This is a genomic window from Thioalkalivibrio sp. AKL10 (assembly GCF_000381845.1).
Classification (GTDB): Bacteria; Pseudomonadota; Gammaproteobacteria; order Ectothiorhodospirales; family Ectothiorhodospiraceae; genus Thioalkalivibrio; species Thioalkalivibrio versutus.
Genome location: NZ_KB907144.1, coordinates 57,672 through 115,342, shown reverse-complemented (window position 1 = coordinate 115,342; position 57,671 = coordinate 57,672). Strand labels below are relative to the sequence as shown.

Here is a 57,671-nt window from a genome sequence, read left to right as displayed (position 1 = left end):
AGCGGGGGAGTAAACCGCAGTTGGGAACGTGTATTGGTCCCGATCCCATCGGCCATGTTCGGGCAGGCCGATGCCGGACTTCTTCCAGCCGAAAAAGGGCGCATCGGGATGGATTTCGCCTGCCTTCGGATTCAAGTGGATGATTCCCGTTTCGACCGCCTGCGGGAACTGCGCCAGCTCGCAAGGATCATCGGAGAACAGGATTGCGCGCAGGCCCTGGCGGACGCTGTTCACACGATCCATCGCCTCGGCGAAGGTGGAAACACGTTGCAACACGACGACCGGGCCGAAGGCTTCCTCCTGAACGAGAGGTGAGTCCGAAGGCAGCCCGGTGACCACTGTGGGTTCGAACCATGCCCCATGCTCGAAGCCGCGCGGCTGGGCGCCGCCTGTGAGGATTTGGCCCCCGGCCTCGGTCGCGGCGTTCACCTGCTGGTACATCGACCGGACGCGGTCCTCGCACCGGAGTGGTCCGATCTGAGTGTCCGGGTGGTGTGGGTCGCCGATACGCAGCTCCTGGCAGGCATCTCGCAATGCCTCGCAGAAGGCGGGATAGTGGGGGTCGACCACAATCAGGCGCCGCGGGGCGGTGCAACGTTGTCCTGAGAAGCTGAAAGCCGCCTGCGCCACCAGGCGCGCGGTACGCTCGATATCGTGCACGTTGCCCACAACAGCGGCGTTGTTGCCTCCCAGTTCCGCCTGGAGCGGACGTCCGTGGGCTGCGCAGCTCATGGCGAGTTGGCGTCCCGCCGCTTCGGAGCCCGTGAAGGTGACCAGTTGTGGTTGGGATTGCTCCAGGATCGCGTTCACCGTGTCGGAGTCGCCATGCAGCATGGCGATGCTCCCGGAGGGGAAACCGGCCTGGGCCAGCGTGGCCAGTAGCGTTTCCACCAGGTGAGGGGCGTGCGGGGCGGGTTTCCACAGCACACTGTTGCCGAAGGCGAGGGCGGGCGCGAGTTTGCCAATGGGGATTGCCAGTGGGTTGTTCCACGGCGTAATGACCAGAACCATTCCTCTTGGGCGGTAATGGACTTCGACGCCATCAGCGATCGTTTCGGATGAGCCGTGGTTCGCCTCTTTGATCGTGGTTTCAATCAGGCGTATCCCGTATTCGAATTCCTGTTCCGCTGTGGTTCTGGGCTTGCCGATCTCTTGAATCAGTGAGGCGACCAGCGATTCGCGGTTCTTCTCGAGAACGGTCTTCCAGCGCTCCAGCAGCGTAATCCGTTTGCTCATGGGTGTTGCGCGCCAGTGGGGAGTGAAAGCAACCAGATCTTTCAAAGCTCGGCTCACCATGCGAGGCCCGGCTATGGTCACGGCAGCCCGGGTACGGTGGTTCCTGCACGGGTCTTGTAGATCGATCCTTTGGGCTTCGGGTTCGGTGTGCCATTGCCCGCCAAAATATGCGCAGGGCATGGGGGGGGGCGCAGTGGATGTGCACTCCGGGTTCTTGGGTTCCGATTCTTCGGGAAGCAGGGCGGCTGTGCTGCGGACCTGGCACGCGCGTCGCGCAAGTTGGCGCAACGTCACGGCGGCTGCCGCAGGGTCATAGGAGGCGACGCAGTCCGAGACAATCTCTACCGAATATCCCAGCCGGTAGGCATCGAGTACGGTCGCGTGTATGCAGGCATGGGTGTGTACGCCGGCGATCGCCACGGTGTCACAGCCGCGGGCCCGAATGTCCGAATCAAGCTCCGGACTATCGAAGGCCGAATAGTGTGTCTTGTGGTAGGTGCCTTCGTCCTGGCGGGCGGCTATCAGCGGGGGTGGGGATGCCCCGTGACTTCCCTTTCGGCATCGCCGATCACGGTTTCGGATCCAGTGCGGCATCCCGCCTTCTCCCATGGGGCCCACGACCGTGTGCACGTGAAAGATCGGGAGACCGTGGCGTCGAGCCCGGCTCAGTAGCTCGCTTGTGTGGTGTATCAGGGCCTGGCGATTGGGTTCGAGCCCAGCGGTTTCGAGAAAATCTTCTTGCAAATCGACCAGAAGGAGCGCGCGGTTGGTCATGCGGGGACGGTCTGCCGTGTCAGTGCGTTCAATACCTGTGTAGTCATCACGCGAGTGCTGACTACCACGGTGTCTCCCGAGGCGATGTCCGCGGTTCTGGCCCCCTGCTCAAGAACCGTGGCAATCGCTTGTTCGACCGAACGGGCTGCGTGCGGCTGGCCAAAGCTCTCCCGCAGCATCATGGCGACCGCCATGATCTGCCCCAGTGGATTCGCCGTGCCGCTGCCGGCGATGTCGTAAGCGGCGCCGTGCCCGGTTTGGTATACGGCGCGGTTGCCATCCCCGAAGTTGCCGGAAAACGACATACCCCTGGAGCCCAGTAGAAGCGAGCCGGCATCTGCGAGTACGTCCCCGAACATGTTCGGCGATACGATTACGTCGAAACGCTTCGGGTCCGCGACCAACTGGTAAACGGCATTGTCGATCTCGAGTACTTCAAGCGTGACGCCGGATTGGGTGCATATCCCTTCCGCTTCGGAGCGCCATAGCTCACTGACGAGCGGGATGCCGTCCGGTTTGGTGGTCAGGGCCATCCTGTGGCGACGGCGCTGTGCGGTCAGGCAGCCGGCTTTCAGTATGCGCCGCACCATGGCCGTGCTGTATCCAAACGCTGCACGGATGCCGGCTTCCGCGGGATTCGTCGCGATATGGGCTTCCTCGCAGTAGTACAGACCACCGGTGTTCTCGCGGATTGCAAGGATGTCGACATCATCCGTGTGCCCCCCGCAAAACAAGCCTCCCGATGCAAGCCCGGGAAAGGGCACTAGTGGTGTCAACTTGCAGTACAGGTCGAAGTACGCCCGCAGGTCGTAGACGAAACGGGCACCCCCGGGGCCGGAGAAGATTGCACCGCCGCCATCGAAAATCTCCGAACAGAATGCCTTGACCCCCGGGGAAAGCGCTTTGCCGCCAGCGGCGATGGACTGGCGGCCGATGGGACCGCCGTGGCGCAGTTCGAGTTTTAGCCCGTTCAGGTCACAGACTCGCTCCAGTACGGATACCGCAGCAGGAACGACTTCCTGTCCAATGCCTTCACCTTCGAGGACGCCCACCAGGATTGGATCCCGGGACGGCCGATCCGAATACCGATCGGGATCCACGTGGTGGGGCAGGGTGATGGACCTTCCATTCATGGTCGGAGGCTTTCTGTTTTGGCATTTAGTGAGGGTCAAGCCGCACCGTCTATCTTGTCGACCGCGATGCGCGACACACGCGATCCCTTCTTGTTGGACACCGGAGGGAGCAGAATACCGGCGTACCGGGCGAGTGCCATGGCGACCTCGTCGAAGCCCATGAGCCGTCGGGCAGCCGTGGCCCCGGAGAACCGTGCATTGAACTCATAGATCCAGAGTTTTCCATCGGGGGCTTTCTGGCACTGTATGTTTATGGGTCCGCGCGCGCCAGCGAAAGCGAGTTCTGCACCGCAGTCCTGTCCTAGCTGGAGGGCTTCTTCGTCGTCATGGCGTTCGAGCGAAAGGCTTGTGCCATTGCGGTTCACATTGACGGAGCAGAACACGTCGTTGCAGTTGCCGTCCGGGTCGATCATGACCTGAATCGAATGCTTGAGGCCTTCGAAGGAGTGGAATAACGGGATGCCCTGGGTGTGAAACCGATTCCATGCGTCAAGCACTTCGGAGGGTTCTCCGAGGAAGCGCTGTACCAGCAGGTCTTCAATGTCCAGAGATTGAAAAAGTTGTTCCAGTGTGAGCAGGATCCGCACGCCCCTCGATGCGAATCCGGCGGCGGGTTTGACCAGAAGCGGCAGCCCGTGGCGCTCGACGAATGTGCTGGCCAGTGCGCGTGAGACAGGTGTGCGAAGAGTCGGGACAAACGGAAGGCCGCGCGCGGCGCAGAAGCGGTAGCTTTCGAACTTGTCGTGGAGGGCTGAGCTGATCGTGGCACCACCGCAAAGAAATCTCGGGCCCCATGGGTGCCCGCGTTCCTTGAGTTCCGCAAGAGCAATGACGTCATCGTCCCGGCAGGGTATTACGAGGTCGGGTTGTTCGACCTCCAGTATCTGGTCAAGCCTGTCCTCGAAATCCCGACGCGCCGTCGCGGTTTCAGGTACCTCGTAGATCTGGTCAAATCGGTCGAGTCCAGGACCATCGGGCACGGTGTTGGTGGCAGCCACCGAAAGGCCGCTTCGGCGGCCGGAAAGGCTGTCGAGAATGTTGTTTGCAACCAGGCTGCCGCCGGACAGTAACAAGAGTGAACGCGCCCTCCCGGAAGGGGGGCGGGCTGGGACGTGATACGCCTTGCTCATGCCGAGGTACTCCGGATCATGGTGGCCCAGTGTAATGAGCAGTGCGAAACGGTGCAGTATTCTGAATGGGCTGCAGCATTGGGTTGTCCCCCGATGCTAATGGTGGGTACTCCGCCGCGAGCAGGCGACGCAACTCTCGCAAGGTTAGACCTGTATCAGACGTCGCTCAAAAGCGGTTATGGTTCAGAGCGTGGTTCGAGCCGGGGCATCTGCTGGAAAGACCTCGCGTAGCTTACAGGGAAACATGGACGGCCTCGCTCAAAGGCGAAGGGTTGGAAGGGAATATGAAAGTCCTGATTATCGGGGCCGGTGGCCACGGGCAGTGTGTGGCTGATGCGCTTCTGCGAAGTCGGCGGGCGGGGGGTGAGGTAGAGGCGCTTGGCTTTCTTGACGATGTGGAGCCGCTGGCGACCGACCACTTTGCCGGGCTTCCCCTCCTTGGGCGTGTTCCGGACCTGGGGGGCTTTCCGGAAGCGGCCGTGGTCGTGGCAGTGGGAGATAATGTCGCGCGGAGGGGGCTATTCGAGGAGATGGGATCCTTGGGGCGCGTCCGGGCCACGGTGATTGATCCTACGGCTGTGATCGGCTCGGATGTTGTCATCGGAGCGGGTTCCTATGTCGGGCCCCTGGCGATTGTAGGTCCCGGTTGTCGCCTGGGTTCGAATGTCATCGTGAATGGTGGCGGATGCATCGGCCATCACAGCAGGTTGGGGGACCATGTGCATATCGGCCCCGGTGTGGTGACTGCGCGGGGTGCGAGCATCGGAGACGGAGCGATGGTGGGCGCAGGTACGGTGATCAAGCCAGAGGTTTCGATTGGGCGCGGCTCCGTGGTGGGCGCGGGTTCGGTTGTTTCTCGCGACTTGGGTGATTACGTGACGGCGGTAGGATCACCTGCCCGAGCTGTTCGAAGGCAGGAGCCGTAATGACCAGCGAGAAGCGTTCCTTATGGCTCCGCCAACTCATTCTGGAAAGAGTTCGTAAACGCCGTTCGGCCGCGCCACTACCTCACGAAGTTTCAACATCGAGGGTCGAAGTAATCGAACATCATGGGGAGCGTTTGCACCTCGTTGCAGACCCTGCGCTTACGCGCGAACTACTTTCGAATGCCCCTTTGTGCCCTTTTTCTCAGGCGGCTGGGCTAGAGGGGATGTGTGATCATTTTGGCCTGAATGGTTCGCTCGTGGGGGAGTTTTTCAGGCGAAGCCCAATTTTTCTCGAAGGTGATTTCCATCGGGAGGCGAGGAAACATTTTTCTAGGCTCGCCCGCGTCGCGAAGGAGGTCTTGCGACCAGAGCTCGACGATCTGGTCGAGGTGCATTTCCGCGCCACATGCCGTGCCGATAGGGGCATGGGACTTGCGACCGTAGGGGCGGTGCAGTTTGTGGATAGGGTGTTGTTCCGACTTTTCGAGCTTTTGTTACCAGGCTCGGAGAAGCATTACCCGGAATTGGCGGCGCATCCGCAGTCGCTGTTCGAGTTGGTGCACCACCCGCGTCGCCTGGGAGATACTCTAGATGCCATGGCGGTGCTATTGCAGGCGTATCACGAGGATTCCGAGGCACGAGAAAGGGCATGGATGCTGATGAGCTTCGTCCTCATGGGGCGTGATCCGCTTGTCGGCGGTATGGCGGATTTTCTGCATTTGTGGCGTGCCCAGCCCGAGACCGAACGAGCGGAGTGGTTGGCCGGAATGCAGGCTCGGGATGTCTTCCGGTATACGCGCCCGGTCAATCTGATCTCACGGGTGGCGACCGGGCGATTGAATGAGGCCGAACTGGACGTGCACCCGGGTGAACTGGTGGTCTTTATGCTAATGGCTCGGGACCGGGCAGGTTCGACCTGTCCCGTTCCAAGGGATGATCTGGCTTTCGGGCATGGGCCACATTTCTGTGTCGGAATGCCACTTTCTCTGGAGATTACGCAAGCCTGGATGGGAGGGCTGGAACGATGGGACAAAGAGATTCCATGGGACAACTTTCGGACGGAGCAGCCGGTGCCGAGCGTTTTTCGCCGCTACAGGGAGATGAAACGGGCGAACCCCTGAACGCGTTCCTGGACCGGGTGGTTGACCGGCTGAAGGAAGCCGGTCATGGAGAACTGTCGGCAAGGGTGATGACGGATGGAGTCACTGTCCGAATGGAGGATCTCGGCTTGGACTCTCTGGAGTTGCTGGATCTGGTGATGGGGCTGGAAGAAGACTTCAAGGTGGGGCTGGCGATCGAGAACCTGACGAACCGCATGCGACTTGACGAGGTTTTTGCCGAGATTCAGCGCCTCCAGCGGGAACAGGGCAGTCGCGGTGCAGGGATTGCCTGACGAACTGAAGTTCATCGCCCATCGGCTACGTGTCGGGCCTAGGGTTCTCTTTAACCGCTGGCGCGCCCGCAACCGCCGCAAGATCTTTGTGATTGGGCGAAACAAGACGGGCACCACGTCGCTACGCAGGACGTTCGAGGAACTGGGATTCCCGGTCGGTGATCAGCGTGAGGCAGAACGGTTGTATGACCGCGCATATTTCGAAGGGCGCTTCGAGGCGATCGTCGATTACTGCCATTCCGCCCAAGTGTTTCAGGATGTGCCTTTCAGCTGTCCGGGGACGTTCCGGCATCTGGACGCTGCTTTTCCCGGTAGCCTCTTCATCTTGACGATTCGGGACAGTCCGGAGCAGTGGTACGACTCCCTCGTACGCTTTCATTCCCGCATGTTTGGTCGCGATGGGCAGATTCCAACGGCCGATGATCTGCGCCGCGCGCGGTACTGCCGAAAGGGGTTTCTGTACAACACCGTCCGAATGAACGGGACGCCTGATGATGACCCGTATAACGCAGAGATCATGATTCGCAATTATCGAAGGCATAATCGAGAGGTAATGGACTATTTTCGGACCCGGCCCAGGGATCTGTTGGTTCTCAATCTCGCTGAGCCTGGCGCCTACCAGCGCTTTCTCGCGTTTTTCGGGCTGCCCAACGAGCCAGAGGGCTCCTTCCCCTGGGAAAATCGAAGCTCATGAAGAGCGCCGAATCCAATGGAACCCGAGCGCCGGGCCGGCTGGAGGAACCACGCTCCGAGCAGGAGCTCCTGGCGAACTGGGGTGGACGCACCGAGCCCCTGCTGAGCATTCGGTGCCTCACTTATAACCACGCTCCATTTATTGAGAGTGCGCTTAAAGGGTTCCTGATGCAGCGCACCGATTTTCCGTTCGAGATCATTGTCCACGACGACGCGTCCACGGATGGCACGCAGGACATCATTCGTCGCTATCAGGCGCGCTATCCCAACCTGATCCGCACGATCCTCCAGACCGAGAACCAGTATTCGCAGGGGAGGAAGGCCTGGCATGCCATGGATCCCGTCTCGCGGGGAAAGTACATCGCTATTTGCGAGGGAGACGACTACTGGACCGATCCCGACAAGCTCCAGACTCAGGTGGACTATCTGGAGCGGCATCCGGAGTGTGTTGTGTCTGGCCACGATGCGGAGATCCGTGATGCGCAGGGGGAGCTTGTTGCAGCGTCAAAGCTGCCAAGGTATTGCCAGCGTGACTTTTCGGCGCGCGAGCTGGAGCAAGGCGACGGGTTTCTACTGACGCTGAGCCTGGTCTTTCGCAATGTGCCGCTTGCACGCTGCGTCGAGCGCAGCCTGGTCCGCAACGGTGACCGCTTTCTGCTGGTGCTTCTGGGTGCGTATGGCGGAAGCCATCATCACAGCGACATTCGGCCCGGTGTTTACCAGGTACACGATGGCGGAGTCTGGTCCAGCCTCAATCGTCAGGACAGGCATGCAGAGGCCGCGCATACGTACTGCATGATTCACCGGTACTTCCGCCGCATCGGCCGCGAAGACCTGGCCCAACGTTTTCTGGACCGCTGCCGTGAAAATTACGCGTTGACCATACCCGTGCCGAACCTGTTGCGAGTGCTGGCGTTTCGTCTGGCCGACAGGCCCTGGCTGCGGCGCTGGTGGCACCGACTGGTTCCATTCCACCCACCGCGGCCCTGACGGACAAGGATGCATGAAAGTGTCCCCAGACCTGTCGCTAGCAATGTGTCAGGGCGCGCGCGTGGGGCGGCTGGGCCTGCCGGAACGGCGGCTCCGGTGCTTTCTAAGGTACCGAAAAAGACTGCGGATATGCATCAGGAAGTAAATTGGATCTGCGTGGCTTTTTTTCTGGGCATCGTGAATGACGGCTGCGTTGGGTTCCAGCACGACGCTGTGTCCAGCGGCCCATAGCCTTGCACAAAGGTCGACGTCTTCGTAGTACAGGAAGTAGGCCGCGTCGAAGCCATTTACATCGAGATACGCATCTCTGCTCGCCAGCATGAACAGACCGGAGACCCAGTCGGGGTATGTGGCTGCAGGACCCTTTGGTGTGGGGCAGGCACCGGTTTCGCCTCTCAGAAGCTTGCGGGCCAGGGAGGCAACTGTGGGAAAGTGCCGCGCGCTAGGCTGAAGCGTACGAGCCGCGTCGTAGACTTGAGGTGCCGCCAGGCCGGCACCTGTTTCACGCAAGGTCTTGAGCAGGCGTGGAAAAGGATTCTCGGTGATGATGACGTCCGGATTCATCACGCAGAAGTAGGGGTTGCGTGAACGTTGAAACGCGCGGTTGTGGTTGCACCCGAATCCGACACGCCGTCGATTTTGAATGATTTCCAGCTTGGGGTGATCGGGCAAATCCAGGTTTTCCCGACGGTTGAGCGTGACCAGAATCTGGGACACTTCGGGAAGGGGGAGGAGGCTGCACGCGAGCTCGCTGACCATTTCGCCGTGTCCATGGCTGACGATCGAGACGGTGATCATCGCGGCCATCCCTTGTGAAGGAATGTCCACAAGGCGCGCGGGCCGACTCGGCGTTGTGCCTGTATGGCGCGTCGTTTCTTCCACACCTCACGGAGTCGGCTTGCCGCGTCCCACTTGGCGCGCAGGACGATGCGCCCCTGGCCGCGACTCATTGCGCGCAGGATGAGGAGCCCGTTCACCAGGATGTGAGCTGGAAGCAGGGCCCACATTAATGTACTGGGCATGTTCTTGAGGAAAACCCACGGTAGGTTGCGCTGACCGTAGTAGGCCGCGAAATCGCTTTGCGTACCACCACTGGAGCCGCCCCCGACGTGGTAGGCGATAGCCTTGGGCACATAGAGCACGGTGTGGCCTGACAAGCGTAGCCTGAATCCCAGGTCGACATCTTCACCGTAGCAGAAGAAGTCTTCGTCGAATCCTCCCGCTTCACGAACGGCTTGCCGGCGATACAGTGCGGCCCCGGCGCAAGCGGAAAACACCGGGCGCGGATGCAGCGTGGCGGGCGAGGGTTTGCGCCCATGCCCGATGCGCCAGAAAAGGCCGGTCACGTGGTAGGCGTCGCCCGCTCCATCCAAAAATTCGGGTTCATCATGCTGGATCATTCTGGATGCGAATGCGGCCGCCTCCGGACTCCGCTCTGCGGCGTTTAGGAGCTCTTCCAGCCACCCGGGTGCGGGGAATGCATCCGGATTGAGGAGGGCGATGAATTCGGTTGAGCAAGCCTCGATGGCCCAGTTGTTACCGGCGGCAAAGCCCAGGTTGATGTCCGCCCGTTTCACCGTGACGTTTTCGGACTCGCGCAGGTTGTCGATGGAGCCATCGGTGCTGGCGTTGTCGACCACCAGGATGCTCGAAGGGGTCACGCTCTGCTTCGAAAGGGCCTCCAAGCATTGCTGCAGGAGTCGACCGGAGTTCCAATTCACGATGATGACCGTGACCGGGGCGCACGTCGAACGGGAGGGATGTTCGCGAAACGCTTCCATCAGTGGGCCTTTTGGGTATGCATACCGGGCAGCGGGCCACGACATCGCGTTGTGCCGATGCCCTGCACAGTCAAGTCATCCGTGAGCGCCGAGGCCTCAATGTAGCCCGAGAAACCGGTGTGTCTAGCGTCAGGGCCGATCGTTTCCGCCACGTCCGGGCGGTAGCCCCCGGTGATGCCGATGCCAACCGCTTCGCCACGCGAGCCCAGGATCTGAAGGGTTTGCGGCGTTCGCCGAAGGTCGGGGGCGTGCACCCAACCGGTGATATACGCGAAGCCGGGTTCGAAAGGCAGGGCCTGGTAGCTTTCGAGGAAGGCCAGGCAATTGGAAACCGGTCCGAGTTCTTTGGCTTGTTCGAGGAGCCGCGGTGCTTCGCGAAGGGGCGGTTTTGCGAACACGGTTACACCGGCGTCCCGCGCGCGTCTTGCCAGGTCAAGGGCCTTTTTCGAATCGGGATACACGCGCTGAATCCTTTCTGGATCATGGATCTGCAGGGCAAGGGGAAGTGCTGCGGCGTCACGTTCGAAAGCCCGGTGGCCTTCGGGGTCCAGGGCCTGTAGTTGGTGTATGGCGATAGCGACCGCCAGTACGGCAGCAGCTGCCAGCAGCGCGGCACGAACTGTAGCGGGAAGCATGACCAGCATGCGGGCATGAGCCACCAGCAATGCGGCCCAGCCCATCAGGGCCGGGGTGGTATAGCGAGACGAGAGGGCCTGTTCGAAGCCGAGAGTCAGGCGGCCGCCTCCGGTCACCACAGCGGTGCCTACAATGAAGACCACAAAGGTCAGCATGGCGGCCTCGATCGTCAGTCGAGGTGGCCCCAGCAGAAAGCGTATTCCAGTGAACGCGGTTGCGGCCACCATGAAGGCGCCTGCTGCGGTGGCAAGGTAAATCCCCTGTGTCCCGCCACCGGTCAGATGGAAGAAAGGCGAGCCCAGGTACACGAAGACATAGCGCACGAGGCCGATCGGGTTGTCCCTTATGGCACTGCCCAGCGACCCATGATTCTCTACAGCGGTGAAGCCATAGAAGTACGCGATTGGTCCGAGGATGGCGAGTGCGACCAGGATGGCGGTTCGGGAAACCCCCTGTCGCGTCACGATGGCTAGAAGTGCCATGAGCGGGAGTGCGACGACGCCATTGGCCATCGTGCCCAGCGCGGCGACCCCGGCTCCGCATGCTGCGATGAAAGTTACATTGATCTTGGATGAGTAGCTGGAACGGTACAGCAGAAACAGGGCGAGGGCCGGCAGGAGTTGTGCCAGGAAAAACTGAATCTGGAATCCCCAAAGGAGGTTTTCGTGCTGCATCCATAGCAGGAGCCAGGCAAACAACAGTGGAGCCAAAGCGGGGCCCAGCAGGCGGTCTCGAGATTCCAAAAGCGCACTGCGGAGTGCGCCGATGAAGAGTATGGCGGCAGACACCGCGAGCAGATGATTCACCAGGATCAGCAGCCATCCACTGCCGTTCAGCCAGTGGAGGTCCGCGAAGAAGAATAGCCGGGTGAGCAGGATGCGGTGCTCGTTGTGCTGGTCCCACCAGGCTGCCAGGCCGGCCTCGGGAAGATTCAGGTAGAACGCTAGTTGCCCGTCCCACATGTCCCAGTAGGGCACCGGCGAGAAGCCTTGCACGGACCCAAAGGCCGTCAACGCGAGCGCCGCCAGGGCCACGCACCAGAAGAAAAGCATCGCCAGGCGCGGTGCCGGGTAGTCGTGCTCAGGCATCAACCATCCTTGCCAACTGGCGACCGAGGCGCACGCTCTCGGCAATACCGCGATCTTCCGGGTAGTAATAGGCGGTGTCGGCCATGTACAGCCCTTCGATCGAGCTATTGGCAGGAGGAAGATCGGCAAGGTGTCCGGGGCGGCAAACCGGCTGCGCATGTCGGTATCGGCTGACTTCGGCCGCGATCATGTCATCGGGCCGTAATGCCGAGTTAATCCGGCGCAGGTGTTCCCAGGTCCGCTCGATCAGGGTGTTGTCATCCTCCTGGTACGTCGGGTGCCCGGCCGGCAGGTAGTAGGGTGCATAGACGATATGGGCGTCCAGCGGGCGCAGGTTGGTGTATTCCACGATGCCGGGAAGGTCGACGGACCGATCGTTGATGTTGATCCAGAACTTGTCGCTAACCGGGCGCTTCAGTTTGAAAACCACACACGCGACCGCAAGGCTTTTCAACGCGTGAATGCGGTTGCGGTCGGTTTGGGGGAGAGCGGGCACCATGTCCGGGACTCGGCGGAGCGGCACGGTGCTGATGACGGCGTCGTGTGCGTAAGTCCCAGCGTGCAGTTTCACGCCTTTGACCATGCCGTCTTGCAAATGCACGCGGTCTACCGGGTGCCCGGGAAGTACGTGACCGCCTGCGGCGCGAATGTGCTCATGCAACGCTTGCAGCAACGTGGCCGAGCCGCCTTCAAGGTAGCCGAGTCGTTCCTGCATAAGGTTTTTGCGCGAGCGGCCGAGACGGTGGATGCGGTTCCAGATCCAGGCGGCGGAGAGCTCCTCTGTGTGGTGGTGAAACTTCAGTTCCAGGAGGGGCTTCCACAGACGATCATAGGCTCGTTGTCCTACCCAACGCCGAAGCCAGGGGGCGGCCTGTTGCTGGTCCAGGTTGCGCCAGTGCCGCCATCGAGTGCAGAGGTAGGCATGGAGGCCGTATCGCAGCTTGGATACGGGGCCAAGGCCTGGGAGCCGGAGCAAGGCGAGGGGGTTGCCCCATTCATGGAGCTTGCCGTCCAGGAAGAAACCCATGCGCGTGGTTTCCCAGTGCAACCGGTCTTCGAGATCCAGCTCCTTCAGCAGGTCGAACATCGGCCGGTCGTGGACACAGATAAAGTGGTAGAAGCGTTCTATTGGCGTTCCCGCTAGCTCGAAAGTAGTGGACATCCCACCGATGGCAGGTGATGCCTCGTACACGTGAACCCGGTGACCGTCCTGAAGGAGCTGGTAAGCGGCGGCCAGCCCCATGGGGCCGGCGCCGATGACGGCTACCTTGCGTTCCGGGCGTGGGGTGCCAGTGGAAGCCCTGCGTTCGGTTGTGTGCCGTTCAGTCACCAGTGTGCCGGGTTTTGCCGAAGGTTTGTTCGAGCGCTTGGTGCAGAGGGGTCGGCTCGATGCCGAATCGCCCGGGCCAGTCGATCACTTCGAAATGGTCGCCGGCGATGAGCGCCTGCAGCTGGTTCCTCGTGAACGGGGGCCGCCGTGTCAGGGTCCCGTAGGTTTGCAGCAACGCTCCGAAAAGGGGAATAGGTATCGGGAGGAGCAGGGAGCGGGCTTGCGTAATGCGCCGTAGGTTACGGATCAGATCGATATACGCTATGGGTTCCAGGCCGGTCAGGTTGATGCAGTCGAGCTCGGCGCGTTGTTCCAGGCAGTGTTCAATCACTGCACAGAAGTCTTGTGCAAAGAGAGGCTGGCGAAGATAGCGCCCGTCGCCGGGGATGGGGAACACGGGCGAGTACCGCATGAACCGAGCCAGCCATCCGAGGTGGTGGCGGTCATGGCGCCCAAACAAGAGCGTGGGGCGGAGAGTAACCCCTGGAAGACCGCTATCCAGGAACATTTGTTCCTGCTCTCGCTTGGTCTGCGCATAAGGGTCTTCAGCCACGGAACAGACGACCGACGAACTCACATGCACCGTGTAAGGAACCCGATGTTTCTGTAGCGCGGCCAGTACTCGGCGGGTGCTCGTCAGGTTGTTGCGCTCGAAGTCGGCTCGGTAGCGGCTGCTGATCTGGGCTTGGAGCGTGACTGCGGCTGTTGCACCGTCAAAGTAGTCAGTCCAGTCACCGGGCATTGACAGGTCGGCCGTAATGGTGGTCACACCGGGGTGGCGTTGTCGCAATTCGCGCAATCCGCCGACGTCCTTGTCGATGACGATGATTTCGGCCGGCCCACTGGCAAGCATGCGGTCTACAAGGGTCTGCCCCACCAGCCCTGCGCCGCCGGCGAGAACGGTTCTCGGCGGGTCCTTGGTGTAAGTGCCCTGCTTCATACCGGTCTCAAGAAAGAGGGAACGTCGGCGGGGCGCTGGCGAAGTGCAGGCTTGATGGCTAAGGATGACAGCCAGCAATCCTGAGCGGTCGGGCGGGGATGCGTCTGGGTCGATTCATGCTGTCTCACGAGCAGTCCCTGGCGCGCTGAGCTTCCGACGGAGGTTGGCCCAGAACAACAGGGGAAGTCCAGTTTGCGGTGGCTTTGCGAAGCCCTCAACGAGGCCATGCTGCGTTAATACGGTGAGCTTGTGATGCCCCCCCCTTATCCAATCAAAGGGGTGTGGTTTTTCGCTGCCGAGATCGATATGGTGGGGCGTAACGGAGAATGTATGTCAGGGCCGCGCCTGCATGGGGCTCCTCGATACTGAGGGTGCGGGCGGATGTGATCGCCACCAGACTCCGTTGGGGAGGGTTGTGAGTATTCTGGTGACAGGGGGAGCCGGGTTCATCGGCTCGAATTTCGTGCTCGAGTGGCTGGCTACGCATGACGAGCCTCTGGTGAACCTCGACAAGCTTACCTACGCGGGCAACCGCGAGAATCTGATTTCGGTGCAGGGGGATCCCCGGTATCGGTTCGTCCGGGGCGATGTCGCGGACAGAGACTTGGTGGCGCGATTGCTACGGGAACACCAGCCAAGGGCTGTTGTGCATTTCGCAGCCGAGTCGCATGTGGATCGTTCCATTGTCGGGCCGGATGCCTTCATGCAGACCAACGTGATCGGAACGTTCGGTCTCCTGGAGTCGGTACGCGTGTACTGGGAAGGGCTGAACCATGATCGGGGCAATGGCTTCCGCTTCCTGCATGTGTCGACCGACGAAGTATTCGGGTCGCTCAACGAAGGTGATCCGGCGTTCGATGAGGACTCCCCCTACCGGCCCAACAGCCCTTATGCCGCCAGCAAGGCCGCTTCTGACCACCTGGTAAGGGCCTACCATCACACGTATGGGCTCCCGACGCTTACCAGCAATTGCTCCAACAACTATGGGCCGTACCAGTTTCCCGAGAAGCTGATTCCACTGGTGATCCACCGAGCGGTTCATGGGCAGCATATTCCGGTATACGGCGATGGGCGTCAGGTTCGTGACTGGCTTCATGTCTCGGATCATTGTGCCGCGCTTCGCCGCATGCTGGAGGCAGGCGAACCGGGAGCGGTGTATGCGGTGGGAGGCTCGGCGGAGCGCACCAATCTTCAGGTCGTCGAGGCCCTCTGTGATCTTCTTGGCGACGCGCGGCCGGGCCTGGATTATCGCTCACTGGTGCGCATGGTGAAGGATCGCCCCGGGCATGATCGGCGCTATGCGATTGATGCCAGGCGAGCCATGAATTTGCTGGGCTGGGCCCCTCAGGAGACTTTTTCCAGCGGACTGCGCAAGACGATGCAGTGGTACCTCGACAACGAAGAGTGGGTCTCCCGGGTGACCACGGGCGCCTACCGCGATTGGATCGACCGGCAGTATCACGCGAGCGCGGGATGAGTATCCTTCTGTTCGGGGCGGGCGGCCAGGTGGGGCGCGAGTTGTGCGAGACCCTGGCCTCTCTGGGCTGCGTTCATGCCCTGACGCGATCTGAGGTCGACCTGACGGATGTGGATGCCCTCCGACGGACGATTCGGGCGCGGCAACCGGACGTGATCGTGAACGCGGCGGCTTATACCGCTGTTGATCGGGCGGAGGAAGAGCCTGCAGAAGCCGAGGCCGTTAACGCCATCGCACCAAGTGTCATGGCCGAGGAGGCGGAGCGCCTGCAGGCGCTGATGGTGCACTTCTCTACCGACTATGTGTTCGACGGGTGTGCGTCGAGGCCTTATCGAGAGACGGATCTGCCGCGGCCTTTGTCGGTGTATGGCCACACCAAACAGGCTGGTGAGGAGGCAGTGACCAGCCAGAATCCCCGGCATCTCGTGCTTAGGACAGGGTGGGTCGTGGGGGCTCACGGCCGGAATTTTGTCAAGACGATATTGCGTCTCGCAGCCGAGCGTGACGAACTGCGCGTCGTGAATGACCAGCGAGGCGCCCCCACCTCCGCGACCCTACTGGCGGCGGTGACCTCTCAGTTGGTCAACGCATGGCGCTCGAACGCTCGAGGCGAGTTTCCCTATGGTTTGTACCACGTCGCGACACGTGGCGAGACGACCTGGTTCGACCTGGCAAGTTGGATGGTTGGCTATGCCCAGGATCATGGGGCATCGCTTCGTGTGGCAAGAGATCGGGTCGTTCCCGTCAGCAGCGAGGAGTATCCGGTCCTTGCGACCCGGCCATCTTACTCGGTGCTGGACACCTCAAGGATCCAGCAGACATTTGGCATTACACCTCCCGCATGGGATGCGGAGGTGGAGAAGATCATGGATCGATTGTTATGAGTGAACGCAAGGGCATCATCCTGGCGGGTGGTTACGGGACGCGGCTGTATCCTGTTACGCGGGTCGTCAGCAAGCAACTTCTCCCGGTGTACGACAAGCCGATGATCTTTTACCCGCTCACGACACTGATGCGGGCCGGTATCCGGGAAATCCTGATTATTTCGACGCCGCGGGACCTGGGCGCTTTTGCCGAACTGCTCGGTGACGGCGAGCAGTGGGGGCTTACGCTGCACTACGCAGCGCAGCCGAAACCGAATGGTTTGGCCGAGGCATTTCTGATTGGCGAAAACTTCCTTGCCGGTGACCCGGCGGCTCTGATTCTGGGTGACAACATCTTTCTTGGCGAAGGGTTGGAAGGAGTTCTGCAACAGGCCGCGGATCGAGAGGGGGATGGGACCATATTCGCGTATCAGGTCCCCGACCCCGAGCGCTACGGGGTTGTCGAGTTTGATCAGTCTGGATGTGTCCGGACACTGGAGGAAAAGCCGGTCTGTCCCCGCTCTGAGTATGCCGTGGCCGGGCTCTATTTCTACGACGCAGACGTGGTTGCCCTGGCTCGGACAGTAGAGCTTTCGGCTCGTGGTGAGCTGGAAATCACGGACCTGAACCGGCTGTATCTGGAACAGGGTCGTTTGCGCGCGGAAGTCATGGGGACTGACCAGCAATGGATGGACGCAGGTACCCATGATTCGCTCCTGGAGGCAGGCCAACGTGTGAAAAGCCTGGAAGACGAGCGCGGAGTGAAGGTCGCTTGCCCGGAAGAGGTCGCGTATCGCAAGGGGTGGATCGACGCAACGAAGCTTATGCAGGTTGCCCAGTCCTTCTCCGGGAATCCGGATGGGGAGTACCTTTCGCAACTGGTGCGAGAGGTATCTCCATGAAGGGGTTCCCACTGGAATTGCCCGAAGTCATCGAGCTGCAGCCCCGCGTATTCGCGGACGAGCGTGGCTGGTTCTACGAGAGCTTCAACCAGCCGGCTTTCGAGCGGATCGTCGGTGCGGGACACCACTTTGTGCAGGACAATCATAGCTGTAGTGACACAGGCGTCTTGCGTGGGCTTCACTACCAGCTACCCCCGAAGGCGCAGGGCAAGCTGGTGCGCGTTGTCGCTGGAGCGATTTTCGACGTGGCCGTGGACATCCGACGCGATTCACCCACATTCGGTTCGTGGGTCAGTGCCGAGTTGTCTGCGGAAAACCGAAGACAACTCTGGGTGCCGCCTGGGTTTGCCCATGGGTTCCTGTCGCTGAGCGAAGGGACCGAGGTGCTGTACAAAACCACCGACGTGTACGCGCCTGACCTGGAGCGGGCAATTGCGTGGGATGACCGAGATATCGGTATCCAGTGGCCAGTGGTTCCTGTGGCGCCAAGACTGTCGCCCAAGGATGCCGAAGCGCCCCCGCTTGTGCGCGCGGAGGTGTTCCAGTGAACCCGCATGCCATTGCTTCTACCGGGCCACGGGCCATGGGGCAGAGCCTTTGGTCGAACAGACGGTTGCTGGCGCGGCTGACCAGACGCGAGGTGGCCGGACGATATCGAGGTTCGGTTCTGGGTTTGTTCTGGTCGTTTCTTCACCCCCTGTTGATGCTTCTGGTTTTTACATTCGTTTTTACCGTGGTGTTCGAGGCGCGCTGGGCCGTGGAACAACCTACGACGGTTCATTTTGCATTGGTGCTGTTCTCGGGGCTGATCGTTCATGCGCTGTTTGCAGAAGTGCTGACGCGGGCTCCAGGCGTCGTAATTGGCCAGGCCAATTACGTCAAGAAGGTCGTTTTTCCGCTGGAGTTACTCCCAGTGGTTACGGCATGCAGTGCAGCGTTTCACGCTCTGGTAAGCGGCCTTATCCTCTTGTTGGCGTTTGCGATCGTGAACGGGCATCTGCATCCTACGGTTCTGCTGGCGCCGGTCATCTTATTCCCGTTAGTGGTGTTGAGCCTGGGTGTTGGCTGGATTCTGTCCTCCTTGGGGGTCTTTCTGAGGGATATTGGGCAGGTGACCGGGGTGCTGGCGACAGCGCTGCTCTTTCTTTCGCCCGTGTTCTATCCGGTCAGCGCATTACCTGAATTCATGCAGCCATGGATGGTGTTGAATCCGCTCACGTTGATGATCGAGTCTCTACGCGACGTAGTGATCTGGGGGCGCGAACCCGATTGGTTGGCCTGGTCGCTCTACCTCATGGTCTCGACTCTAGTGGCGTGGATCGGCTTCGTTTGGTTTCAAAAGACAAGAAGGGGCTTTGCGGATGTCCTCTGACGACGTGGTCGCCAGAGTGACCGGCGTAAACAAGCGATACGCCCTGTACGCCTCGCCGCGCGACCGCCTCAAACAGTATCTCCTACCCAGGCTCAGGGGAGCTTTGGGTCTTGAAGCCCGCGCTTACTACCGGGAAGTGAATGCGCTGTCGGAGGTGGGGTTCACCGTGCACCGTGGTGAGTCACTGGGAATCGTTGGTTCGAATGGGTCCGGTAAATCGACCCTGCTGCAAATCTTGTGTGGAACCGTCGCGCCCTCTTCTGGGGCTGTGGAGATTCATGGACGGGTCGCTGCGTTGCTCGAGTTGGGGGCAGGCTTCAATCCCGAATTCACCGGGCGGGAGAATGTGTACCTTGCGGCCTCCCTGTACGGACTGACGCAGAGCCAGACGCAGCAGCGCTTCCAAAGTATCGCCGAGTTCGCCGATATCGGCGAGTACATGGAACAGCCGGTCAAGACGTACTCCAGCGGGATGTACGTGCGGCTCGCATTCGCCGTTATCGCTCATGTGGACGCGGACTTGCTGGTCATCGATGAGGCATTGGCGGTTGGTGACGCGATATTCATGCAGCGCTGCATGCGATTCATAAGACGCTTTCGCAAGCGGGGTTCATTGATTTTCGTCAGCCATGACATGAACTCCGTGATGAGTCTGTGCGACCGGGCGTTATGGCTGGACCGGGGCGAAATCCGAGCATTTGGAATGCCCAGAACGGTTGCTGAAGATTACCTCGAATACAGCATCCGTCAGGTCCATGGCGAAGAGCGTGAGGTCGAGAGCATTCGCTCTCCGGCCCGAGAAAATGGCAGGGTTAAACAAGGCGACGGGGGTCTGCGGGCGCCAATCCCCGCATACGATGGCGAGTTGGTGGTGCAGGACAACTTGGGTCTGGCCTCCGGCTGGAAGAGCGGCGCGGGGCAATTGCTCGGCCTTTACTTCACAGATGAGCACGGTGAGCGTCAAGGAGCGATGCGTGGTGGCGAGCTGGTCGAACTAGTGATTAAGGCTAGAGTGCATCAACGCATGAATCGCCCAATCGTCGGATTTATGGTGCGCAACCGTCTGGGTCAGGATTTGTTCGGGGACAATACGCTCCCTTTTACGGACGTGAGCCCGACCCCGGCCACAGCGGGACAGACACTCGTGGCGCGCTATCGATTCCGATTGCCAATGTTGCCCAATGGCGATTATGTGCTGACGGCCTCTCTGGCGGACGGAGAACTGCATGACCACGTCCAGCACCATTGGCTGCATGACGCACTGTTGTTCTCGGTCGCCTCGAGCAAGGTGCGTTGGGGGATGGTGGGCGTAGCATTTGACCGTATTTCACTTGAGGCGAGCTGATGAAGAAGTTGAGATCGCTGTACCAGGAGCACCAGGGGAAAGTGTCGGACAAGTGGAGCGGCAATTTGGACGTGTACGAGGATCTGTTCGCCCCTCGCCGTTACGACCCCATCCGTCTGTTCGAGATTGGCGTGCAGAATGGAGGATCGCTTGAGCTGTGGTCCAAGTACTTTACCTCGGCCGAACTCATACTGGGCTGCGATATCGACCCCGCTTGTGCTGAGCTGTCGTTTCACGACCCCCGCATCAAGGTAATGTCGGGGGATGCCTGTGCGCCGGCAACGGTGCGAGAGGTCGACGCCTGTGGTGGAGCCTTTGACGTTGTTATTGACGACGGATCGCACCACGTGACGGACGTAGTGCGTGCGTTTGGCAAATACTTTCCCCGGGTCCGTCCTGGCGGGATATATGTAGTCGAAGACCTGCACTCAAGCTACTGGAAGGAATATGGAGGTGGCCTGGATGCCCCGTACTCCTCAATCAACTTTTTCAAGCTCATGGTGGATGTACTGAACCGGGATCACTGGGGTGTTGAGAGGGCTGCATCCGAGTGGCTGGCGGGGTATGCGCGCCGCTTCGGTATTTCGCTGGATGAGACTTTTCTTGGACAAATCGGCTCGGTCTGTTTCCATGATTCCCTCTGCATCATCGAAAAACGGAACTCGCAGAGCGACGGCTTGGGCGAACGAGTGGTCGCAGGAGACGAGGAGGCCGTCTCGGTCGGTCATCTTCGTTTGTCTGGTGGGCGATCCGTGGCGCCGTCACAGGCAGAGAACCCTTGGGCTAAGCTATGCAGACCAGCGGTCGAGTACGTCGATACCCTCACTCGCGCGCTCGCGCGTCAGCGGCGTCGTGTAGTTTCCCAGAGGCGGGATATTCAGGGCCTGCAGGATGAGTTAGTTGCCCGCATGAACGTCATCGAACAGTTGCAAGGCGAACTCCAGGAAGTGCGTTCCTCTCGTAGCTGGATGCTCACGGCTCCCTACCGACGGGCAGGCGAGTGGGTCCGAACAGGGCGCCAGATCGTGCGCAACCGAGGCGGGCTGTCTCGAACCTTTTGGGCGACCGCAAGGGTCATCTTGCGGGAAGGCCCCGGGGGCATACGTCGACGCTGGCGGGACGCGCGCACCTCCGGTGTTGGTGGTGCCGCCTCGGTGGATGGGCGCGTTGTTGACCCCTCTGATTATGGGTTGTGGGTGAAGCTATATGACACTCTTGATGACGATGGCCGTGCCGTGATTCGTAGCCGCATCGCCAGCATGAAGGCGCAACCGACATTCTCGGTCTTGATGCCTGTCTACAACCCGAACCTGGCTTGGCTGCATGAAGCAATTGACTCGGTACGTAGTCAACTGTATCCCCGTTGGGAGTTGTGTATCGCCGATGACGCTTCCACGGACCCTCGAGTACGACAAGCCTTGCAGGTTTACGCGGCCGAAAACCCGGGCATCAGGCTGTCCTTCCGCGATACGAATGGCCACATTTCTGCGGCTACCAATACGGCGCTTTCGCTCGCGCAGGGAGAATGGGTTGTTCTTCTGGACCAAGATGACCTCATCTCCGAGGATGCATTGTACCACTTGGTAGAGTGCATCGAAACTCACCCTGACGTGCGAATGATCTATTCTGATGAGGACAAGCTCGATGAGAATGGCAACCGTTTCGGTCCTTACTTCAAGTCCGATTGGAATCCGTATCTGTTCCTTTCTCAGAACATGTTTAGCCATTTGGGTGCATACCATCGATCCTTGGTCAAGATGCAGGGTGGGTTTCGTGAAGGCTTCGAGGGGGCCCAGGATTACGACCTTGCGCTAAGATGCAGCTCGGCCGTTCGCCCCGACCAGATCGCACATATCCCCCATGTTCTCTATCACTGGCGAGTGCACGCCCAGAGCACTGCATCCGGAGTTCAGGTCAAGCCTTACGCAATAGAGGCCGGAGAGAAAGCATTGTCGGATCACGTCGGCTCAAGGGTGCCCGGTTCTCTGGTCAAAACCCTGCCCTGCGGTTATCAGGTGCGATTCCCCTTGCCGCAAGCCCGCCCGTGGGTCACGCTGGTCATTCCCACTCGAAACCGGGTCGACCTATTACGTCGTTGCGTCGAGAGTATCCTCGCTCGTACTGATTACCCAAATTACCGGATCGTTGTCATAGATAACGGATCTGACGATCCAGCCACGCTGGATTATCTCAGCGAGGTCGAGAGTAGTCGTGTAAGCATTGTGCGTGATGGCGCTCCCTTTAACTTCTCTGCCATGAATAATCGGGCTATTGAGAACCTCATAACCCCTATTGTTGGTCTTGTTAATAATGATATCGAGGTTAAAAGTTCGAACTGGCTGGCCGATATGGTTTCTTACGCTTTGCGCCCGGACGTAGGCGCAGTGGGCGCCAGGCTTTTATATCCGAGCGGAACAGTGCAGCATGCGGGCGTCGTTATTGGCGCGGGGGGTATTGCGAATAATGCCCATCAGGGCCTTTCGGAGGCGGGTTTTGGATATATGGGCCGCGCGGCACTCGCCGGCGAATACTCTGCGGTAACCGCTGCGTGTCTCCTGATCCGGCGTGAGATCTATCATGAAGTCGGTGGGTTGAATGAATCGCGCTTGGCGGTTGCGTTCAATGACGTTGATTTGTGTCTGCGGCTGTCAGAGCTTGGCTACAGGAATGTGCTCGTACCTTCAGCCGAACTTTATCACGATGAATCAGCCAGTAGACCGAGGGATGACCATGGCGCCGACGCTGAGCGTTTTGCGGGAGAGGTAAACTTTATGCGGCATCGGTGGCGAGCCTGGATTGAAACGGACCCGATGTACAATCCGAATTTGACGCTTGATGGTCCGGTATTTGGGCTCGCATGGCCCCCCCGCAAGCCAAGGGTTCCAAGGTGTGACAGGGTTCAGTAAGGGGCGTTGGTGAGATCTTCCTTTAGATAGGTGGTGGCTGCGTGGATCGTTCAGAAAAGTTGTTGTCTTGTGTAGACGAGGAGGGCCGAGGATTGGAGATTGGACCCAATCATCGGCCGCTGGCACCGAAAAGTCGCGGTTACAATGTAGAAACGCTGGACTGGTTGGACAAAGAGTCGGTGATCAGAGAATGCCTGCGTTCGGGATTGGATCCGTCTTCGGTGGAGGATATAGATTATTTGTGGGCTGGCGAACGGTACGCCGATTTGGTTGACCTTTCGCGTGGAGGGTTCGACTGGATTATTGCATCGCACGTCGTCGAGCATGTGCCAGACCTAGTAGCCTTTCTGCGTGATTGCGAGGAGATTCTGAACGATCAGGGTGTTCTTGTTCTCGTTGTGCCAGATAAAAGATATTGTTTTGATCGGTACAGACCGATATCGGGCTTGGGGGAAGTGCTTGACCGGTTTGTGGAGGGGCGAACTCGCCACAGCATAGGGACGTTAGTCGAATGGCATCTCTATTACAGTGAAGTGGAGGGGCAGGGCGCATGGGATTCAGCGAACACGGGCGAGCCCACGCTGTGCAATGAACCTAGATCAGCTTGTGAGATGTTTCGGTCACGTCTAGACAAGGATGGGTACGTCGACTGCCATGGCTGGTGTTTTGTGCCTTCTTCCTTCCGGCTTCTTGTCAAGGATTTGTGGGACTTGGATGTGATTGGGTTGAAGGAGTTGCGTTGGTTTCCAACCGAGGGTTGCGAATTCACTATCGCTTTGGCCAGACATGGTGATGGGCCAGGAGTTTCTCGCAATCAGTTGTTAGCAAAGGTGGACAGGGAGTTGGCATCGGTCTGGGTCGGGGGTGTCCGGAGGAATGTGTGAGGGGAGGTGCCGTAGGGGTGTTAGGGAAATACTGATTTAATCCGCCGTGGCCCCGCCCGCCTGGCGGGTTTTGGATAATGGCGCCAGGTTTCCTGCCCGAGGTGATGGCCGATGTCTCAAAACAGCTTTTCCGATCTCGAGTACTCCGCCAAGCGCAAGCAGACGCGGCGCGACCGCTTTCTGGGAGATCGATGCGATCACGCCCTGGGCGGCGCTGGTGGAGGCGATCGAGCCGCACTGCCCGAAGGGGAAGCGGGGTCGTCCGCCGATTGGTCTGGAACGGATGCTGCGGATGTACGTGGCCCGGCAGCGCTTCAACCTGTCGGGTGAAGGGGTCGAGGATACGGTCTACGACAGCCAGGTGATCCGGGGTTTTGTCGAGGTCGACCTGAGCCGCGACGACGGCTCGGATGCCACGACCCTGCTGCAGTTCCGCCGGCTGCTGGAACGGCACAACCTGACCCCGATCATCTTCGACCGGATCAACGCCCATCCGCAGCAGCGGGGGCTGCTACTGCGCGAAGGGACGGCCGTGGATGCCACCCTGATCGCGGCCCCGCCGTCGACAAAGAACCGGGAGAAGGCCCGCGACCCGGAGATGCACCAGAGGAAGAATGTCGACTTCCCCGGATTAGGTCCACGCATAATGTGCTGGTCTAATGCTGGTGGACACCTCGATCGGTGGAATGATGAGGATCTGATCGAGGAGACGATCGCGAGCTCCAGCGCAAGGACAAGACCCTGGCGGAGACGGCGGCCTTGCCGACGCTGTCAAAAAAGCCGAGGCGATCAGGGGCCCCAACGGCGAGGACGACTGACCCGTCTCTCAGATCGCCAGCACACCGTGGTGCTGGCCGACGATGCCCAACGCGAAGGGGCCTGGCTGGCCCCAGCCCGCGAGGTACTCGGGGTGAGCGTGCGCACCTACCATCGCTGGAAGGCACCCGGAAGCGTGCGGGCCGACGCCCTGCGGCCGACCCCTCACAACAAGCTCTCGGAACAGGAGCGTACCGACGTCGTGAACCTGTGCAATCAGCCGTCCTATCGCAGCCGCCCGCCGGCGTACATCGTGGCCGACCAGGCCGACCAGGCCGATCAGGGGCGCTATCTGGCTTCGGAGTCGACGTTCTACCGCGTGCTGCGAGACCACGGCCAGCTCCATCATCGTGGGCGCAAGAAGGCCCGGAGAGCACGCGGCTGCCGACGACTCACGCCGCCGATGCGCCGAACCGGCTGTGGAGCTGGGACATCTCGTGGCTCCCCGGTCCAGCCTGCGGGGCCTGGTCGTATCTCTACCTCATCGTCGATGTGTTCAGCCGCAAGATCGTGGGCCACGAGGTCTACGAGGCCGAGACCGGCGCGCTCGCCTCTGAGCTGACCGAGAAGGCCTACTGGAGCGAGCACCTGGCGAGCAAGGACAAGCCGCTGATCCTGCACTCTGACAACGGGGGCCCATGAAGGCCGCGACGTTCCTGCAGAAGCCCTATAACCTCGGGATCACACCGTCCCGCAGCCGCCCCAGGGTGAGCAACGACAACGCCTACTCCGAGTCACTGTTTCGGACCCGACATACCGCCCGGGCTTCCCGGTCAACGGCTTCGCGACCCTTGAAGACGTCCGCGAGTGGGTGCACCGGTTCGTGGCCTGGTACAACCACAACCACGAGCACCGCCACAGCGCACTCCACTACGTGACACCGGCCCAACGACACGCGGGCGAAGCGACCCAAGTCCTCGCCCGCAGACGAGCCACCTATGAGCGCGCCCGCCAGGCGCGCCCCGAACGCTGGGCCGGTAGCGTCCGGGGCTTCGGGCTGCCCGAGCAGGTCCATCTGAACCCTGAACAAGCCGCGAGCGGTTAACCAGCGCCTGCATCCCTTTCAGGTGACATCTACCTTGACAGACACCGACTACCTCCCAGCCAGGTCCCATGCGTCGTCATCCCGGAAACCGCGTCGCGGTTATCCGGCATCTCGTACGTAGGTCGTTGGACTGGCGTTTGGCGTTGTTCCGGCGTGGGAGATCCCGGCTCTTCGCTGCGCTGCGGCCGGGATGACAGGGTGGGGGTAACGCTGCGGCCGGGATGACGGGGTGGGGGCGCTACGGTCGCAGGTAATGGGCGGGCGTTGGGGTAGCTCGAGGAGATCGCCACGTCGCTTTGCTCCTCGCGATTACGGGCTAGGGCTGCCCCGGAGTGACGGGGTGGGGATGCGGTTTCGGGATGACGGGGTTAAGCCTGGTGCCCTGGCGACTGACCGGTGGTTCGGGTGCTGCGGTGGGGAAGTGCGCGTGGAAGAAGTGAGTTGCGTCGTAGGTCAGGGCTGTGACGGGAGTCGAAACTACCGCTCAGGGGTGGAAATCGACCGCTGACGGAGTTTCGGGGTGTGTGAATGGAATAATTTTGTCGCTGTGATAATTTCTGCCGCGGGGACAAGGAAGTCCCCGAAAGAGCCGCCTGGGCATGGACGCCGAGGTGGCTCTTTCTCTTTCTGGGTCTTGTGACGGAGAGGTAGGTGGCTTTCCGATGGGTGGAAGGCGCCGCTGCTGGCTTTTCTCGGGTGATTCGAGGTCTCGGAGTTTAATTGCGTGCGGGGTATTACGGCTGGGGTAATGGGCTGGCGTTTGGGGTAGGTCGAGGAAATCGCCGCGTCGCTTTGCTCCTCGCGATGACGGGATTAGGGATCGTGGTCGCGAGGAAGGATCTGGGGGTGTGCAATGGTCGGCTGTGGCGCGGGCTTCGCGGCCAGGGCCGCTCCCACAAGTGTTGGGTCTTGGACCTTCTGTGGCTCCGGGCCGTGTAGGAGCCGAGCCTCTCGGCGATTAGGGGTTGGTTAGGCCCATATCGCCCAGGGGGCTGGGCTCCTACAGGTTGGGGCGGCGCCTGGTTTAGTGGTCGGCGGGGGGCATGTATTCGTGGCGGATGTGGTCCGGTTGCTCCGGTAGCTGGATGCCGGCGTTTTCCAGGGCTTCGGTTAGCTCCTCGCATTCGTCGAGGTCGTCGGCGCGCTTCTTGAGCGTGGCCAGGGCGTCGGCGGCTTCCGCCTGGGGCATGGTGATGACGAGTTCCCCGTTTTCCGCTTTTTCCAGGTGCATGTGCTGCTCCTTAGTGTCTTGTGGTGAGTCGATGATGCCTTTGCGGCGGCGGGCTCAGTCCTCGATGGAGGGCTGCTTGGGGGCCTGCTCGTCGAAGGCATGCGGCGGCTGGCGGAATTCGTTTTCCAGCTCGTAGATGCCGTCTTGCAGCACGGAGCCCAGTGCCCTTGCGCCGTTGCTGATCTCGCCTTCGAGCTCGGTGATGTTTTCGGCGATGTCCTTCGCGGTCTTCTTGTCGATCTTCAGGGTGACCGTTCCGTCCTTCAGTGTGGCTTCCATGTCGATCTCCTGGTTGCGATGTTGGTGATGTTGGTTGTACCCGTGTAGAACGGGTCTGATTCGTGTTCGGTTGACCTGCATCAAGATAGCCGGGCTCGTTGGGCGCTATCCTGTATAACCGTTGCTGCCTCCAACGTACCGAAGAGGCAGCCTTTCACGAGCATTCCCGCTTCCCGGGAAAGGAGAAACCATGATGCATTCTAAAGTGATGACCATGCGCCACGGCCCGCGGTTCCTCGCACTGGTGGCGATGCTGCTGGCGCTGACGTTTGTCGGTGCGGCGCAGGCCGATAACCATGGCGACCAGCAGCCGGAGATGGTGAAGGTGACGCAGAGCCCGCATTCGTTCCCGGAAACCCTGGCCGCGTTCGAGCGCGAGGCGTCCGAGGCCGGCTGGAGCATCCTGAACCGCAACAACATGGCCGGGACGCTGTCCGAGCGCGGTTTCACCATTGATCCGGTGGTGATCCTGGACGTGTGCAGCGGGCGCTACAGCGCGCAGATCCTGGAAGAGGATGCGTATCGGCCGGTTTCCGCCTTCATGCCCTGCCGGGTAAGCATTTATCAGGACAGCCAGGGCGACGTGTTCATCTCGCGGATGAACGTGCCGGATTTCCTGCCGATGATGCCGGAAGGCGTGGCCGAAGTGATGGAGAAGTCTTCCGACGAGATCGAGGCAATTATCGAGCGGGCCATCGCCGAGTAACGCAATCCGGTACAGTCCAGTATTGCAGACCGGGCGGCAGGCTGGATTGGATCTGATGTTCCCGGTGCAGTGGGGCCCGCTTCGGCGGGTCCCTTGTTGTTGGGGCCGCGGGGATGACAGCCCGCCGGTTCCCCTGGAATGTGCAATGAACGCTTGAATGGAGACGGGGTGCCCCCCGATGCAGATGCCGTTGGCATTGACGAGAAACGACGCGACTAGCAGTGATTCGGCCCGATGGGGCGCCGCGCCAGCCGGAAACGGGGCGCGGCGCTTTTTTGCGTCCGCGTCGAGCGCGTGCGGGCACCGCCGATGACGACTCGGCGTCAGGTGTCGCGGCGCTTCGCGGCCGGGTGGATTGCGGGCGCCTATGTCGTGCTGGGGCTGTTGTGGATTGCCCTGTCCGATGTGGCGCTGGCCTGGTGGGCGGGGGCGGACATCACGACCGCCCTGACACGGGTGAACCTGGGCAAGGGCTTTGGGTTCGTGCTGGTCTCCGGGGCGCTGCTTTATCTCGCGATGCGCTGGTTGCCGGCCTGGCGCGACGAGGCGCCGGGTACGGGTGCGGGCGAGGAGCTGGCGCGTTTCGGCTCCTGGCCCTGGCTGGTGCTGGCCGTGGCGGTGATCGCCTCCACCGCAGGCGTAGGGCTGGGCGCGTGGCACTTGCAGGGGGCCGCCGCCGAGTCGCAGGCGCGTGAGGACCTGCAACGCGCGGCTTTTTTAAAGGGCGGCGTGATCGACCAATGGCTGGCGGAACGTACCGGCGACGCGATGGTTCTGGGCGAGGCGCGGGGCTTCAACCTGTTCGCGGTAACGGCCCTCGAGCGGCGCTCGACGCTGGCGCTGGAGCAGGTGCTCGATCGCCTGGAACTGATGCGCACGGCTTATGATTACGACAGCGTGGCCCTGCTGGACGCGGATCGTCAGCCGGTGATCGAACTGGGCCGCAGTGCCCTCGACGAGGCCGCGATGGACGCGGTGCTGCGCGAGGTGCGGCGCAGTGGCGAGACCAGTGAGCCGATCCTGCACGCGGACCCGGACCGGCGCCCACGGATCAGCTGGGCAGTGCCGGTCCGTGACCGGGCGGCGCCGCAGGATCCGGTGGTGGGACTGGTGCTGCTGTCATCGACGCTCGAGAACCTGCATCCGTTGCTGACCCTGACCGAGAATCGCAACGGCATGGATGCCCAGGCGCATATCGTGGTGCGCGAGGGCGACCAGCGCGCCATGATTGCCCGGATCACCGAGTCCGGAGGCCTGATTATCCCGGCGCCTGCGGCCTTCCCGCGGCTGCGCGAACGGGTCCTGGATCATCCCCGTGCCGAGGTTGTGATCGAGCGCTTTGAAGATGGGGACAACCCGTTCCTTGCCGGTGTACAGGGGCTGGCACCCGCTGGCTGGGACCTGGTGCTGAAGCGCGATCTCGACGCGCTTCAGGCGCTGCCACGGCAGCAGGGGGCGTGGGCGGCCGGAGCCACGCTGTTCGTCTGGCTGGTCGTGCTCGGGGCGGGGGCGTTGCTGTGGCGTCAGCAGTGGTTGCGGCGCAACCTGGCTCTGGTGCGGGCTCACGCCGATCAAGATCGGCTGCTCGGGATCTTTTTCGATATGCCGTTTGTCGGCATGGCGATTTCCGGGCCGCGGGGTCAGGGCTGGGAGCGCGTGAATGCGTGCCTGGCCGACATGCTGGGTTATGCGCCGGACGAGTTGGCGGCGATGGACTGGGACCGCCTGGCCATACCCGAGGATCGTGGTTGCGAGGCGGTGCTGGACGCCGAGATGCGCCGCGGCGACCGTTCGGGCTATAGCGTGGTGAAGCGCCTGCTGCGCCGTGACGGGCGGGTGATGGTCGCGGATATCGACGTGAAGTGCAGCCGGACGCCGCAGGGCGAGCTGGACCGGGTGGTGGCGACGGTCGAGGACATCACCGAACAGCGCGAACAGGAAGAGCGGCAGCGCCTGGCCTCAGTGGTGTTCGAAAACACCCGAGAAGGGGTGGTGATTACCGATGCCACCGCCCACATCCTGTCGGTGAACCGGGCCTTTACCCAGTTGATGGGATACACCCAGGACGAGGTGGTGGGGCGCACGCCGAAGATGTTCCAGTCCGGGCGCCACGATCAGGCGTTCTACACCAACCTGTATCGCGAGCTGCAGGTGAACGGTCACTGGCAGGGCGAGATCTGGAATCGGCGCAAGAACGGCGAGATCTTCCCGGAGTTGCAGAGCATTACCGCGGTGCGCGACGAGCAGGGCCACCTTACACATTACGTATCGGTGTTCGCGGATATCTCGCGGATCAAGGCGTCGGAGGCGGAGCTCGACTTTCTCGCGCATCACGATCCGCTGACCGAGCTGCCGAATCGCCGCTTGCTGCGTGCACGCCTGACGCACGGCATCTCGTTGATGCGTCGCCGCCAGGGGCATCTGGCCCTGCTGTTCGTGGATATCGACCGCTTCAAGGACATCAACGACAGCCAGGGCCACGCCGCGGGCGACCGCTTGCTGAAGATCGTCGGTGAGCGCCTGCAGGTGGGGCGGCGCGGGACCGATACCGTTGCCCGCCTGGCGAGCGACGAGTTCGCGGTGCTGGTGGAGAACCTGGGGCATGTGGACGACGCCGCGCTGGTGGCGGAGAACATCATCCGCGAGGTGGGCTACCCCTGCGATCTCGGCAACGGCGTGGAGATGGAGATTGCCGCGACGGTTGGCATCGCGGTCTTCCCCGACCATGGGGTGGATGCCGACACCCTGTTGCAGCAGGCGAGTACCGCGCTGTCGCAGGCCAAGATGGACGGGCGCGGGAGCTATCGGTATTACTCCGACGAGTTCACCCGTGCGGCACGCGAGCGCATTGACCTGTCGGCGCGCCTGCGCCGCGCCATCGAGGCGGATGCGCTGGAGGTCCACTACCAGCCGCAATACAACGTCGAGGACGGGCGTCTGCTGGGGGCGGAGGCGCTGTTGCGCTGGACCGATCCCGAGCTGGGTCCGATCTCCCCGGGGCGCTTTATCCCGCTGGCCGAGCAGACCGGCCTGATCGTGGAGCTGGGGGGCTGGGTGCTGCGGCGGGTGATCGAGCAGGGCCATCGCTGGCGCGCGGCGGGCTATCCGCCGATCCGCCTGGCGGTGAACGTTTCGGCGCTGCAGTTCCAGCGGGTGCCGATCGACCAGCAGGTGGGCCAGCTGCTGGAGGACTTCGAGTTCCCGGCGGATCAGCTGGAGCTGGAGATCACCGAGTCCGCGCTGATGGCGGACCCGAGCCGCGCCCGGCGCATCCTGCAGCGTCTGCGCGAGCGCGGGGTGCACTTTGCGATCGACGACTTCGGGACCGGGTACTCTTCCATGGCACAGCTCAAGCGTTTCCCGGTGGACACGCTCAAGATCGACAAGAGCTTCGTCGACGGCCTGGCCGCGGACGATGCGGCCGGCAGCGCGGACGATCGCTCCATTGCCCGCTCCATCGTTGGCCTGGGCCATGGCCTTGGGCTGACCGTGCTGGCGGAAGGCGTGGAGACCGCAGCCCAGCTCGCGGTTCTGCTCGAGCTGGGCTGCGACCACTATCAGGGGTTCTACGCCAGCCGCCCGGTGCCGGCGCTCGAGTTCGAGGCCTTGCTGACCAGCGCTCCGGGCACGCCTTCACCCTAGGCGGTTCACCGCGGCATCCGGAGGATGTTGCAGCGGCCCGTCTGGCGAGCCCGTTGCGGGCCTCGCGTCGGGCTACTAGACCCCGGGCAGGTGCAGGATGCCGACCACGGCGCCGGTCATCAGCGTGGCCAGGGTGCCGGCCACGATGGCGCGGATGCCGAGGGCAACGATTTCGCTACGCCGTTCTGGGACCAGGGCGCCCAGCCCGCCGATCAGGATGCCGAGACTGCCGAGGTTGGCGAACCCGCTGAGGGCGTAGATCAGGATCAGCTCGCTGCGCGCGGATAGGGCGTCGCGCGGCAGTTCGGCCAGATGCAGGAAGGCCACCATCTCGTTGAGGATGGTCTTAACCCCGAGCAGGGAGCCGGCGGTGACCGCCTCGTTCCAGGGGATGCCCATCAGCCAGGCCAGCGGCGCGAAGACCCACCCCAGCATGCGCTCCAGGCTGAGCGTCGCCCCGGCCACCTCCGGCAACGCACCGAGCATGACGTTGACCAGCGCGACCAGCGCAATAACCACGATCAGCAGCGCGACGATCTGCAGCAGCAGTTCCAGCCCGCGCAGGGTGCCGCGGGTGATGGCATCCATCGAACTGCTGGCGGGCTCGGGTTCGGGCAGCAACTCGCCCGCGGTCGAGGGTGCGGTGGGCGGGATCATCACCGTGGCAACCAGCAGGGCGGCCGGCAGGCTGATCAGGGAGGCGACGATCAGATGGCCCAGGGCATCGTCCAGCGCCGTGTTGATGATGGTGGCGTAGAGCACGAGCATGGTGCCGGCCAGGGTGGCCATGCCGACGGCCATCAGCGCGAACAGCTCGCTGCGGGTCATCTCCCGCAGATAGGGGCGGATCACCAACGGGGATTCGACCATGCCGAGGAACACGTTGGACGCGGTGCCCACTCCCAGGGCGCCGCCGATCCCGAAGGCGCGCTGCAGTACCCTGGATGCGCCGCGGATCAGCAGCGGCAGGATGCGCCAGTGAAACAGCAGCGCCGAGAGTGCGCTCAGGACCAGGATCAGCGGCAGGGCCTGAAAGGCGAGTACGAAGGTGCTGCCATGGCCTTCGGTTGCAAATGGGGGTTCGTCCCCGCCGATGTAGCCGAAGACGAAGGTGGTCCCGGCCCGCGTTGCGTCGGTCAGGGCGATCACCGCCTCGTTGGCCCACAGGAACAGGTGCTGCATGCCCGGCACGTTCAGCAGCAGCGCGGCAATCCCGAATTGCAGGGCCAGTCCGGCCAGTACCGGCCGCCAGGGGAATGACCGCCGGTGCTCGCTCAAAAGCCACGCGATCGCAATGAAGACCAGAAGGCCCAGGCCGGCTTGCAACTCGGTCACGAACAGTCTCCGACAAAAATGGCGGGCACAGCATACCCGGGGGCTGGGTTCGATGCGCGCGGCGGGTCAGCGGCGGACCGGATGGGCCCTGCCGGGTTGCGTGTCGGGCGCGACGTGGATCGTCGCCTGGGGATGGTAGGGTAGGCGCATCTGGACCACGCGGGCCTTGACGCCTTGCGCGGTATTTCCTGAACGGATCAAGGAGCCGGGTTGGTGGAGTCGCGCGAGTTGCAGCCAGGGATGGTGGTGCTGCATGGCAATCACCTGGAGTCGCTGCGCACGCTGGCGGTGGAGTGGATGCGCCGTGCGCCGCTCGGTCCGCTGGAGAACGAGACCATCCTGGTGCAGAGCAACGGCATGGCGCAGTGGCTGCGGCATGCCCTGGCCGCGCCGCCGGATGCCGACCCGCCGGGCTGCGGGATCGCGGCGGCGCTGGACATGCAGCTGCCGTCCCGCTTCGTGTGGTCCGCCTATCGTGCGGTCCTGGGGGCCGAGGCCGTTCCGCTGGAGTCCCCCTACGCCAAGCGTCCGCTGACCTGGCGGCTGATGCGCCTGCTGCCGGAGTGCCTGGCGCAGGAGGCCTTTGCACCGCTGCGTCAGTTCCTGCAGGACGACGATCCGGGGCAGGGGGGCGACCTGCGCAAGCGTTTCCAGCTGGCCGAACGCCTGGCGGACCTGTTCGATCAGTACCAGGTGTACCGCGCCGACTGGCTGACCGACTGGGCGGCCGGACGCGACATCCTGCGCGACGCCCGCGGGCAGGAGCGCGAGCTGGCCCCAGGGCAGCGCTGGCAGGCCGAGCTGTGGCGCCTGCTGCAGGCGGATATCGGCGTCGCGCAGGAGGGCGTGAGTCGCTCGGCCGTGCATGCCCGCTACATGGATGCGGTGCGCGCGCTGGAGCAGCACCCGGCGCGCCTGCCCCGGCGGATCATCGTGTTCGGCATCTCTTCGCTTCCGGGGCAGATCCTGGAGGCGCTGGAGGGCCTGGCGCGCTTCTGCCAGGTGCTGGTCTGCGTGCACAACCCCTGCGAGCACTACTGGGCCGACATCGTCGCCGACAAGGACCTGCTGCGCGCCACGCGCCGGCGCCAGGCGCGCAAGGCGGGCATGCCCGAGGCCCTCGACGAGGCGGAGCTGCACAACCACGCCCACCCGCTGCTGGCGGCCTGGGGCAAGCAGGGACGCGACTACATCGGGCTGCTCGACGAACACGACGACCCCGAACACTACGGCCGGGTGTTGCGCACGCTGGACTGGGAGCGCGTGGACGTCTTCGAGCCGCACGGCACGCGTGGGCCGGAGGACTGCCTGCTGCACCAGCTGCAGGAGGACATCCGCGAGCTGCGCCCACTCGCCGAGACCCGGGAGACCTGGCCCGCGGTCCCGGCGGAGGACCGTTCCGTCCAGTTCCACGTGGCGCACAGCCCGCTGCGCGAGGTGGAGCTGCTGCACGACCGCCTGCTGGATCACTTCGAGCGCGATTCGTCGCTGCGCCCGCGCGATGTGATCGTAATGGTTCCGGACATCGATCAGTACGCCCCGCACATCGAGGCGGTGTTCGGCCAGCCGGAGACCGATGATCCCCGGGTTATCCCGTACACGCTGTCGGACCAGGGTCCGCGCGGCCGCGATCCGGTCCTGATCGCGCTGGAGCAGTTGTTGTCACTGCCGGAGAGCCGGATGGGCGTCAGCGAGCTGCTGGACCTGCTGGACGTGCCGGCGGTGCGCCGGCGCTTCGGGATCGCGGAAGAGGACCTGGGCCAGCTGCACCGCTGGGCCGAGGGGGCGGGCGTGCGCTGGGGGCTGGATGCCGCTCAGCGCGCCGGGTTAGGCCTGCCCGAGGGGCTGGAGCAGAACACCTGGCGCTTCGGCCTGCGGCGGATGCTGCTGGGCTATGCGCTGGGCGACCAGGGTCCGTGGCAGGGCCTGGAGTCCTACGACGAGATCGGCGGGCTGAGTGCCGCGCTGCTGGGGCCGATGGACGCCCTGATCACCGCCCTGGAGGATGCCTGGGCGTGGCTGCGCCAGGCGCATGCGCCGGCAGACTGGGCCGTGCATCTGGGCGGGCTGCTGGAGCAGTTCTTCGCGGCCGAGACCGATGCCGAGCTGTTCACCCTGGAGCAGCTGGGCGAGGCCCTGGATCAATGGCGCGACGACTGCGCGGCGGCCGGACTGGAAGAGGCGCTGCCGCTGGCGGTGGTGCGCGAGCAGTGGCTGGCGAGCCAGGACGATTCCGGGGTGGGCCAGCGTTTCCTGGCCGGGCAGGTGAACTTCTGCACCCTGATGCCGATGCGGGCGATCCCGTTTCAGGTGGTCTGTCTGCTGGGGATGAACGACGGCGACTATCCGCGCAGCCCGACCCCGGTGGACTTCGACCTGATGGCGAACGACTACCGCCCGGGCGATCGCTCGCGGCGCGAGGACGATCGCTACCTGTTCCTGGAGGCGCTGCTCTCCGCTCGGCGCCAGCTGCATGTGAGCTGGGTAGGGCGGCATGTGCGTGACAACGAGCCGCGCCCGCCGTCGGTGCTGGTGGGCCAGCTGCGTGATCACCTGGCGGCGGGCTGGGGGCTGGCCGGGTCCGACGGGCCGGAGTCCGGCCCGGCCCTGGTGGACCACCTGACCACCTGGCACCCGCTGCAGCCGTTCTCCCCGGTGAATTTCCCGGCAACAGACGCCGCCGACGCTCGGCACTTTACCTACGCGCGGGAGTGGGAGGCGGTGCACGACCCGGCGCCGGGCGCTGCGGCAGATGCCGCTGGTGGCGCCCCCGCGGCGGTGCCGTTGCTGGAGGTCGAACGCGAGCCGCGCGCCCTGGGGCCGGAGGCACTGACGCGCTTTCTGCGCTTCCCGGTGGAGGCGTTCTTCCGCCATCGTCTGGGGGTGTTCTTCGACGAGGAGGAAGAGGCCGGCGACGACCTGGAACCCTTTGGCCTGGCCGGGCTGGAGCAGTGGCAGGTGCGTCAGCAACTGGTCGCAGCGGCACTCGAGACCACCGACGACGCGGAGGCCTGGCCGAGAATCCTGGAGGCGGAGTCGGCCCGGCTGCAGCGCGCGGGCCGGCTGCCGCTGGGTGCGGCAGGCGAGCTGGAGCGCGGCGCGATGGTGGAGGAGGCCGCGCGGCTACTGGAGCGGATCGGCGAGCGCTATGCGCTGTACCCCGAGTCGTTGCCGGCCGCGCGCCCCCTGCGTCTGGAACACGAGCACTGGGGCCTGGAGGCAGTGCCACCCGCCCTGCGCAGCGATGGGCAGGCGCGGGTATGCCTCGACTACACCGCGAGCCGCATTGGTGATGGCAAGAAGTGGCGCTTCGACAAGCTGATGGCACCCTGGGTGGTGCATCTGCTGGCGAACGCCGGGACGGGTGGTGTGGGCTCCGAACTGGTTGGACTGGACAAGCGCCTGGAGCTCCCGGGGCTGGAACCGGGGCTGGCCGAGGAGTTGCTGGGCACGCTGCTTGAGGCCTGGGCGGCCGGCCAGGAGCGGCCGCTGCCGCTGGCCTGCGCCGCCGCCTTTGCCTGGCTCGCGGCGGAGGAGGGATCGAAGGATCCGTATGACGAGGCGCTGAAGACCCTGGCCGGGAATGACTTCGCCGCCGGCGAATGGTCGCGCAGCCCGGCGCTGGCGCGTGCCTGGCCCGACCCCGAGACCCTGCTGGACGACCCGGACTTTGCCTTCTGGCGCGACCGGATCTACCGGCCGGTGTTTTTCGTGGTGAATCAGGCGGAGGACCCTGCATGAGCGCGACCGCCCACAAGCTGGATCTGCTGGGGCTGCCCCTGCACGGCAGCCGCCTGATCGAGGCGAGTGCCGGCACCGGCAAGACCTACACCATCGCCGCGCTGTACCTGCGCCTGGTGCTGGGGCATGGCGAGTTGCCGGAGGGCACTGATGCCCTGACGCCGCCGCAGATCCTGGTGATGACCTTTACCGACGCGGCGACCCAGGAACTGCGCGAGCGTATCCGCGACGCGCTGGCGATTGCCGCGCGCGTGTTCCGCGCGGAGGACCCGGATGCGGTGCCGGGTGTGCAGGACATCCACAAGCAGTTGCGCGCCGAATATGCCGAGGCGGAGCGTCCGGGCGCCGCGCGCCGGCTGGAGCTGGCGGCGGAGTGGATGGACGAGGCCGCGGTCTCCACCATTCATGGCTGGTGCTACCGCATGCTGCGCGAGCATGCCTTCGACAGCGGGAGCCTGTTCACCCAGGACCTGGCGAGCGACCAGCAGGAGTTGCTGGCGGACGCGGCGCGCGACTACTGGCGCCGCTTTGTCTACCCGCAGCCGGCGGCGCCACTCGCGCTGCTGCGCAACGGCTTCGGTGCTGATCCCGACACGTTGCTGCAGAAGATCCGGCCGCTGGTCGGGCATCTCCCGGCCCACACGGCGGATGTGGAGCTGGAGACGCCGGAAGGCTTGGCAGCTGCATTGGGCGATCGGCTGGCGCGGCTGGAGGCCATGAAGCGGCCCTGGCGCGAGGACTTTGCGGCGGTGGCCGCGCAGTTCGAGACGCTGCGCAACTCGGTGCTGAACAAGCAGAAGTACAGCAACCCGGAGAAGTTGCTGGGGGCCATGCGCGACTGGGCGACGGACCCCGGCGCACTGCGACCAGGCGGGGTCTCCGGCGACTCGCCCCTGGAGCGTTTCAGTGCGGCCGGAATGCAGACGCGGCTGAAGGCGGGGCAGGCGCTGCCGGACGATCTGCATCCGGCCTTCGCGGCGCTGGACGATCATGCCGAGGTCTGTGTGGACGACCGCGAGCGCCTGTTGCAGGCGGCCGCGCGGCAGGTGGACGCGCGGTTTCGCCAAGCACAGCGTCAACGCGCGCAGATGGGTTTCAACGACCTGCTGACCCGGCTGCGTGACGCCCTGGACGGACCCGGTGGCGAACACCTGGCAGCGACCCTGCGCGCCCAGTTCCCGGTGGCGCTGGTCGACGAGTTCCAGGATACCGATCCGGTGCAGTATCGGATCTTCCACCGCGTCTACCGCATCGACGAGAACCCGCGCGATCTGGGCGTGCTGCTGATCGGCGACCCCAAGCAGTCGATCTATCGCTTTCGCGGGGCGGATATCCATACCTATCTCGCCGCGCGCGCGGCCACCGCCGGGCGGCATTACACGCTGGAGCGAAACTTCCGCTCGACCGATGCCCTGGTGCAGGGCGTGAACCGGCTGTTCCAGCATGCCGAGGGCTGGCAGGACGGGGCCTTCCTGTTCCGCTCGGGAACGGAGAACCCCTTGCCGTTTCTGCCGGTGGACGCGAACGGGCGTGCGGAGGCCTTCGAGAACGATGGACAGGCGATGCCGGCCGTCACGCTGTGGTGCTTTGATCCGGGCGAGCCGGTGCCCAAGGGCGCCTATCGCGAGCGCATGGCGCAGGCCTGCGCCAGCTACATGGTGGAACTGCTCAACGGCGGGATGGCCGGTCGCTGTGGCTTCCGCAAAGGTGAGGAATTGACCGGGGTACGGCCACGCGACATGGCGGTGCTGGTGCGCGGGCGTGGCGAGGCGGATGCGATCCGTGCCGAGCTGCGCCGGCGGGGTGTGCGCAGTGTGTACCTGTCCGATCGCGAGTCGGTGTATGCGACCGCCGAGGCGGGAGACCTGCTGCGCTGGTTGCGCGCCTGCGCCGAGCCGACCAGTGAACGGCTGCTGCGCGCGGCGCTGGCGACCGCGACCCTGGGGCAGTCGCTGGCCGAACTGCATCGGCTGACGCTGGACGAGCTGGCGTGGGAGGTCCGCGTCGAGCAGTTCCGCGACTATCGGCGGTTGTGGCAGTCGCGCGGGGTGTTGCCGATGCTGCGCCGCCTGCTGCACGACTTCGAGGTCCCGCGCCGGCTGCGTGCCACGGCCGAGGGCGAGCGTGCCCTGACCAATCTGCTGCATCTAAGCGAGCTGCTGCAGCAGGCGGCCGCCGAGCTGGACGGCGAGCAGGCGCTGATCCGGCACCTGACGGAACATCGCGGCGGCGAAGGCGAGACCGGGGAGGAGCAGGTCCTGCGCTTGGAGAGCGATGAGGACCTGGTCAAGGTGGTTACGCTGCACAAGTCCAAGGGGCTGGAGTATCCGCTGGTGTTCCTGCCGTTCGTCTGCAATTTCCGTCAGACGGATACGGCCAAGGACGTGCCCTACCGCGACCATCCGCCGCAGGGTGGGGCGCGCTGGGTATTCCGCATGGACGGCGAGGTGTTCGAGCGCGCCGAGCGCGAGCGCCTGGCCGAGGACCTGCGCCTGTTGTATGTCGGCATGACCCGGGCGCGGCATGCCTGCTGGCTGGGGATTGCGCCGATCGTCTCCGGAAAAAGCAAGACCAATCACTTCGACCGCACCGCGGCCGGATACCTGCTGGCCGGACCCGCGGGGGTGCAGGACGGCGGGTTGGAGGGCGCGCTGCGGGATGCAGCCGGCGACGCATCGACGATTCATGTGGGCCCCCTGCCGGAGGCGAGTGCGGTGGCCGCGCAGATGGGCAGTGTCACGACCGCGACGGGGTCGGCCCGGGTGCCGCCGACGCGCCGCTTCGAGCGCTGGTGGGTGGCCAGCTACAGTGCGATTGCCGCGCATGACGAGGGAGTCGCGCCGGTGGCCCCCGACTCGGCGCGCGAGGACGTGCTGCGCGAGGGGGTGGCGGATGCGAGTCGGCCGCCGCTGGAGGCGCCGGAGCCCGAGTCGCGCGCGGCCAGTGGGCTGCATGCCTTCCCGCGCGGGCCCGGGCCCGGCACCTTCCTCCACGGGCTGCTGGAGTGGGCGGCGGAGCAGGGCCTCGCTGCGCAGGTGGCAGATCCCGAACGGATGGCGCTGGAGATCGCGACACGCTGCGAGCGGCGGGGCTGGGGCGAGTGGGCAGAGACGGTCGCGGACTGGATGCAGCAGTTGCTTGCGGTCGCCTTCCCGCTGGAGGACGGCGAACATTTCAGTCTGGGCGGCCTGACCACCTATCAGCCGGAGCTGGAGTTCCTGTATCCGACGCGCAACCTGCAGGCGGGCGAGCTGGATCAGGGGGTGCGCGCGCAGATCCTGGCCGGACAGCCGCGCCCGCCGCTGGGGAACGTGACCCTGAACGGGATGCTGAAGGGATTCGTCGATCTGGTCTTCGAGCGCGGCGGGCGCTATTACGTGGCGGACTACAAGTCCAACTGGCTGGGGACTTCGGCGCAGGCCTACACCCCGGAACGCCTGCAGGCGGCGGTGCTGGAACACCGCTACGACCTGCAGCTGGTGCTCTATACCCTGGCGCTGCATCGCCAGCTGGCCGCACGCCTGCCGGGCTACGACTATGACCAGCACATGGGTGGCGGGGTGTACCTGTTCCTGCGTGGCGTGGATGCGCCGGGGCACGGGGTGTTCCATCACTGTCCGCCGCGTGCACTGATTGAATGGCTGGATCATCGCATGGCGGCCGGTCCGGACCGGGAGGCGACGGCATGAGCACGGTGATGCCCACGGGACCCCTGGCGTCGGCGGAGGCCGTGCTCGAGCTGCTGCGCGAGTGGGAGGAGGCGGGCTGGCTGCGCGGCGTGGACCGGGCGCTGGTGCGCTTCCTGCACGAGCAGGCCCCGGCGTCGTCGCCGTTGGCCCTGCTGCTGGCGGCGCTGGCCAGCCATCAGGTCGGGCGCGGCCATGTGTGCCTGGAACTGGAGCCGTTGCTGCAAGCGCCCGATGCCACGCTGGCCTTGCCGCCGGAGGGTGAGCCGGGATCAAAGCCGCCGCCGCGACCCTCGTCGGTACTGCAGGGCGTATCCGCCGCGCAGGTGGCGGAGGCCCTGCAGGACAGTGGCCTGGCCGGCGCGGGCGCGGCGGGTGGAACGCCGCTGGTGTACACCGGGGGGCAGGTCTATCTGCGCCGCTACTGGGAGAGCGAGCGCCGCATCGGCCAGGCCATCCGCGCGCGCCTGGCGGACCGCGAGGCCTGGCAAGGTGCGCTGGACGAGCAGGCGGCGCGGGACTGGCTGGACCATCTGTTCGGACCGCCGGCGGAGGCTGCCACAGACCCGGACTGGCAACGCCTGGCCTGTGCCTTGGCGGCCGGTTCCGGCTTCAGCGTGATTACCGGCGGGCCGGGAACCGGAAAGACCACCACCGTGCTGCGACTGCTCGCGTTGTTGCAGGGGTTGCAGGGTCCGGACGACCCGCTGCGCATCCGCCTGGCGGCGCCGACCGGCAAGGCGGCGGCGCGCCTGAACGCCTCGGTCAGCGGGGCGCTGGATCGCCTGGGGCTGGATCAGTTGCCCGATGGCGACGCGCTGCGCCGGAACCTGCCCGCGGAGGTGGTGACGGTGCACCGTCTGCTCGGGGCGCGCCCGGATACCCGGCACTTCCGCCACGGGGCGCGCAACCCGCTGGCAGTGGATGTGCTGGTGGTGGACGAGGCCTCGATGATCGACCTGGAGCTGATGGCGAGCCTGGTCGAGGCCGTGCCCCGCACCGCGCGCCTGATCCTGCTGGGGGATCGCGATCAGCTCGCCTCGGTGGAGGCCGGCGCGGTGCTGGGCGAGCTGTGCCATCGCGCCGGGGGCGGGCACTACACGCCGTCGACCGCGCACTGGCTGGAGGCCGTGACCGGGATGGCCGTGCCGGCGGCCATGCAGGATGCGGCCGGTCAGGCGCTGGACCAGCACATCGTGATGCTGCGCGAGAGTCATCGCTTCGGCGCGGACAGCGGGATCGGGCGGCTGGCCGCGGCGGTGAACACGGGCGAGGCGCTGAAAGGGCCGGACGGGGACGATGCCGTCCGGCAAAAGGTACTCGCGGGGCCCGAGGACCCGGCACTGGTGACGCTCGCGGTGGACGGGCGCGCGGACACGCCGGAGGGCGAGGCGGTGGGTTATGCGGGCTATCTCGAGGGCCTGCGGGCGGCGCGGCCGGCCCCGGCGGCCCCGCGCGCGGCCTGGGGGGACTGGGCGCGCGACGTGCTGGCGGCCCACGGGCGGTTCCAGCTCCTGTGCGCGGTGCGCCGCGGCCCGTGGGGGCTGGAGACACTGAACCGGCGCGTCGCCGCGGCCTTGCAGGCGCGCGGACTGCTCGCGGGGGATGCGGGACGGATGGACGGGCCCGGGGCCGGCGGACAATGGGTCGAGGGGCGCCCGGTGATCGTCACGCGCAATGACTACGCGCTGGGGCTGATCAACGGCGATATCGGGATCGCCCTCGCCGTTCCGGCCTGGCTGGCGCGGGGCGAGCCGGAGGCGGACTCGGATGCCACCAATGGCGAAGACTCGGTGCTGCGGGTGGCGTTCCTCGCCGCCGGGGACGGCGGGCGTGTGCGCTGGGTGCTGCCCAACCGCCTGGAGGCCATCGAGACCGCGTTTGCCCTGACGGTGCACAAGGCCCAGGGGTCGGAGTTCGAGCACGTCGCCCTGGTGCTGCCGGACGCGGACAGCCCGATCCTGACCCGCGAGTTGGCGTACACCGCGATCACCCGCGCCAGCCGCTGGTTCAGCCTGCTGGAGCCACGCTCGGGCACGCTGGTCGCGGCCAGCCAGCGCCAGATCCGCCGTAGCGGCGGCCTTCGGCGGTGGCTGGGGGACGCGTCGTAGAGCGTCGAAGGGTGCGTTGAGCATCGCGAAACGCACCGTTCACGGGACAACACGCGCCCTCTTGATGCGATTCGCTGCGCTCATCGGCATCCTACGTCCGTTGCCCGTGTCCGGGGTTGGCAGCATCACCTCGCCAATCGTCCGCTGTCCAGGTCCGGCTTTGGCGGGGGCTTCGCGGGCGAGCCCGTTCTTACAGGGGTTTGGTTCCTGCGATGTCCAGCTTTGCCCCAGGATCGTCATCCCGGAAACCGCGTAGCGGTTATCCGGGATCTCCTGCGGTGGGGCCTCTACACCCGTCGGAGATCCCGGCTCTTCGCTGCGCTGCGGCCGGGATGACGGGGTGGCCGGGCCGCATTGCAGGGCTCCTGATGTTGGAGGGGGCTTCGCCTGCAAGCAGGCTCCCACAGAGGGTCGTGCGGCTGGCCGCTCGGGGGGTGTTCAGGTGGTGCGGCTGCCGTAGGTGACGACGGATTCGATGCGTTGGGCGCGTTCTTCGTCGAGGCCGTCGGTCTGGGCGAGGGTGGCGGCGTCGGCGTTGATGATGTCGCGCACGCTGCCGATGTCGCGCAGGAGGTCGCGGGCCTGGTCGGCTTCGACGCCGGGCAGGCCGCTGACGATGAACTCGGCGGCCTTGCGCCGGGTGTCGGGCTTGGTCGGGCGGTCAGACGGGTCCGGCTCGATCTGTGCGTTCAGCCCCAGCAGGTAGATCAGCATGCCGCTGTTGTCGGCGTCGGAGCTGGGCAGGACGCTGATGCCGAGGGCGATCGTCAGGTGGGCCAGGGCGCGGTGGATGTCCAGCGCCTGCTGGTGAAAACGGGGCTCGTAGAGGTCCCCCTCCACGATGTAGACGACCTGCTGGTAGTTGGCCTTCAGCTTGGCGGCGTTTTCCCACAGACTCTTGTCGACGACACTGAGAACCATATCGGTGGCGGACTTGCGTTCGACCACGACGCCGTTGGGTAGCAGGTAGTCGCCGACGTCGAGGTCGGTGAATTCCAGCTCCACTCCCTCCAGGCGTTCGATGCGCTGAATGATCTTGCCCTGCTCGCGGCGGTCTGCGCGGATCGGCAGGTGAACGTTTTCCATGGGGGGCTCCGGTTGGTTGGCAAACTCAGGGCACTCTAGGGCGTGCCGCGGGCCGCTCCAAATGGCCGGATGGCGGGCGGGGCGGCCCGGTGCACGGGTTGGCGTGCGTGGGCGCCGCACATGGCCTACAGTCGGGGAGCGTGCCCGGCGGATGGCAACCGTGGGCATGCATGGAAACAACAAAAACAGAAAAGGATGGAGTGCATATGTCGATTCAGATTGCAGTGGTGGGACTTGGCCGGGTGGGCGGCCGCTTCCTGGAGATGTTGCTGGAGTCCGGTCTGCCCGGAATGACGATCTGCGCGGCCTCGGAGCAGGGCGAGACCGAGGGGCGCCGGCTGGCCGAGGCGAAGGGGATCCCGCTGGAGTCGGTCGCGGATCTCGTGGCACGCGGGGATCAGGTGGATGTGATCTTCGATCTGACCGGGCAGCCGCAGGTCCGCCAGGAGCTGCGCGAGGGGATGCAGAACAGCGGTAACCGGCATACCGTGGTGGCGCCGGAGGTGATGGCGCACATGACCTGGGCCATGCTGACCCGCGAGGCCCCGCCGGACGTGCACGGCAGTACGGGGTACTGATTGAGCGCCGCGTCGCCTCGTTCGAAGGTGGGGCGAAGGGCTTGATTCGGTCACGAAAGGCCGCCTTCGGGCGGCCTTTTTGTGTCTGGCTGGCGCGCAGGCGTTGAGAAGTGAGGCGAAACGACACGCGGAATGATTGCTTGCTGGTTCGAGCTGATGGTGGGTGCCTGTCCCCTTGATGTCATCCCGGCCGTAGCGCAGCGCAGAGCCGGGATCTTCGGTGTTGCGGTGGCCGGCCGGCGGATCCCGGATCACCGCTACGCGGTGTCCGGGATGACGGGGTGGGGTTGGGCGGTGTCCGGGATGACGAGGTGTGTGTTGCGTGGTGTCCGGGACGGCGGGGTGGTGTGGAGGGGCCGCTTCAGACCAGGCGTGTCTCCAGGCAGTCGGCGAGGGCGAGTGGCGCCATGGCCCTTGAATGAATCCATCCCTGGTAGAGGTCGCAGCCGATCGTCCGGAGGAGATCCCGCTGCGCCGTGGTCTCGACGCCCTCGGCCACCAGGGTCAGGCCCAGGCTGTGGCCGAGGTGGACGATGGAGCGCAGGATCATGTCGGATTCCGGGTCCTGGCCGATGTCGGCGATGAACGAGCGATCGATCTTGAGCTTGTCGATCGGCAGTGACTTCAGGTAGGCGAGCGAGGAATAGCCGGTCCCGAAATCATCCAGCGATACGCGGATGCCCAGGGCCTTCAGTCCGCGAAGCTGATCGCGGGTCAGTGCGACGTCCGCCATGGCCACGGTCTCGGTGACCTCGATCTCGAGGCGCTCGGGCGGGGCGCCCGTGGCTTCGAGGATCGCGCCGAGGCGCTGGACGAGGTCGTGTTGGCGGAACTGCATCGCGGAGACGTTGATGGCGACCCGGAGCTCGAGACCCGCACGGGACCACTGGGCGAGCTGCTCGCAGGCCTCGGAGATGACCCACTCGCCCAGTGGCAGGATCAGGCCGGTGGCCTCGGCGCTGGTGATAAAACGGGTCGGGGCAACGGGACCAAGCTCGCTGTCGGTCCAGCGGGCCAGAGCCTCGACGCCGATGACGCGATTCGACGCCACGTCCACCAGCGGCTGATAGTGCAACTCGAGGCCGTCGTTCCCGAGCGCCTGCTGGAGGCGTTGTTGCAGGCGTTGCTCTTCGTGCACCTGGGCATCCAGGTGTTGCGAGAAGAAGGCATAGGTGTTGCGTCCGGAGTGCTTGGCCTCGTACATCGCCATGTCGGCGTAGCGAACCAGGCTCCGTTCGTCGCGGGCATCGCGCGGAAACAGGGCGATGCCCAGGCTTCCGGTGGAGGTCAGTCTGCGGGCCTGTTCGGTCTGGAACGGGCTGGTGAAGATGTCGAGGATGCGCTCGGCGATCGCGCCGATGGCCTGTTCGTCTCCGACGTTGGTCAGCAGGATCATGAACTCGTCGCCGCCGAAACGCCCGATGGTCGCCTCCTGGTCCAGGGCGCCCTGAAGTCGGGCGGCCACGGCCTTCAGCAGCTGGTCGCCCTCGTGATGGCCGAAGGTGTCATTGACCATCTTGAAGTTGTCGAGATCCAGCAGCATGACGGCGATCGGGTGGCCGTGACGTTCGGCCTGGGCGATCCCCTGCGTCAGGCGGTCGTGCAGGAGCCAGCGGTTGGGTAGTTCGGTCAGGCTGTCGTGGGTGGCCTGGTGCTGGATCCGCGCCTCGCGGCGCTGGCGGTCGGTGATATCGCGGATGAACGCGGTGATGCGGCGGCCTTCGCTGTCGTCGAAAGCATTCAGGCTGATGTCCAGCGGGAACTCGGTGCCGTCGATGCGGCACCCGCGCAGGTGGGGCACCTGCCCCATGGTGCGGCGGTTGATGGTGTGGGCATGTGCCCGCCGGTGCATGCGGTGGCGTTCGCGCAGGCGTTCGGGGACCAGCCGCTCCACCGGTTGCCCGATCAATTGCTGGCGTGGATAGCCGAACAGGCGTTCGATGTTGCGATTGGCCATCACGATACGGCCGTCCATGTCGGTGACCAGCACGCCGTCGGGGGCCGTCTCCACCAGTTGCTGGTAACGCTGCTCGCGCATCTCGATATCGCGGTGGGCCTGGTGCAGGCGCTGGAGGGGCGAGCGTACGCTTTCCAGGAACAGGCCCTGGTAGATCAGGAGATACGCCGCGAGCTTGTACAAATGGCCGAGTACAAACGGGGTATCCGTCAGGTCTTCGTAGAACATGAAGAACATCCCGCTGCCGATGCTGATGACCAGGGCGGCGGCGACCAGGGGCATGCCCGGACGTTGCAGGAGCTCACGGCGCAGGGCGAGCAGGGCCAGGGTGGCCAGGTGCAGGCCGATCACCAGCGCCTCCAGCCCCATCTTGATGGGCGTGAGCCCGCTGACCGGGTCGAACAGGAGCGGGATGATTTCCGCATGCCAAAGTCCGATCCACGCCAGCAAGGCGACCAGCAGAAGGCTCCCGACCAGGTAGACAAGACGGGGTGGACCGTCGCTTTGCGAGACCATGGGCAGGGCCACGTAGGCGAGCAACGCCGCGGCCGCGACCAGGCGCGCGGCCAGCCAGAACAACAACGTCTGTTGTGACGAGTTCGGGGTGATGAAATCCGGCATGGCCGGATAGGTCATCAGGTGCAGGAAATCAAGCAACGCGACCGCCAGGAAGGCGCACGCCAGCAGCAGAGAAGCGGCCACGCGGCGGCGGTCGATTACGTGGTAGCCCACCGCGAATACCAGTACTGCCACAACCACCGCGAACAACTCCGCGCCCGTGTGGAAAGCGGTCAGGTGTTCGCTGGGCAGGATGCGCGGCAGCTCCGCCCCGAGCATCCAGATCGCCAGCGGTAACAGCAGTAGCGCCAGCAGAACGCCGGAGGCGAGGGCAACATGTTGCCGCAGGTACCGATCGGAACCCGAAATCATCGGGCTCTAAGTGCACACATTGTTGGACAACTCCCCTGGACGCATCCTTATGGGCGGGTCGCGTCGGCCTGACCGTTGCTGCGTGGGCATCGGTTTCTTTGAAATGAAGCTAGCGGATATTCCCGCACAAAACAAATATATATCCGATGGGGTATGGAGCGGTGTCTTTTCATTGACAAAAGGCGTATAGTGCCCGGATCGAACGCCCCGCCCGTCAGCGTCCGTTCATTTGATCCAGAGCCTTCCGGCTCGCAGTGATCCCCCTGATTTCGTTTCCCCCGATGGGTGCTCTGTGTTGAACGAGTGGCGGGTGGCGTTGGAGCATTCCATGACTGATACGACCTTTGCCGACCTCGGGTTGGCCGATACCCTTTTGCGTGCGCTGGAAACCTCCGGGTACCAGCACCCGACCCCGATCCAGGCCCAGGCCATCCCGGAAGTCCTGAAGGGAGGCGACCTGCTGGCCGCCGCCCAGACCGGCACCGGCAAGACCGCCGGCTTCACCCTGCCGATCCTGCAGCGCCTTTCCACCTCGGATGCGCCGCAGGCCGGCAATGGCCGCCCGCGTTGCCTGGTGCTGACCCCGACCCGCGAGCTGGCCGCGCAGGTTCACGAATCCGTGAAGACCTACGGGCGCAATTTGAAGATGCGCTCGATGACGATCTTCGGCGGTGTCAACATGAACCCGCAGATCAAGGCGCTGCGTGACCGCATGGACATCGTGGTGGCGACACCGGGTCGTCTGCTGGATCACGCCAATCAGAAGACCATCGACCTGTCCGGTGTGGAGATCCTGGTCCTCGACGAGGCCGATCGCATGCTCGACATGGGCTTCATCCGTGACATCAAGAAGCTGATTGCGATGATGCCGAAGAGCCGCCAGAACCTGATGTTCTCGGCGACCTTCTCCGACGAGATCCGCAAGCTGGCCAACGGCCTGCTGAACAACCCGGCGGAGATCGACATCGCGCCGCGCAACACGACCGCCGAGGGCGTGAAGCAAAGCGTGCACTTGGTCGAGACCAGCCAGAAGCGCGAGCTGCTGAGCCACCTGATCCGCACCAACAAATGGGAACAGGTGCTGGTGTTTACCCGCACCAAGCATGGCGCCAATCGCCTGGCCGAGAAGCTGTCGAAGGATGGCGTGCGCTCCGAGGCGATCCACGGCAACAAGAGCCAGGCGGCGCGCACCAAGGCGCTGAAGCAGTTCAAGTCCGGCCAGGTGCCGGTCCTGGTAGCCACGGATATCGCCGCGCGCGGGCTGGACATCGACCAGCTGCCGCAGGTCGTCAATTTCGAGCTGCCGAACGTGCCGGAGGACTACGTGCATCGCATCGGTCGCACCGGGCGGGCCGGCTCCGACGGCGCCGCGCTGTCACTGGTGGACGGTGAGGAGATCAAGCTGCTGAAGGGCATCGAACGCCTGATTCAGCGCCCGATCGACCGTATCGAAACCGAGGGCTTCGCCACGCCGAAGCCGGCTGCCAATGACGGCAACGGCAATCGCCGTGGTGGTCCGGGTGGCAAGCCGGGCGGAGGCGCCCGCAGTGGCGCCCCGCGCAACGGTCGCGGTGGCAAGCCCGGTGGGGGTCGCGGCGGCAACGGTCGCCCGTCCGCCAACGGCAACCGCGCGGCTCGCAGCCGGTAAGCGGACCCGCTAACGCAGTACCGCGAACCCGCGGTCCCGAGTCTCGGGCCCGCGGGTTTTTTGTGTCTGGGTATCGGGGGTGAGGCGAGTGCCCGCTCAAGGGCTTTATTCACCACGAAGCGCACGAAGAAGGTCAAGGCCAAAGGCCTATCAACTCAGAGGACACAGAGAAAGGACGAATTCTGTCCGGAACGTCTGTTAGCCATGGCCGCTGGCCCGACCGCTGAAACCAAGCGAGCCCCTGCTTCAAGTTGAAAGCCTTTCCATTTTCTCCGTGAACTCCGTGTCCTCTGTAGCGCGATCGGCCTTGATGTCCTTCGTGTCCTCATGCGCTTCGTGGTGAGACGATTTCCTGATTAGCGATAAGAGTCAGCCAGTGCCGGGGGGCCTTTGGGGGGCGTGCATGGCCCGCCCCGGGGCACTTGGATCCAGGCCTTGTTGGGGATGTCACCATCGCGGAGCGCCTTACCCCTGCCTGGTCATCCCGGCCGGAGCGAAGCGAAGAGCCGGGATCTCCCCCGTCTGGGCAACCCCCAACCGCAGAGATCCCGGATAACCGCTACGCGGTTTCCGGGATGACCAAGCTGGGGGCGGCTGGAAACCCGGGCCGGCACGGTCATTGGGCCTGGCTGATGATTGTTGCTAATCAGGAGCGATTTTTGGCTTGTGTTGGGACCCGAGGTTGACCCGGATCAAGACGATAGGGCCGGGGCGGATGGATACTGTGTCGGGCTCAAGACCGGGATCGGCTGGTCGTTAAGAGACGGAAAGGAGGGCGTCGATGAAGATTGGACCGTTGGGTGGGCTGCGACTGAAGCTGATTATCCTGGTGATCGTGGTGAGCACCGTGCCGTTGTCCATCATGGGCGGGGTGACCTTCCACACCATGAAGGGTGATCTGGCCGCGGGTGTGGACGCGGCGCTGGTGAGCCAGTTGTGGTGGCTGCTGTGGGTGCTGTGGATCGTGGCGTTCGTGGTGGCGCTGGGTATTGGCTGGTTCTACGCCAATGTGCTGACGCGCCCCATGGAGCGCCTGGCCGAGGGGCTGGAGGCGATCGGCGAGGGCCGTGCGGATCTCGGGCACCGAGTGGAGGTGACGACCGACGACGAGATCGGGCGCACCGGCGCGGCCTTCAACACGGTGATGGGCCGGCTTTCGGGGCTTATCCGCCAGGTTGCCGACGCGGCGGACGGGATTGCCGCCTCGGCGCGGCAGCTGGATGGGCGCAGCAATGAACTGACGCGTGCCACCCACGAACAGCGCGGTGATGTGGAGCAGGTGGTCACGGCGATGAACCAGATGTCTGCCACGGTGCAGGAGGTCGCCAACAACACGCAGAGCACGGCCGAGAGTGCGGGGCAGGCGACGCGTGCGGCGGAAGGCGGGCGCACCGTGGTGCAGGCGACCCAGGGTGCGATCAACACGCTGGCCGGCGAGATTCGTCAGGCGAACAATGTGATCGTGGAGCTGAAAGGGGACAGCGACAACATCGGCACGATCCTGCAGGTGATCGAGGAGATCGCCGAGAAGACCAACCTGCTGGCACTCAACGCGGCCATCGAGGCGGCGCGGGCCGGCGAGGCCGGGCGGGGCTTCGCGGTGGTCGCGGACGAAGTGCGCCACCTGGCGCAGCGCACCAACGACTCGACCGGGGAGATCCGCGAGATCATTCAGCGCCTGCAGGGCGGGGCTACCCGTGCGGTGCAGGCGATGGAGGTCAGCCAGCAGCATGCGGAGACCTCCGTGGCGAAGGCGGGCGAGGCCGGCGAGACCCTGGAGTACATCCACGACTCGGTGACCGCCATCGACGACATGACCCGCCAGGTGGCCAGCGCGACCGAGGAGCAAAGCCAGGTGGCGGAAGAGATCAACCGCAACATCCACCACATCAACGATATTGCCGTGCGCAACGCCGACGGGGCGAACGAGATGCAGCAGGCGGTGGAGGCGCTGGAGGCCTTGGCGCAGCAGCTACAGGGCGAGGTTGCGGGGTTCCGTCAACAGGCGTAACGGCCGAGCCAGGCGCAGCGCAGGTTCGGCTCGCCATCCTGGGAAACTGGGGGTGGTGTGTTGTGACGCCGGATAAGCGACCGCAAGGCCTTGCAACGGGGCTTCAGAAGCCCCGGCGCAGGGCGTCGAAGCCCAGAGCGACGTCGTCGGGGTCGGCACCGGGCTCGATGCGCAGGCGTTCGCGCACCATGTTGCGATCGATGTGGGATTCCTCGATGGCGGTGCCCGGCAGACGGTAGAGCCACCAGGCCAGCGCCGCCTGGGTGCGGGTCTCCGACCAGGGTTCCAGGTCGGTGCCGATCCGCTCGGCGTGGGCGCCCAGCTCCTCGTTGAAGAACGGTTCCAGCCGGTCCAGTGCCGCGAGCGGGTCGGGCATCTCCGGTGGCTCGCCGTCCAGTGCCTCCGTGGCGCGCGCCAGCTCCTGGCGGGCGATCTCCGGCCAGATCTGCGAGGGCAGGTAGCCTTCCATCGCCGGGCGACCCGCCGCGGTGATGCCGTGCAGGTAGCCCTGTTCGGTCTGCAGGTAGCGATCCAGCGCCCGAAGGGCCTCGTGTGCCCACTCCAGTGTGTCCCTGTCTTCCAGCACTCGCGCCATGTTGGCGAGGGCGGCGATCGCCTGGCCCGAGGTGTCGGCGTAGGTGTTGCGGTCGACCTGCGGCGGGTCGGTTTGCGTGCGCGTCTCCGGGTCCAGCTGGTAGTAGTCGCGGTCGGCGTACTGGCTGTTGCCGAAGCGCAGCTGGCGGCTGTCCCACAGGTGGTCTTGCAGGTAGTCGCGGATGCCGCGGGCGATCTCGGCGTAACGCTCGTCGCCGGTGGTGTCATGGGCCTCGGAGAACAGCCACAGGAACGCCGCGTTCTGGTCCAGGCGCTTGGAGGTCTCCAGTGCCAGGACGGGGTCGCGCTGGTCCGGATCGTGAAAGAAGAAGAAGCCGCCTTCGACCTCGTCGTAGAGGTCCTCCGCGATCTGGTCGAGTAGCCCGGGCATGCGATCCCGCCACCCTTCGGCGGTGAGCAGGAAGCGATAGGTCCAGGGCTGCGGGCGCTTGCTGAGGGTGCCGAAGGTGGCGCTGCCGCTCAGGCGGTCGGCGCGGGCATCGTAGACCTCGTCGAGCATCTCCATGAAGGCTTCAAGATCGTCGATCGCGGCATCGTCCGGCGTGATCTCGCGACCGGTGACCGAGAACATGTCCCGCTGGGCCACCAGGATGTTCTGCAGGTCGCGGGCATTCACGTGACCGGTAAAGCGGGTCAGCATCTCGTCCTCGTGATTCACGATGACCACGAAGGGCAGGCCGCGGCCACCGTAGCGCCGGAACAGATCCGCACGTTCGTCCAGATCGACCAGGACCGGGATGTAGTGCTGGTCGATGGTGTCCACCACGTCGGGGTTCTCCAGGGACTCGTCCTGGAAGTCGCGGCACCAGGTGCACCACTGGCCGTGAAAATAAAAGAAGATGGGCCGCTCGCGTGCCTCGGATTCCTCGAAAAGCTGGCTGTCCCAGTCCTGCCAAGAGATCGCGGAATCGGCGGGGTAGTCCTCCGCGGCGGCCGGCAGCGCGAGCAACAGCAGGACGAGTCCCGCGCCGAGTCCGCATGCGGCGGACCACTGGATGCGGCGTATGGCGGGCAGCTTCTTGATGTCGATGGATCGAGTCATGGCGGGTGCTTCAGATCGTTGTGTCTATTGGTATAGACCAATGGGAGAATTGAGCGTTCGTGCCCGGGGCGGGTGGTAGGATGGCCGGACTTATTGGGGCAATTCTGGTGAATGCATGAACGTCGAACGCGCCGGGCGCCGCGCCCTGCATCATGTCGAAGTGGCCGTGCTGGTGGTGATCGCCGTCGCCACCGTGATCGCGATCCTGCAGGAGATCGCCACCATGGTCTCGGCGATGTGGGTGGGGTTGGCCGACCTGCTGTTGCTGTTCATCTTTCTTGAGGTGCTGGCGATGGTCGGGATCTACTTGCGTTCCGGGCGTCTCCCGGTGCGCCTGCCGATCTACATCGCGATCGTCGCGCTGGCGCGTTACGTGATCATCGACATGAAGGACATGGACGTATGGGAGCTGATCGCGGTGACTGCCGGGGTCCTGATTCTGGCGGGCGCAGTGTTGGTGCTTCGCTACGGGCATGTCCGGCTCCCGTATGACGACGAAGGTCGCATGACGCCGGGGATCGAGGACGATCCGGCGAAGGAGCGCGACGTGCCGAAGGGGCGCTACGGGTCCGATCGATGACACGTCCGGGTGCAAGCCGGCGGGTGATTCACCTGCTGCCCGGCCTGTGGGCAGCGCCCGAGGGCGCGGTGGCCGGGGCGCCTCCGCTCTCTGTGCGACGTCTGGCGCGCTGGCTCGGACGGGCGCGGAGCGGGGTCAGCGGCACGGAAGCACCAGGGTGGGAGGCCGCGTTGGCCGAGCGGCTCGGATACCGGCCAACCGCTTCCGGCTGGCGAACCTGGCTGGTCCAGCCGGTGCAGCTGACTGCGGGGATGAAGGACCTGGTGGCCTATCCGGTGGAGCCGGTGTCGGAGGCCGAGCGCGAGGCCTTGTGGTCGGCTGCACAGCCGGAACTGGAGGCGGCCGGGGCGACCTTGGCGCTGAGTGAAGACGGCTTGTGGGAGATGCGGATGGACGCCGAGGGCGATGCGTCGGGCCCGCCACCGTCGATCGGCATGGGGCGCGCCATGGTGGCGCCGTCGATGCAGGGCGATGTAGCTCGGCGCCTGCAGGTGCTGGCCAACGCCTTGCAGATGGCCTGGTTCCAGCACCCGGTGAATCTGGCGCGCGAGCGGGAGGGGCGTGGAGCCGTGCATGGCCTCTGGCCCTGGTCGCCCGGGCATCCCGGTGGCCCAACGAGTGTGGGCCGTGTGTGTGGCGGCGGTGTGGTCGCGCACTGGCTGGCGCGGGGCGCCGGCATCGATTGGGCGGCCGACCCGGCGGCCGACCCGGCGGAATCCGGCGATACCGTGGTCGTCGTCGAGGCACTGGAGGCGGCCCCGTCGCTCGAGCGCCGGCTCGAGCTTCTGGAGTCGGTTGCCGACGACGTGGTGGCACCGAAGCTGCGGGCTCTGCTCCGTGGCGGCCTGGGCGCGCTGGAATTTGTTGATCCGCAATCCACGGCCGGGTCAGGCGCCGGCGCCCTGGTGCTGGAACGCCGCGACGCGCTGGCGTTCTGGCGCCGTCCCCGCCGGCCCTGAAGCCGCTGTCGGGTGTTATACTGCGCGGCTTTTCTCGCCACGTGATCGAACCTGCCGTGCGCGCCACGGCACCCGACGGAAACTGCCATGGAACTGAACGCGCTGTATTCCCTGATCGATGACCTGAAAGGCCGCCTGGAAGGCCTTAGGGGGTATCTTTGACTACCCTGCCAAGGAAGAACGGCTAGAGGAAGTCCAGCGCGAGCTGGAGCAGAACCCGGATATCTGGAACGACCCGGAGCAGGCCCAGGCGCTGAACAAGGAGCGGGCCCAGCTTGAGGGCGTGGTGGTCAACATCCGCGAGATCGGCACCCAGCTGGACGAGAGCCGGGACCTGCTGGAGATGGCCGAGGCGGATGGCGACGAGGAGACGGCGGCGTCAGTCGAGGCCGATGTGGAGGCGCTGACCGCGCGTATCGAGGGCCTGGAGTTTCGCCGCATGTTCTCCGGCGATATGGACGAGGCCAACGCCTATCTCGATATCCAGGCCGGTTCCGGGGGCACAGAGGCCCAGGACTGGGCCAACATCCTGCTGCGCATGTACCTGCGCTGGGCCGAGCACAAGGGTTTCAAGGCGGAGGTCACCGAGCTCTCCGAGGGCGAGACCGCCGGGATCAAGAGTGCGACCGTGCACATCCAGGGCGAGTACGCCTTCGGCTGGCTGCGCACCGAGACCGGCGTGCACCGGCTGGTGCGCAAGTCGCCGTTTGATTCCGGCAACCGCCGGCATACCTCGTTCGCGTCGGTGTTCGCCTCCCCGGAGATCGACGAGAACTTCGAGATCGAGATCAATCCGGCCGATCTGCGGGTCGATACCTATCGCTCCTCCGGCGCCGGTGGTCAGCACGTGAACACCACCGACTCGGCGGTGCGCATTACCCACGTCCCGACCGGAGTGGTGGCGGCGTGTCAGGCCGGGCGTTCGCAGCACAAGAACCGCGAGATGGCGATGAACCAGCTGCGCGCCAAGCTGTACGAGCGCGAGTTGCAGGAGCGCAATGCCGAGAAGCAGGCGGTGGAGGACACCAAGTCCGACATCGGCTGGGGCAGCCAGATCCGCTCCTACGTGCTGGATCAGTCGCGGATCAAGGATCTGCGCACCGGCGTGGAGGTCGGGAACACCCAGGGTGTGCTCGACGGCGACCTCGACCCCTTTATTGAAGCCAGTCTCAAGAGTGGCTTGTAAGTCTATCTATTGCATGGATTTCTGATGACCGAAACCACTGACGAGAACAAGCTGATCGCGCAGCGCCGCAGCAAGCTGAACGAGCTGCGCGCGGCCGGTCCGGCGTTCCCCAACGATTTCCGTCGCGATGCGCTGGCGGGTGCGCTGCACGCCGCGCACGACGAAACCGAAGGCGAGGCGCTGGAGGCCCGGGGGATTCGCGTGACGGTTGCCGGGCGCATGGTCGGCAAGCGCGTGATGGGCAAGGCAAGCTTCATCCGCCTGCGTGATCAGTCGGGCGACATCCAGTTGTTCGCGCAGCGCGACAGCCTGCCGGAGGGCGTGTACCCGGCGTTCAAGCAGTGGGATCTGGGCGATATCGTCGGTGGCCAGGGCACGCTGTTCAAGACCAAGACCGGGGAATTGACGGTCCAGCTCGACGAGCTGCGTCTGCTGACCAAGAGCCTGCGTCCGCTGCCGGAAAAATTCCACGGCCTGACCGATCAGGAACAGCGCTATCGCCAGCGCTACGTGGACCTGATCACCAGCCTGGACAGCCGCGAGCTGTTCCGCACCCGTACCCGGATCGTGCGCTACATCCGCGAGTACTTCGAGGGTCAGGATTTCATCGAGGTGGAGACGCCAATGATGCAGGTGATCCCGGGCGGGGCGACCGCGCGGCCGTTCACCACCCATCACAACGCGCTGGATATGCCGCTGTACCTGCGCGTCGCGCCGGAGCTGTATCTCAAGCGCCTGGTGGTCGGCGGCTTCGAGAAGGTCTTCGAGATCAACCGCAATTTCCGCAACGAGGGGTTGTCCACGCGGCACAACCCCGAGTTCACCATGCTCGAGTTCTACGAGGCGTTCGTGGATTATCGCGCGCTGATGGATCGCACCGAGGCCCTGCTGCGCGGGCTGTGCGAGGACGTGCTGGGCACGACCACCATTGAGTACCAGGGCGAGAGCTACGATTTTGGCAAGCCGTTCACCCGCATGAGCGTGCGCGAGGCGATCCTGGCCCACAATGCCGAGATCGCGGACGCCGACCTGGACGACATCGAGAAGGTGCGCGCGCACTGCGAGCGCCTGGAGATCCCGAACAAGCCGAGCTTCGGTCTGGGCAAGCTGTGGACCGAGATCTTCGAGTACACCGCCGAGAACCAGCTGCGTCACCCGACCTTTATTACCGCCTATCCGACCGAGGTCTCGCCACTGGCGCGGCGCAACGACGATGACCCGTTCGTCACCGATCGCTTCGAGTTGTTTGTCGGCGGGCGCGAGATCGCGAACGGCTTCTCCGAGCTGAACGATCCGGAAGACCAGGCCGAGCGCTTCCGCGCCCAGGTCGCGGAGAAGGACGCCGGTGACGACGAGGCCATGCACTTTGATGCCGATTACATCCGTGCGCTGGAGTACGGCCTGCCACCGACCGCCGGGGAGGGCATTGGCATCGACCGCCTGGTGATGCTGCTGACCGACAGCGCCTCGATCCGCGACGTGCTGCTGTTTCCGCACCTGCGCCCGGAGGCCTGAACCCTCGCGCGTCGATCATGCCGACCGGGCTCGGTTCGAGGACGGCGAAGGGGGCAGCGTTTCGTCAGTCGCGTTCGAGTGACAGCAGCGTAAAATCTTCGCCATCGAGTCGGATGTTCAGCTCGTCGCCGTCTTCGGTGATGCCCTCGAGCTCGATGACGCCGTCGTCTTCGAACTCGATCTCCTTGAAGCGGAGCATGCCGTGATCCCGCGCGACGGCCGCTGAGCGGAGAATCATCTGGGCGGTCATGCCCGCCGCGTGATCGGGGTCGCGTACGCGTTCTTCGCGAAGCAGATCACCATCCAGATTAAACCGGGTCTCCATGCGCAGCTGTGCGTCGTCCCAGCCCTTGAGGACGAATTCCCGGTCACTTTCTGCCTCCAGTTCCTCGAAGGTCTCGAAACCGTGTTCCTGGCCGATGTCGACGATGGCCTCTATCGACTCGAGCGCGATGGTGTCGGACTGACCCGGGCTACACGCGGCAAGAAGAAGGAGGGCCGGGGCAGCGGCAAGCGAGAGAAGGCGAAGATTCATGAGTTCGAGACCTGATAGGGCGTTGGGGCCGATACAGGCGAGTTTAGTTCTACGAATGCAAGGCAGCCAGCGCGCGTCAGGGAAAATGCACATTCATCAGCGTTTCCCTGGGTTCGATCGCGCTTGAGTTTCAGGATTGGGAAGCCCTCGATACTCAGTTTGATCTCGATTTCCGCGTCCCGCGAAGTCTCGTTCTCGTTCTCGAGCTCGTTGGCGTTCCAGCCTTCCAATTCAAAGCGACGGGCACCCTCGTCCACTCGATCTCTTTTGGGTATCGATGTAGACGAGGCACCTTGAAGTCAGTCTCCGACCGGTTCCAGCAGCAGTGCCGCGAGCGGCGGGAGGTGCAGATAGAGCGTGGCGGGATGGCCGTGACGTTCGATCGGCTCGGCGTAGGCGTCTGCCGGGCCGCGTGAGCCTCCGCCGTAGACCTCCGCATCCGTGTTCAGGGTGACCCGCCAGCGCCCGGCATGCGGTGCGGGTACCGGATAAGCCGCGCGTTCCATGGGCGTCAGGTTCAGCACCACGACCACCTGGCGTCCCTGATGGTCACGGCGGACAAAGCTGATCGTGGAGTGCGCGGCGTCGTCGCAGTCCAGCCAGTCGAAGCCGTCCGGCTCGAATTCGCGGGCGTGCAG

44 protein-coding genes and 1 pseudogene (3 of these 45 running past the window's edge) are annotated in these 57,671 nt (G+C 64.3%); 28 read left to right on the top strand and 17 right to left on the bottom strand.

The window, feature by feature from the left end; all coding sequences use genetic code 11:
* Position 1, top strand: partial view of a DegT/DnrJ/EryC1/StrS aminotransferase family protein gene (locus tag G333_RS0109270; protein ID WP_019628301.1) — a 1-nt sliver only. Its footprint begins 1,184 nt before the window's first position; only 1 of the gene's 1,185 nt is visible here; its start codon lies off the left edge, out of view; the stop codon is cut by the window's left edge — 1 of its three bases falls inside, at position 1.
* Here G333_RS0109270 and G333_RS14795 read toward each other — a convergent pair.
* The 3 genes from G333_RS14795 to G333_RS0109255 form a co-directional block, all read right to left on the bottom strand.
* Positions 1 to 2,010 carry the 5' portion of an aldehyde dehydrogenase family protein gene (locus G333_RS14795; protein ID WP_081624527.1) on the bottom strand. The gene continues 21 nt to the left of window position 1, outside the view, so only the first 2,010 of its 2,031 coding nucleotides appear in the window; its start codon is at positions 2,008 to 2,010; its stop codon lies off the left edge, out of view. The genes G333_RS0109270 and G333_RS14795 overlap by 22 nt on opposite strands.
* Entirely contained in the window at positions 2,007 to 3,062 is a 1,056-nt protein-coding gene (locus G333_RS0109260; RefSeq protein ID WP_019628299.1) for an isocitrate/isopropylmalate family dehydrogenase, read from the bottom strand. Before G333_RS0109260 ends, G333_RS14795 begins: the two co-directional genes overlap by 4 nt.
* Positions 3,063 to 3,178: 116 nt before the next feature.
* Positions 3,179 to 4,273, bottom strand: coding sequence for a hypothetical protein (locus G333_RS0109255; RefSeq protein ID WP_019628298.1), 1,095 nt, complete (start codon positions 4,271 to 4,273; stop codon positions 3,179 to 3,181).
* A gap of 284 nt (positions 4,274 to 4,557) precedes the next feature.
* Here G333_RS0109255 and G333_RS0109250 point away from each other — a divergent pair, with 284 nt between their 5' ends.
* From G333_RS0109250 to G333_RS0109230, 5 genes are all read left to right on the top strand, one after another.
* Positions 4,558 to 5,199: an acetyltransferase gene (locus G333_RS0109250; protein WP_019628297.1), complete on the top strand. Its 642-nt coding sequence runs from the start codon at positions 4,558 to 4,560 to the stop codon at positions 5,197 to 5,199.
* Positions 5,199 to 6,320, top strand: coding sequence for a hypothetical protein (locus G333_RS0109245; RefSeq protein WP_231373036.1), 1,122 nt, complete (start codon positions 5,199 to 5,201; stop codon positions 6,318 to 6,320). Before G333_RS0109250 ends, G333_RS0109245 begins: the two co-directional genes overlap by 1 nt.
* A 68-nt stretch (positions 6,321 to 6,388) precedes the next feature.
* Positions 6,389 to 6,592, top strand: coding sequence for an acyl carrier protein (locus tag G333_RS0109240; RefSeq protein ID WP_255346823.1), 204 nt, complete (start codon positions 6,389 to 6,391; stop codon positions 6,590 to 6,592).
* Positions 6,576 to 7,286 (top strand): sulfotransferase, encoded by a 711-nt coding sequence (locus G333_RS0109235; protein ID WP_155986118.1) that lies wholly within the window; start codon positions 6,576 to 6,578, stop codon positions 7,284 to 7,286. The genes G333_RS0109240 and G333_RS0109235 overlap by 17 nt, the downstream gene beginning before the upstream one ends.
* Positions 7,283 to 8,275: a glycosyltransferase gene (locus tag G333_RS0109230; protein WP_019628292.1), complete on the top strand. Its 993-nt coding sequence runs from the start codon at positions 7,283 to 7,285 to the stop codon at positions 8,273 to 8,275. Before G333_RS0109235 ends, G333_RS0109230 begins: the two co-directional genes overlap by 4 nt.
* Before the next feature lie 48 nt (positions 8,276 to 8,323).
* Here G333_RS0109230 and G333_RS0109225 read toward each other — a convergent pair whose 3' ends face one another.
* From G333_RS0109225 to G333_RS0109205, 5 genes are read right to left on the bottom strand one after another with little or no spacing between them, the layout of a single operon-like run.
* Positions 8,324 to 9,073, bottom strand: a complete 750-nt coding sequence (locus G333_RS0109225; protein ID WP_019628291.1) for a glycosyltransferase family 2 protein — start codon at positions 9,071 to 9,073, stop codon at positions 8,324 to 8,326.
* Positions 9,070 to 10,056, bottom strand: coding sequence for a glycosyltransferase family 2 protein (locus tag G333_RS0109220; protein ID WP_019628290.1), 987 nt, complete (start codon positions 10,054 to 10,056; stop codon positions 9,070 to 9,072). Before G333_RS0109220 ends, G333_RS0109225 begins: the two co-directional genes overlap by 4 nt.
* Positions 10,056 to 11,780 (bottom strand): hypothetical protein, encoded by a 1,725-nt coding sequence (locus G333_RS0109215; protein WP_019628289.1) that lies wholly within the window; start codon positions 11,778 to 11,780, stop codon positions 10,056 to 10,058. The genes G333_RS0109220 and G333_RS0109215 overlap by 1 nt, the downstream gene beginning before the upstream one ends.
* Positions 11,773 to 13,110 carry an NAD(P)/FAD-dependent oxidoreductase gene (locus G333_RS0109210; protein WP_255346822.1) on the bottom strand — a complete coding sequence of 446 codons (1,338 nt, stop codon included), beginning with the start codon at positions 13,108 to 13,110 and terminating at the stop codon, positions 11,773 to 11,775. Before G333_RS0109210 ends, G333_RS0109215 begins: the two co-directional genes overlap by 8 nt.
* Positions 13,103 to 14,050, bottom strand: coding sequence for an NAD(P)-dependent oxidoreductase (locus G333_RS0109205; RefSeq protein WP_019628287.1), 948 nt, complete (start codon positions 14,048 to 14,050; stop codon positions 13,103 to 13,105). Before G333_RS0109205 ends, G333_RS0109210 begins: the two co-directional genes overlap by 8 nt.
* Positions 14,051 to 14,465: 415 nt before the next feature.
* Between G333_RS0109205 and rfbB the strand changes: the two genes are divergently transcribed.
* The 10 genes and pseudogenes from rfbB (at position 14,466) to G333_RS15380 (ending at position 25,257) form a co-directional block, all read left to right on the top strand.
* Positions 14,466 to 15,527 (top strand): dTDP-glucose 4,6-dehydratase, encoded by a 1,062-nt coding sequence (gene rfbB, locus G333_RS0109200; RefSeq protein WP_019628286.1) that lies wholly within the window; start codon positions 14,466 to 14,468, stop codon positions 15,525 to 15,527.
* On the top strand, positions 15,524 to 16,411 hold the full coding sequence (gene rfbD, locus G333_RS0109195) for a dTDP-4-dehydrorhamnose reductase (RefSeq protein ID WP_019628285.1): 888 nt from the start codon (positions 15,524 to 15,526) through the stop codon (positions 16,409 to 16,411). The genes rfbB and rfbD overlap by 4 nt, the downstream gene beginning before the upstream one ends.
* Positions 16,408 to 17,292, top strand: coding sequence for a glucose-1-phosphate thymidylyltransferase RfbA (gene rfbA / locus G333_RS0109190; protein ID WP_019628284.1), 885 nt, complete (start codon positions 16,408 to 16,410; stop codon positions 17,290 to 17,292). Before rfbD ends, rfbA begins: the two co-directional genes overlap by 4 nt.
* Positions 17,289 to 17,840 (top strand): dTDP-4-dehydrorhamnose 3,5-epimerase, encoded by a 552-nt coding sequence (rfbC, locus tag G333_RS0109185; protein WP_019628283.1) that lies wholly within the window; start codon positions 17,289 to 17,291, stop codon positions 17,838 to 17,840. Before rfbA ends, rfbC begins: the two co-directional genes overlap by 4 nt.
* 35 nt (positions 17,841 to 17,875) lie before the next feature.
* Positions 17,876 to 18,664 carry an ABC transporter permease gene (locus G333_RS0109180; RefSeq protein WP_369791820.1) on the top strand — a complete coding sequence of 263 codons (789 nt, stop codon included), beginning with the start codon at positions 17,876 to 17,878 and terminating at the stop codon, positions 18,662 to 18,664.
* Positions 18,654 to 20,009: an ABC transporter ATP-binding protein gene (locus tag G333_RS0109175; protein ID WP_019628281.1), complete on the top strand. Its 1,356-nt coding sequence runs from the start codon at positions 18,654 to 18,656 to the stop codon at positions 20,007 to 20,009. The genes G333_RS0109180 and G333_RS0109175 overlap by 11 nt, the downstream gene beginning before the upstream one ends.
* Positions 20,009 to 22,915: a glycosyltransferase gene (locus G333_RS0109170; RefSeq protein ID WP_019628280.1), complete on the top strand. Its 2,907-nt coding sequence runs from the start codon at positions 20,009 to 20,011 to the stop codon at positions 22,913 to 22,915. Before G333_RS0109175 ends, G333_RS0109170 begins: the two co-directional genes overlap by 1 nt.
* Before the next feature lie 41 nt (positions 22,916 to 22,956).
* Positions 22,957 to 23,799, top strand: coding sequence for a bifunctional 2-polyprenyl-6-hydroxyphenol methylase/3-demethylubiquinol 3-O-methyltransferase UbiG (locus tag G333_RS14790; protein WP_255346821.1), 843 nt, complete (start codon positions 22,957 to 22,959; stop codon positions 23,797 to 23,799).
* A gap of 111 nt (positions 23,800 to 23,910) precedes the next feature.
* Positions 23,911 to 24,412, top strand: a pseudogene (locus tag G333_RS14785) (transposase); the annotation flags it as partial.
* Between the two features lie 413 nt (positions 24,413 to 24,825).
* A complete protein-coding gene (locus tag G333_RS15380; RefSeq protein ID WP_369791819.1) occupies positions 24,826 to 25,257 on the top strand; it encodes a DDE-type integrase/transposase/recombinase in 432 nt (143 codons plus the stop codon).
* A gap of 1,427 nt (positions 25,258 to 26,684) precedes the next feature.
* Here G333_RS15380 and G333_RS0109160 read toward each other — a convergent pair.
* Positions 26,685 to 26,891: a hypothetical protein gene (locus G333_RS0109160; RefSeq protein ID WP_018937789.1), complete on the bottom strand. Its 207-nt coding sequence runs from the start codon at positions 26,889 to 26,891 to the stop codon at positions 26,685 to 26,687.
* 54 nt (positions 26,892 to 26,945) lie between these two features.
* Positions 26,946 to 27,170, bottom strand: a complete 225-nt coding sequence (locus G333_RS0109155; RefSeq protein WP_018145900.1) for a hypothetical protein — start codon at positions 27,168 to 27,170, stop codon at positions 26,946 to 26,948.
* A 208-nt stretch (positions 27,171 to 27,378) separates the two neighbouring features.
* Between G333_RS0109155 and G333_RS0109150 the strand changes: the two genes are divergently transcribed.
* Together G333_RS0109150 and G333_RS0109145 are read left to right on the top strand one after the other, a co-directional pair.
* A complete protein-coding gene (locus tag G333_RS0109150; protein ID WP_019568982.1) occupies positions 27,379 to 27,876 on the top strand; it encodes a DUF302 domain-containing protein in 498 nt (165 codons plus the stop codon).
* 309 nt (positions 27,877 to 28,185) lie between these two features.
* Complete coding sequence (locus G333_RS0109145; protein ID WP_019628276.1) at positions 28,186 to 31,518, top strand: bifunctional diguanylate cyclase/phosphodiesterase; 3,333 nt, start codon at positions 28,186 to 28,188, stop codon at positions 31,516 to 31,518.
* Positions 31,519 to 31,593: 75 nt separating this feature from the next.
* Here the strand turns inward: G333_RS0109145 and G333_RS0109140 are convergent, their stop codons facing one another.
* The gene (locus tag G333_RS0109140) at positions 31,594 to 32,853 is read right to left on the bottom strand and encodes a NupC/NupG family nucleoside CNT transporter (RefSeq protein ID WP_018951785.1); all 1,260 of its coding nucleotides are present in this window, start codon (positions 32,851 to 32,853) and stop codon (positions 31,594 to 31,596) included.
* Between the two features lie 240 nt (positions 32,854 to 33,093).
* Between G333_RS0109140 and recC the strand changes: the two genes are divergently transcribed.
* Genes recC through recD form a run of 3 tightly spaced genes read left to right on the top strand, consistent with a single transcriptional unit; the run spans position 33,094 to position 42,391 of the window.
* Positions 33,094 to 36,594: an exodeoxyribonuclease V subunit gamma gene (recC, locus tag G333_RS0109135; protein WP_038038274.1), complete on the top strand. Its 3,501-nt coding sequence runs from the start codon at positions 33,094 to 33,096 to the stop codon at positions 36,592 to 36,594.
* The gene (gene recB / locus G333_RS0109130) at positions 36,591 to 40,283 is read left to right on the top strand and encodes an exodeoxyribonuclease V subunit beta (RefSeq protein WP_019628274.1); all 3,693 of its coding nucleotides are present in this window, start codon (positions 36,591 to 36,593) and stop codon (positions 40,281 to 40,283) included. Before recC ends, recB begins: the two co-directional genes overlap by 4 nt.
* Positions 40,280 to 42,391, top strand: a complete 2,112-nt coding sequence (gene recD, locus G333_RS0109125; RefSeq protein ID WP_019628273.1) for an exodeoxyribonuclease V subunit alpha — start codon at positions 40,280 to 40,282, stop codon at positions 42,389 to 42,391. Before recB ends, recD begins: the two co-directional genes overlap by 4 nt.
* Positions 42,392 to 42,829: 438 nt before the next feature.
* Here the strand turns inward: recD and G333_RS0109120 are convergent, their stop codons facing one another.
* A complete protein-coding gene (locus G333_RS0109120) occupies positions 42,830 to 43,477 on the bottom strand; it encodes an ERCC4 domain-containing protein (RefSeq protein WP_018937782.1) in 648 nt (215 codons plus the stop codon).
* A gap of 206 nt (positions 43,478 to 43,683) precedes the next feature.
* Between G333_RS0109120 and G333_RS0109115 the strand changes: the two genes are divergently transcribed.
* Complete coding sequence (locus G333_RS0109115; RefSeq protein ID WP_018937781.1) at positions 43,684 to 44,055, top strand: hypothetical protein; 372 nt, start codon at positions 43,684 to 43,686, stop codon at positions 44,053 to 44,055.
* A 361-nt stretch (positions 44,056 to 44,416) separates the two neighbouring features.
* Here G333_RS0109115 and G333_RS0109110 read toward each other — a convergent pair whose 3' ends face one another.
* Positions 44,417 to 46,942, bottom strand: a complete 2,526-nt coding sequence (locus G333_RS0109110) for a bifunctional diguanylate cyclase/phosphodiesterase (RefSeq protein ID WP_019628272.1) — start codon at positions 46,940 to 46,942, stop codon at positions 44,417 to 44,419.
* Positions 46,943 to 47,270: 328 nt separating this feature from the next.
* Between G333_RS0109110 and G333_RS0109105 the strand changes: the two genes are divergently transcribed.
* The gene (locus G333_RS0109105) at positions 47,271 to 48,590 is read left to right on the top strand and encodes a DEAD/DEAH box helicase (RefSeq protein ID WP_019628271.1); all 1,320 of its coding nucleotides are present in this window, start codon (positions 47,271 to 47,273) and stop codon (positions 48,588 to 48,590) included.
* Positions 48,591 to 49,371: 781 nt separating this feature from the next.
* The gene (locus tag G333_RS0109100) at positions 49,372 to 50,601 is read left to right on the top strand and encodes a methyl-accepting chemotaxis protein (protein WP_019628270.1); all 1,230 of its coding nucleotides are present in this window, start codon (positions 49,372 to 49,374) and stop codon (positions 50,599 to 50,601) included.
* A 103-nt stretch (positions 50,602 to 50,704) separates the two neighbouring features.
* On the opposite strand, the gene G333_RS0109095 is transcribed toward G333_RS0109100, so the two are convergent.
* Positions 50,705 to 52,258 (bottom strand): DUF255 domain-containing protein, encoded by a 1,554-nt coding sequence (locus G333_RS0109095; protein WP_019628269.1) that lies wholly within the window; start codon positions 52,256 to 52,258, stop codon positions 50,705 to 50,707.
* Between the two features lie 115 nt (positions 52,259 to 52,373).
* Between G333_RS0109095 and G333_RS0109090 the strand changes: the two genes are divergently transcribed.
* From G333_RS0109090 to lysS, 4 genes are all read left to right on the top strand, one after another.
* Positions 52,374 to 52,838, top strand: coding sequence for a phosphate-starvation-inducible protein PsiE (locus G333_RS0109090; protein WP_018937777.1), 465 nt, complete (start codon positions 52,374 to 52,376; stop codon positions 52,836 to 52,838).
* A gap of 170 nt (positions 52,839 to 53,008) precedes the next feature.
* A complete protein-coding gene (locus tag G333_RS0109085; RefSeq protein WP_018937776.1) occupies positions 53,009 to 53,797 on the top strand; it encodes a hypothetical protein in 789 nt (262 codons plus the stop codon).
* 87 nt (positions 53,798 to 53,884) lie between these two features.
* Positions 53,885 to 54,983, top strand: a protein-coding gene (gene prfB, locus G333_RS0109080; RefSeq protein ID WP_155984856.1) for a peptide chain release factor 2 whose coding sequence is annotated in 2 segments (ribosomal slippage) — positions 53,885 to 53,956 and positions 53,958 to 54,983 — 1,098 coding nt in all. Because the reading frame shifts where the segments join, the coding sequence is not laid out codon by codon here.
* Positions 54,984 to 55,007: 24 nt separating this feature from the next.
* Positions 55,008 to 56,498 carry a lysine--tRNA ligase gene (gene lysS, locus G333_RS0109075; protein WP_019628268.1) on the top strand — a complete coding sequence of 497 codons (1,491 nt, stop codon included), beginning with the start codon at positions 55,008 to 55,010 and terminating at the stop codon, positions 56,496 to 56,498.
* 64 nt (positions 56,499 to 56,562) lie between these two features.
* Here the strand turns inward: lysS and G333_RS0109070 are convergent, their stop codons facing one another.
* The 3 genes in view from G333_RS0109070 to glgB are tightly spaced (at most 42 nt apart) and all read right to left on the bottom strand, a layout consistent with a single transcriptional unit that may run on beyond the window.
* Entirely contained in the window at positions 56,563 to 57,033 is a 471-nt protein-coding gene (locus G333_RS0109070) for a PepSY domain-containing protein (protein ID WP_019628267.1), read from the bottom strand.
* Positions 57,030 to 57,290 carry a hypothetical protein gene (locus tag G333_RS0109065; RefSeq protein ID WP_019628266.1) on the bottom strand — a complete coding sequence of 87 codons (261 nt, stop codon included), beginning with the start codon at positions 57,288 to 57,290 and terminating at the stop codon, positions 57,030 to 57,032. Before G333_RS0109065 ends, G333_RS0109070 begins: the two co-directional genes overlap by 4 nt.
* A gap of 42 nt (positions 57,291 to 57,332) precedes the next feature.
* Positions 57,333 to 57,671, bottom strand: the end of a protein-coding gene (gene glgB / locus G333_RS0109060) for a 1,4-alpha-glucan branching protein GlgB (RefSeq protein WP_081624524.1). 1,875 nt of this gene lie beyond the right edge of the window; 339 of the gene's 2,214 nt are visible here — the last part of the coding sequence; the start codon falls outside the window, past its right edge — the gene reads right to left on this strand; it ends in the stop codon at positions 57,333 to 57,335.

Coding starts and splice junctions, on each gene's coding strand:
- G333_RS0109255 (WP_019628298.1), bottom strand. CDS start 4,273: ATGAGCAAGGCGTATCACGTCCCAGCCCGCCCCCCTTCCGGGAGGGCG.
- G333_RS0109250 (WP_019628297.1), top strand. CDS start 4,558: ATGAAAGTCCTGATTATCGGGGCCGGTGGCCACGGGCAGTGTGTGGCT.
- G333_RS0109245 (WP_231373036.1), top strand. CDS start 5,199: ATGACCAGCGAGAAGCGTTCCTTATGGCTCCGCCAACTCATTCTGGAA.
- G333_RS0109240 (WP_255346823.1), top strand. CDS start 6,389: ATGACGGATGGAGTCACTGTCCGAATGGAGGATCTCGGCTTGGACTCT.
- G333_RS0109230 (WP_019628292.1), top strand. CDS start 7,283: ATGAAGAGCGCCGAATCCAATGGAACCCGAGCGCCGGGCCGGCTGGAG.
- G333_RS0109225 (WP_019628291.1), bottom strand. CDS start 9,073: ATGATCACCGTCTCGATCGTCAGCCATGGACACGGCGAAATGGTCAGC.
- G333_RS0109220 (WP_019628290.1), bottom strand. CDS start 10,056: ATGGAAGCGTTTCGCGAACATCCCTCCCGTTCGACGTGCGCCCCGGTC.
- G333_RS0109215 (WP_019628289.1), bottom strand. CDS start 11,780: ATGCCTGAGCACGACTACCCGGCACCGCGCCTGGCGATGCTTTTCTTC.
- G333_RS0109205 (WP_019628287.1), bottom strand. CDS start 14,050: ATGAAGCAGGGCACTTACACCAAGGACCCGCCGAGAACCGTTCTCGCC.
- rfbD (WP_019628285.1), top strand. CDS start 15,524: ATGAGTATCCTTCTGTTCGGGGCGGGCGGCCAGGTGGGGCGCGAGTTG.
- rfbA (WP_019628284.1), top strand. CDS start 16,408: ATGAGTGAACGCAAGGGCATCATCCTGGCGGGTGGTTACGGGACGCGG.
- rfbC (WP_019628283.1), top strand. CDS start 17,289: ATGAAGGGGTTCCCACTGGAATTGCCCGAAGTCATCGAGCTGCAGCCC.
- G333_RS0109180 (WP_369791820.1), top strand. CDS start 17,876: ATGGGGCAGAGCCTTTGGTCGAACAGACGGTTGCTGGCGCGGCTGACC.
- G333_RS0109175 (WP_019628281.1), top strand. CDS start 18,654: ATGTCCTCTGACGACGTGGTCGCCAGAGTGACCGGCGTAAACAAGCGA.
- G333_RS0109170 (WP_019628280.1), top strand. CDS start 20,009: ATGAAGAAGTTGAGATCGCTGTACCAGGAGCACCAGGGGAAAGTGTCG.
- G333_RS0109160 (WP_018937789.1), bottom strand. CDS start 26,891: ATGCACCTGGAAAAAGCGGAAAACGGGGAACTCGTCATCACCATGCCC.
- G333_RS0109155 (WP_018145900.1), bottom strand. CDS start 27,170: ATGGAAGCCACACTGAAGGACGGAACGGTCACCCTGAAGATCGACAAG.
- G333_RS0109150 (WP_019568982.1), top strand. CDS start 27,379: ATGACCATGCGCCACGGCCCGCGGTTCCTCGCACTGGTGGCGATGCTG.
- G333_RS0109145 (WP_019628276.1), top strand. CDS start 28,186: ATGACGACTCGGCGTCAGGTGTCGCGGCGCTTCGCGGCCGGGTGGATT.
- recC (WP_038038274.1), top strand. CDS start 33,094: ATGGTGGTGCTGCATGGCAATCACCTGGAGTCGCTGCGCACGCTGGCG.
- recB (WP_019628274.1), top strand. CDS start 36,591: ATGAGCGCGACCGCCCACAAGCTGGATCTGCTGGGGCTGCCCCTGCAC.
- recD (WP_019628273.1), top strand. CDS start 40,280: ATGAGCACGGTGATGCCCACGGGACCCCTGGCGTCGGCGGAGGCCGTG.
- G333_RS0109120 (WP_018937782.1), bottom strand. CDS start 43,477: ATGGAAAACGTTCACCTGCCGATCCGCGCAGACCGCCGCGAGCAGGGC.
- G333_RS0109115 (WP_018937781.1), top strand. CDS start 43,684: ATGTCGATTCAGATTGCAGTGGTGGGACTTGGCCGGGTGGGCGGCCGC.
- G333_RS0109110 (WP_019628272.1), bottom strand. CDS start 46,942: ATGATTTCGGGTTCCGATCGGTACCTGCGGCAACATGTTGCCCTCGCC.
- G333_RS0109105 (WP_019628271.1), top strand. CDS start 47,271: ATGACTGATACGACCTTTGCCGACCTCGGGTTGGCCGATACCCTTTTG.
- G333_RS0109100 (WP_019628270.1), top strand. CDS start 49,372: ATGAAGATTGGACCGTTGGGTGGGCTGCGACTGAAGCTGATTATCCTG.
- G333_RS0109095 (WP_019628269.1), bottom strand. CDS start 52,258: ATGACTCGATCCATCGACATCAAGAAGCTGCCCGCCATACGCCGCATC.
- G333_RS0109090 (WP_018937777.1), top strand. CDS start 52,374: ATGAACGTCGAACGCGCCGGGCGCCGCGCCCTGCATCATGTCGAAGTG.
- lysS (WP_019628268.1), top strand. CDS start 55,008: ATGACCGAAACCACTGACGAGAACAAGCTGATCGCGCAGCGCCGCAGC.
- G333_RS0109070 (WP_019628267.1), bottom strand. CDS start 57,033: ATGAATCTTCGCCTTCTCTCGCTTGCCGCTGCCCCGGCCCTCCTTCTT.